The 56,106-nt window shown below is 70.9% G+C and carries 52 protein-coding genes and 1 pseudogene (2 of these 53 running past the window's edge); 27 read left to right on the forward strand and 26 right to left on the reverse strand.

Translation table 11 applies throughout. The features are described 5' to 3' along the window. Window positions 1-71: the 5' portion of a nuclear transport factor 2 family protein gene (locus OG403_RS32185; RefSeq protein ID WP_329570643.1), read on the reverse strand. Its footprint begins 256 nt before the window's first position; 71 of the gene's 327 nt are visible here — the first part of the coding sequence; its start codon is at window positions 69-71; the stop codon falls past the left edge of the window. A gap of 105 nt (window positions 72-176) precedes the next feature. Continuing rightward, on the reverse strand, window positions 177-1,760 hold the full coding sequence (locus tag OG403_RS32190) for an MFS transporter (protein ID WP_329570645.1): 1,584 nt from the start codon (window positions 1,758-1,760) through the stop codon (window positions 177-179). 116 nt (window positions 1,761-1,876) lie between these two features. Here OG403_RS32190 and OG403_RS32195 point away from each other — a divergent pair, with 116 nt between their 5' ends. Both OG403_RS32195 and OG403_RS32200 read left to right on the forward strand, forming a co-directional pair. Next, window positions 1,877-2,881, forward strand: coding sequence for an Lrp/AsnC family transcriptional regulator (locus OG403_RS32195; protein WP_329570647.1), 1,005 nt, complete (start codon window positions 1,877-1,879; stop codon window positions 2,879-2,881). A gap of 156 nt (window positions 2,882-3,037) precedes the next feature. Continuing rightward, window positions 3,038-3,415 (forward strand): glyoxalase, encoded by a 378-nt coding sequence (locus tag OG403_RS32200; RefSeq protein ID WP_329570649.1) that lies wholly within the window; start codon window positions 3,038-3,040, stop codon window positions 3,413-3,415. A 16-nt stretch (window positions 3,416-3,431) separates the two neighbouring features. On the opposite strand, the gene OG403_RS32205 is transcribed toward OG403_RS32200, so the two are convergent. The 4 genes from OG403_RS32205 to OG403_RS32220 all read right to left on the reverse strand — a co-directional run bounded on the left by OG403_RS32205 (window position 3,432) and on the right by OG403_RS32220 (window position 4,919). Further along, the gene (locus tag OG403_RS32205) at window positions 3,432-3,932 is read right to left on the reverse strand and encodes an ATP-binding protein (RefSeq protein ID WP_329570651.1); all 501 of its coding nucleotides are present in this window, start codon (window positions 3,930-3,932) and stop codon (window positions 3,432-3,434) included. A gap of 120 nt (window positions 3,933-4,052) precedes the next feature. After that, window positions 4,053-4,352: a hypothetical protein gene (locus tag OG403_RS32210; protein WP_329570653.1), complete on the reverse strand. Its 300-nt coding sequence runs from the start codon at window positions 4,350-4,352 to the stop codon at window positions 4,053-4,055. A 13-nt stretch (window positions 4,353-4,365) separates the two neighbouring features. Continuing rightward, the gene (locus OG403_RS32215) at window positions 4,366-4,605 is read right to left on the reverse strand and encodes a hypothetical protein (protein ID WP_329570655.1); all 240 of its coding nucleotides are present in this window, start codon (window positions 4,603-4,605) and stop codon (window positions 4,366-4,368) included. After that, window positions 4,602-4,919: a hypothetical protein gene (locus OG403_RS32220; protein WP_329570657.1), complete on the reverse strand. Its 318-nt coding sequence runs from the start codon at window positions 4,917-4,919 to the stop codon at window positions 4,602-4,604. The genes OG403_RS32215 and OG403_RS32220 overlap by 4 nt, the downstream gene beginning before the upstream one ends. A 145-nt stretch (window positions 4,920-5,064) precedes the next feature. On the opposite strand from OG403_RS32220, the gene OG403_RS32225 reads away from it, so the two are divergent. The 8 genes and pseudogenes from OG403_RS32225 (at window position 5,065) to OG403_RS32260 (ending at window position 9,541) form a co-directional block, all read left to right on the forward strand. After that, a complete protein-coding gene (locus OG403_RS32225; protein ID WP_329570659.1) occupies window positions 5,065-5,790 on the forward strand; it encodes a helix-turn-helix domain-containing protein in 726 nt (241 codons plus the stop codon). After that, a complete protein-coding gene (locus tag OG403_RS32230; RefSeq protein ID WP_329572672.1) occupies window positions 5,738-5,896 on the forward strand; it encodes a hypothetical protein in 159 nt (52 codons plus the stop codon). Before OG403_RS32225 ends, OG403_RS32230 begins: the two co-directional genes overlap by 53 nt. Continuing rightward, window positions 5,893-6,102: a DUF397 domain-containing protein gene (locus tag OG403_RS32235; protein ID WP_329570661.1), complete on the forward strand. Its 210-nt coding sequence runs from the start codon at window positions 5,893-5,895 to the stop codon at window positions 6,100-6,102. The genes OG403_RS32230 and OG403_RS32235 overlap by 4 nt, the downstream gene beginning before the upstream one ends. A gap of 441 nt (window positions 6,103-6,543) precedes the next feature. Further along, entirely contained in the window at window positions 6,544-6,765 is a 222-nt protein-coding gene (locus OG403_RS32240) for a hypothetical protein (protein ID WP_329570663.1), read from the forward strand. After that, complete coding sequence (locus tag OG403_RS32245) at window positions 6,749-7,270, forward strand: DUF6879 family protein (protein WP_329570665.1); 522 nt, start codon at window positions 6,749-6,751, stop codon at window positions 7,268-7,270. Before OG403_RS32240 ends, OG403_RS32245 begins: the two co-directional genes overlap by 17 nt. After that, window positions 7,260-8,108: a Scr1 family TA system antitoxin-like transcriptional regulator gene (locus tag OG403_RS32250; RefSeq protein ID WP_329570666.1), complete on the forward strand. Its 849-nt coding sequence runs from the start codon at window positions 7,260-7,262 to the stop codon at window positions 8,106-8,108. Before OG403_RS32245 ends, OG403_RS32250 begins: the two co-directional genes overlap by 11 nt. A 176-nt stretch (window positions 8,109-8,284) precedes the next feature. Then, a complete protein-coding gene (locus tag OG403_RS32255; RefSeq protein WP_329570667.1) occupies window positions 8,285-8,794 on the forward strand; it encodes a hypothetical protein in 510 nt (169 codons plus the stop codon). 77 nt (window positions 8,795-8,871) lie between these two features. Further along, window positions 8,872-9,541: pseudogene (locus tag OG403_RS32260) on the forward strand (class I SAM-dependent DNA methyltransferase). A gap of 76 nt (window positions 9,542-9,617) precedes the next feature. Here the strand turns inward: OG403_RS32260 and OG403_RS32265 are convergent. Beyond that, window positions 9,618-11,681 (reverse strand): phosphocholine-specific phospholipase C, encoded by a 2,064-nt coding sequence (locus OG403_RS32265; protein ID WP_329570669.1) that lies wholly within the window; start codon window positions 11,679-11,681, stop codon window positions 9,618-9,620. A 455-nt stretch (window positions 11,682-12,136) separates the two neighbouring features. Between OG403_RS32265 and OG403_RS32270 the strand changes: the two genes are divergently transcribed. Next, entirely contained in the window at window positions 12,137-12,790 is a 654-nt protein-coding gene (locus OG403_RS32270; RefSeq protein WP_329572674.1) for an NAD-dependent epimerase/dehydratase family protein, read from the forward strand. A 186-nt stretch (window positions 12,791-12,976) separates the two neighbouring features. Continuing rightward, complete coding sequence (locus OG403_RS32275) at window positions 12,977-13,189, forward strand: hypothetical protein (protein WP_329570671.1); 213 nt, start codon at window positions 12,977-12,979, stop codon at window positions 13,187-13,189. Between the two features lie 64 nt (window positions 13,190-13,253). Here OG403_RS32275 and OG403_RS32280 read toward each other — a convergent pair whose 3' ends face one another. The 3 genes from OG403_RS32280 to OG403_RS32290 are packed head-to-tail and all read right to left on the reverse strand — an operon-like array spanning window position 13,254 to window position 16,089. Then, window positions 13,254-13,892, reverse strand: coding sequence for a LutC/YkgG family protein (locus OG403_RS32280; RefSeq protein ID WP_329570673.1), 639 nt, complete (start codon window positions 13,890-13,892; stop codon window positions 13,254-13,256). Beyond that, window positions 13,889-15,358, reverse strand: a complete 1,470-nt coding sequence (locus OG403_RS32285) for a LutB/LldF family L-lactate oxidation iron-sulfur protein (protein WP_329570674.1) — start codon at window positions 15,356-15,358, stop codon at window positions 13,889-13,891. Before OG403_RS32285 ends, OG403_RS32280 begins: the two co-directional genes overlap by 4 nt. Next, a complete protein-coding gene (locus tag OG403_RS32290) occupies window positions 15,355-16,089 on the reverse strand; it encodes a (Fe-S)-binding protein (RefSeq protein WP_329570677.1) in 735 nt (244 codons plus the stop codon). Before OG403_RS32290 ends, OG403_RS32285 begins: the two co-directional genes overlap by 4 nt. Before the next feature lie 116 nt (window positions 16,090-16,205). Between OG403_RS32290 and OG403_RS32295 the strand changes: the two genes are divergently transcribed. Next, complete coding sequence (locus tag OG403_RS32295; protein ID WP_329570679.1) at window positions 16,206-16,667, forward strand: TetR/AcrR family transcriptional regulator C-terminal domain-containing protein; 462 nt, start codon at window positions 16,206-16,208, stop codon at window positions 16,665-16,667. A gap of 259 nt (window positions 16,668-16,926) precedes the next feature. Then, window positions 16,927-19,044 (forward strand): glycosyl hydrolase family 8, encoded by a 2,118-nt coding sequence (locus tag OG403_RS32300; protein ID WP_329570681.1) that lies wholly within the window; start codon window positions 16,927-16,929, stop codon window positions 19,042-19,044. Between the two features lie 108 nt (window positions 19,045-19,152). On the opposite strand, the gene OG403_RS32305 is transcribed toward OG403_RS32300, so the two are convergent. Then, entirely contained in the window at window positions 19,153-20,148 is a 996-nt protein-coding gene (locus tag OG403_RS32305; RefSeq protein WP_329570683.1) for a metal ABC transporter solute-binding protein, Zn/Mn family, read from the reverse strand. Window positions 20,149-20,350: 202 nt separating this feature from the next. Here OG403_RS32305 and OG403_RS32310 point away from each other — a divergent pair, with 202 nt between their 5' ends. Next, window positions 20,351-21,139: a DeoR/GlpR family DNA-binding transcription regulator gene (locus OG403_RS32310; RefSeq protein WP_329570684.1), complete on the forward strand. Its 789-nt coding sequence runs from the start codon at window positions 20,351-20,353 to the stop codon at window positions 21,137-21,139. 86 nt (window positions 21,140-21,225) lie between these two features. Here the strand turns inward: OG403_RS32310 and OG403_RS32315 are convergent, their stop codons facing one another. Then, window positions 21,226-23,220 (reverse strand): alpha-galactosidase, encoded by a 1,995-nt coding sequence (locus OG403_RS32315; protein WP_329570686.1) that lies wholly within the window; start codon window positions 23,218-23,220, stop codon window positions 21,226-21,228. A gap of 503 nt (window positions 23,221-23,723) precedes the next feature. Here OG403_RS32315 and OG403_RS32320 point away from each other — a divergent pair. Continuing rightward, a complete protein-coding gene (locus tag OG403_RS32320; protein WP_329570688.1) occupies window positions 23,724-24,467 on the forward strand; it encodes a G1 family glutamic endopeptidase in 744 nt (247 codons plus the stop codon). Window positions 24,468-24,522: 55 nt separating this feature from the next. Here the strand turns inward: OG403_RS32320 and OG403_RS32325 are convergent, their stop codons facing one another. Next, complete coding sequence (locus tag OG403_RS32325; RefSeq protein WP_329570690.1) at window positions 24,523-24,846, reverse strand: hypothetical protein; 324 nt, start codon at window positions 24,844-24,846, stop codon at window positions 24,523-24,525. Between the two features lie 198 nt (window positions 24,847-25,044). Here OG403_RS32325 and OG403_RS32330 point away from each other — a divergent pair, with 198 nt between their 5' ends. Further along, window positions 25,045-25,719 (forward strand): response regulator transcription factor, encoded by a 675-nt coding sequence (locus OG403_RS32330; protein WP_329570692.1) that lies wholly within the window; start codon window positions 25,045-25,047, stop codon window positions 25,717-25,719. Next, window positions 25,716-26,981 (forward strand): sensor histidine kinase, encoded by a 1,266-nt coding sequence (locus OG403_RS32335; RefSeq protein ID WP_329570693.1) that lies wholly within the window; start codon window positions 25,716-25,718, stop codon window positions 26,979-26,981. Before OG403_RS32330 ends, OG403_RS32335 begins: the two co-directional genes overlap by 4 nt. 21 nt (window positions 26,982-27,002) lie before the next feature. On the opposite strand, the gene OG403_RS32340 is transcribed toward OG403_RS32335, so the two are convergent. The 4 genes from OG403_RS32340 to OG403_RS32355 all read right to left on the reverse strand — a co-directional run bounded on the left by OG403_RS32340 (window position 27,003) and on the right by OG403_RS32355 (window position 30,436). Beyond that, window positions 27,003-27,425 (reverse strand): Hsp20/alpha crystallin family protein, encoded by a 423-nt coding sequence (locus OG403_RS32340; protein ID WP_329570695.1) that lies wholly within the window; start codon window positions 27,423-27,425, stop codon window positions 27,003-27,005. Window positions 27,426-27,560: 135 nt separating this feature from the next. Beyond that, complete coding sequence (locus OG403_RS32345) at window positions 27,561-27,998, reverse strand: hypothetical protein (protein ID WP_329570697.1); 438 nt, start codon at window positions 27,996-27,998, stop codon at window positions 27,561-27,563. 71 nt (window positions 27,999-28,069) lie between these two features. Next, complete coding sequence (locus OG403_RS32350) at window positions 28,070-28,816, reverse strand: hypothetical protein (RefSeq protein ID WP_329570699.1); 747 nt, start codon at window positions 28,814-28,816, stop codon at window positions 28,070-28,072. Window positions 28,817-28,993: 177 nt separating this feature from the next. Next, window positions 28,994-30,436: an alkaline phosphatase family protein gene (locus OG403_RS32355; protein WP_329570700.1), complete on the reverse strand. Its 1,443-nt coding sequence runs from the start codon at window positions 30,434-30,436 to the stop codon at window positions 28,994-28,996. Between the two features lie 385 nt (window positions 30,437-30,821). Between OG403_RS32355 and OG403_RS32360 the strand changes: the two genes are divergently transcribed. Beyond that, window positions 30,822-31,715: a C1 family peptidase gene (locus OG403_RS32360; RefSeq protein ID WP_329570701.1), complete on the forward strand. Its 894-nt coding sequence runs from the start codon at window positions 30,822-30,824 to the stop codon at window positions 31,713-31,715. Between the two features lie 192 nt (window positions 31,716-31,907). Here the strand turns inward: OG403_RS32360 and OG403_RS32365 are convergent, their stop codons facing one another. Beyond that, complete coding sequence (locus OG403_RS32365; RefSeq protein WP_329570703.1) at window positions 31,908-32,087, reverse strand: hypothetical protein; 180 nt, start codon at window positions 32,085-32,087, stop codon at window positions 31,908-31,910. A 327-nt stretch (window positions 32,088-32,414) separates the two neighbouring features. Between OG403_RS32365 and OG403_RS32370 the strand changes: the two genes are divergently transcribed. After that, complete coding sequence (locus tag OG403_RS32370) at window positions 32,415-34,718, forward strand: molybdopterin cofactor-binding domain-containing protein (protein ID WP_329570705.1); 2,304 nt, start codon at window positions 32,415-32,417, stop codon at window positions 34,716-34,718. Between the two features lie 11 nt (window positions 34,719-34,729). Beyond that, a complete protein-coding gene (locus OG403_RS32375) occupies window positions 34,730-35,206 on the forward strand; it encodes a (2Fe-2S)-binding protein (protein ID WP_329570706.1) in 477 nt (158 codons plus the stop codon). 36 nt (window positions 35,207-35,242) lie between these two features. On the opposite strand, the gene OG403_RS32380 is transcribed toward OG403_RS32375, so the two are convergent. From OG403_RS32380 to OG403_RS32395, 4 genes are all read right to left on the reverse strand, one after another. Next, window positions 35,243-35,719, reverse strand: a complete 477-nt coding sequence (locus tag OG403_RS32380) for a nucleotide triphosphate diphosphatase NUDT15 (protein WP_329570708.1) — start codon at window positions 35,717-35,719, stop codon at window positions 35,243-35,245. Then, window positions 35,713-37,302: an SDR family NAD(P)-dependent oxidoreductase gene (locus tag OG403_RS32385; RefSeq protein ID WP_329570710.1), complete on the reverse strand. Its 1,590-nt coding sequence runs from the start codon at window positions 37,300-37,302 to the stop codon at window positions 35,713-35,715. The genes OG403_RS32380 and OG403_RS32385 overlap by 7 nt, the downstream gene beginning before the upstream one ends. A 215-nt stretch (window positions 37,303-37,517) precedes the next feature. Continuing rightward, window positions 37,518-38,171 (reverse strand): class I SAM-dependent methyltransferase, encoded by a 654-nt coding sequence (locus OG403_RS32390; protein WP_329570712.1) that lies wholly within the window; start codon window positions 38,169-38,171, stop codon window positions 37,518-37,520. Window positions 38,172-38,182: 11 nt separating this feature from the next. Then, the gene (locus tag OG403_RS32395) at window positions 38,183-38,563 is read right to left on the reverse strand and encodes a hypothetical protein (protein ID WP_329570714.1); all 381 of its coding nucleotides are present in this window, start codon (window positions 38,561-38,563) and stop codon (window positions 38,183-38,185) included. A gap of 277 nt (window positions 38,564-38,840) precedes the next feature. Here OG403_RS32395 and OG403_RS32400 point away from each other — a divergent pair, with 277 nt between their 5' ends. Further along, window positions 38,841-39,809 carry a 2-hydroxyacid dehydrogenase gene (locus tag OG403_RS32400; protein WP_329570715.1) on the forward strand — a complete coding sequence of 323 codons (969 nt, stop codon included), beginning with the start codon at window positions 38,841-38,843 and terminating at the stop codon, window positions 39,807-39,809. Window positions 39,810-39,829: 20 nt separating this feature from the next. Here the strand turns inward: OG403_RS32400 and OG403_RS32405 are convergent, their stop codons facing one another. After that, complete coding sequence (locus OG403_RS32405; RefSeq protein ID WP_329570717.1) at window positions 39,830-40,120, reverse strand: muconolactone Delta-isomerase family protein; 291 nt, start codon at window positions 40,118-40,120, stop codon at window positions 39,830-39,832. 123 nt (window positions 40,121-40,243) lie between these two features. After that, window positions 40,244-40,888, reverse strand: a complete 645-nt coding sequence (locus OG403_RS32410; RefSeq protein ID WP_329570718.1) for an aspartate/glutamate racemase family protein — start codon at window positions 40,886-40,888, stop codon at window positions 40,244-40,246. Window positions 40,889-41,156: 268 nt separating this feature from the next. Here OG403_RS32410 and OG403_RS32415 point away from each other — a divergent pair, with 268 nt between their 5' ends. Continuing rightward, entirely contained in the window at window positions 41,157-42,020 is an 864-nt protein-coding gene (locus OG403_RS32415; RefSeq protein WP_329570720.1) for a metallophosphoesterase family protein, read from the forward strand. An 84-nt stretch (window positions 42,021-42,104) separates the two neighbouring features. Here OG403_RS32415 and OG403_RS32420 read toward each other — a convergent pair whose 3' ends face one another. Together OG403_RS32420 and OG403_RS32425 are read right to left on the reverse strand one after the other, a co-directional pair. Then, complete coding sequence (locus tag OG403_RS32420) at window positions 42,105-42,512, reverse strand: hypothetical protein (RefSeq protein ID WP_329570721.1); 408 nt, start codon at window positions 42,510-42,512, stop codon at window positions 42,105-42,107. A gap of 5 nt (window positions 42,513-42,517) precedes the next feature. Next, window positions 42,518-52,330 (reverse strand): LamG-like jellyroll fold domain-containing protein, encoded by a 9,813-nt coding sequence (locus OG403_RS32425; RefSeq protein WP_329570723.1) that lies wholly within the window; start codon window positions 52,328-52,330, stop codon window positions 42,518-42,520. 390 nt (window positions 52,331-52,720) lie between these two features. On the opposite strand from OG403_RS32425, the gene OG403_RS32430 reads away from it, so the two are divergent. The 4 genes from OG403_RS32430 to OG403_RS32445 form a co-directional block, all read left to right on the forward strand. Further along, the gene (locus OG403_RS32430; RefSeq protein WP_329570725.1) at window positions 52,721-53,290 is read left to right on the forward strand and encodes a hypothetical protein; all 570 of its coding nucleotides are present in this window, start codon (window positions 52,721-52,723) and stop codon (window positions 53,288-53,290) included. A gap of 109 nt (window positions 53,291-53,399) precedes the next feature. Continuing rightward, complete coding sequence (locus tag OG403_RS32435) at window positions 53,400-53,996, forward strand: winged helix-turn-helix domain-containing protein (RefSeq protein WP_329570727.1); 597 nt, start codon at window positions 53,400-53,402, stop codon at window positions 53,994-53,996. After that, the gene (locus tag OG403_RS32440; RefSeq protein ID WP_329570728.1) at window positions 53,993-55,279 is read left to right on the forward strand and encodes an MFS transporter; all 1,287 of its coding nucleotides are present in this window, start codon (window positions 53,993-53,995) and stop codon (window positions 55,277-55,279) included. The genes OG403_RS32435 and OG403_RS32440 overlap by 4 nt, the downstream gene beginning before the upstream one ends. A gap of 33 nt (window positions 55,280-55,312) precedes the next feature. After that, window positions 55,313-56,106: the beginning of a helix-turn-helix transcriptional regulator gene (locus tag OG403_RS32445; protein ID WP_329570730.1), read on the forward strand. It continues 2,158 nt past the right edge of the window; 794 of the gene's 2,952 nt are visible here — the first part of the coding sequence; the start codon lies at window positions 55,313-55,315; its stop codon lies beyond the right edge, outside the window.

Genomic DNA, 56,106 nt, shown 5'->3' on the forward strand with positions numbered 1-56,106 from the left:
GCGAAGGCGTCGATGTCGTGGCTGTTGTAGGCGGTGAGCTGCTGCTCGACCACCTCGCGGGGATCGGTCATGTGCGTGATCGTTCCTTTCGTGTCTGGATCTTCTGGAGCTGATGGAGGTTCAGGGCGCGAGGCAGCGGGCGGGTGGCGGGTGGCGGGTGGCGGCATCGGTCTCGGTCACCGGGTACCCGGGACGGAACTCGACCGCCGCGGCGTGACCGACGGGCAGGCCTCCTGGGGTCCACTCGTCCCCGCGCCGCCGCCCTGCCCCGCCGGGGCTGGGGCCGGGGGCCGACGGACCAGCAGCAGCACGATCGCGCCGCCCACCAGACCCATCGCCCCGGCCACCAGGAAGATCTGGCGCAGTCCGGCGGCGAACACCTCGTGCACCAGCTGCGACACCGCCGCCCGGTGCTCGGGAGCCGTGCGGGCGATCACGGCGGCCGCCCGGCCGCCGGTGAGTGCGTCCGCGGTGGCCTTGGGGTCGCGCACCGCGCCGGCCGAGGCCCGCAGCGCAGCCAGCACCTTGTCCTGGAAGACGGCGCCCAGTACCGCGATCCCCAGCGCGTTGCCCAACTGGCGCGAGGTGCTGACGGCGCCGGCCGCCATCCCGCCGCGCTCCGTCGGCACCGAGGCCATCGCGGTGGCCGCCAGCGACGGCCCCGCCAGGCCCATCCCGACGCCGGCCAGCGCCAGGCCGGGCAGCAGGGCCGTCCAGGTCGAGCCCGCGTCGACCATGGCCTGCAGCAGGGCGCCCGTGCCGATCAGCAGCATGCCGACCCCGATGGTCAGCTGGGGCGAAGCGCCGTGCAGCAGTCGGCCGGCCGCGGCGGAGGCCAGCAGCGACCCGACGCTCATCGGCAGGAAGACCAGGCCCGCCGTCACCGGGCCCATGCCGCGCACTGACTGCAGCCAGAGCGAGGCGTAGACCACGTAGCAGGAGGCCGCCCCGGAGAGCAGCAGGCCGCCGAGCATGATCCCGACGAAGGACGCGCGCCGGAACAGCGCCAGGTCCAGCATCGGACGGCTGCTGCGCCGCTCCACCAGGACGAACGCCGGCAGGGCGAGCGCCCCGAGGGCGAACAGGCCCAGCGTGGTGGTGGAGGTCCAGCCGTTGTCGCCGCCCCGGATCAGTGCGTAGGTGACGGCGCCGGCGGCCAGCGTGAAGGTGGCCAGGCCCGGCAGGTCGACGCCCTTGGCGTGCGGGTTGCGCGACTCGCCGACGTACCGCACGGTCACGAACACGGCCAGCGCGCTGACCGGCAGGTTGACGTAGAAGATCCAGCGCCAGTCCAGGTGCTGGGTGAGCAGGCCGCCCAGCACCGGGCCGGCCGCCGCCGCGGCGCCGCTCACCGCACCCCAGACGCCGAACGCGATCCCACGGTCCCTGCCCTGGTAAGAACTGTTCAGCAGCGCCATCGTGGTGGCGTACATCGCCGCGCCGCCGATGCCCTGCAGACCGCGGAAGGCGATCAGCACGGCCGGGCCGGTCGCCAGGCCGCAGGCCAGCGAGGCCACGGAGAAGAGCACCAGGCCCGCCAAGTAGACCTTGCGCCGCCCGGCCAGGTCGGCCAGCGACCCGGCGCCCAGCAGCAGCGCCGCCAGGGCCAGGGCGTAGATGTCCATCACCCACTGCAGGTCGGCGAAGGAGGTGTGCAGGCTCCTGGCCATGTCCGGCAGGGCGAGGGTCACGATGGTGACGTCCACCAGCAGCATGAACGCGCCCAGGCACACCGCGGTCAGCGGCAGCCATTTACGCATCGGAGTTCTCCGTTCGGTCTCGTATCCGTGTCACGCCTGACGGTCGCACCGGCGGTGGGTGATACTTCCAACCGCGCCTACCTCCGTGCCGGATTCCAACATAGACTGGCGAGGTGATGATGGAAACCACTCAGAGCCAGCTGCTCGACGACCTGGACCACCAGATGGTCCAGGCCCTGCTGATCGACGGGCGGGCCGCCTTCAGCAAGATCGCCGCCGTCCTGGGCGTCTCGGACCAGACGTTGATCCGCCGCTACCGCAGGCTGCGCACCGCCGGACTGCTGCGGGTGGTCGGCCTGCCGGTCGGCCACCGGGTCGGGCTGCTGGAGTCCTGGCTGCGGGTGCAGTGCACCCCGGACGCGGCCGTGGCCGTCGCGGACGCGCTGGCGCGGCGCCCGGACATCTCCTGGGTCACCCTCAACTCCGGTGGCACCGAGGTCAACTGCGTGACCCGAGCGCGCACCCGGGAGGACCGCGACGCGCTGCTGCTGCACAAGCTCCCGCGCACCCAGCGGGTCACCGCGGTGACCGCGCACACCGTGCTGAAGGTCTTCATCGGCGGCCCCTCGCGCTGGCTGGGCCTGGACCGGCTGACCGAGCAGCAGGTGGCCGCGCTGGAACGCCCCGGTCAGCCCGGTCGCGGCCAGGTCCAGCTGGACGAGACGGACCTCGTGCTCCTCGCCGAGCTGGCCCGCGACGGCCGAACGGCCTGCGCCGAACTGGCCCGCGCCACCGGGCTCTCCGAGTCCACCGCCCGGCGCCGCATGGAGCACCTGCAGGACGTCGGCGCGCTCTTCTTCGACGTCGAGATCGACCCGGCGCTGCTCGGCTACCCCACCCAGGCCACCCTGTGGGCCACCGTGGCCCCCGCCGACCTGGCCGCCGCGGGTGCCGCCCTCGCCGCCCACCCGGGGGTCCCGTTCGCCGCCGCGGTGACCGGTTCGGCCAACCTGGTGGCCGTGGTGCTCTGCCGCGACACCGAGGAGCTCTACGAGTTCCTCACCGGCCGGCTCGGCTCGATGCCCGCCATCCAGCACGTCGAGCTCACCCCGGTCATCCGCACCGTCAAGCGGGCCGGCCTGCTGACGGACGGTCACCGACTGGTGGATCCGGCGGACTGATCCGGCGGACTGACCCTGCGGACTGATCGCGCGGACTGATCGCGCGGGCCAGGGCTGGAGGTTCCGCGGCGAACAGAGTATGCGCCCGACGGCGCACAATGTATCTTGATGTCAAGATAATCGCCGTGAGGCCTGAGCCCGCTGGAGGCCCGTGCTATGACTGCTGCCCTCTCCTTCGCTGCCATCAACCATGTCCAACTCGCCATCCCAGCCGGTGGCGAGCCGGAGTGCCGGGCCTTCTGGGGCGAACTGCTCGGACTGCCCGAGGTCCCCAAGCCGGCACCGCTCGCCGCCCGTGGCGGCTGCTGGTTCCAGGGGTCCGGCTTTCAAGTCCACCTCGGCGTGGAGCAGGACTTCCGGCCCGCGCTCCGGGCCCATCCCGGCTTCGAGGTCCGCGGGTTGCGCGCGCTCGCGGACCGGCTGGCCGACCACGGATATCTCGTCACCTTCAGCAACGAGGTGCCCGGACAGGACCGCTTCCACACCGTCGACCCGTTCGGCAACCGGCTCGAATTCCTCGAGCTGCACTCCTGAGTTGGCGGGATGATCCTCACGCGGCATCGGTCTTCGGGACGGCCCAGACGACCTTGCCGCCCGGCGCCGGATGCCAGCCCCACGCTGTACTGAGCTGCTCGATCAGCAGGAGGCCGCGCCCGTCCTCGGCGAAGTCGTCGGCCAGGCGAGGACGGGGCATGCCGGGCGACTCGTCGAAGACCTCGATCAGCAGCTCGCCGGCCACCAGTTGGGCGACCAGTCTGATGGCTCCGGCTCCGGCTCCGGCTCCGGCTCCGGTGTCGGCGTCGGCGTCGGCGCCGACGGATGCCGTGACGGCGTTGGCGACGAGTTCGGTGAGGATCAGCTCGGCGTTGTCCTGGCCAGTTGTGGTCGGCTGGGTGGCGAGGTACTGCCTCAGCTTGGTACGCGCGGTCCGGGCGGCCTTGGCTGTGACGGGCAACTCGCAGTGAAGGACGTCGGCGGCGTAGCCCGGAAGGTCGATCGGGACGAGGTCGGAGACGAATCCCAGACCCCGGGTTGTTCGGGACGGTGACATGGCTACCCCTCATCTACGGCAAGGGAGTTGTTCGGTGTCCGGTTGACGGCAGGGGCGAGACCTGGCGAAGCGGACGGGGGAGACCCTCGACCGAAGAGCGGCACGGGGGTCTGTGGGCCCTCATGCCGTGCGGAGCTTCTGTCGGTTGGTGATCTGACGGGACCGGACGTTGAGGCTCTTGCCCAACTCGGCCACAATCCGGTCGTGCACGGCCCGCATCGTGGTGAGCGTGGTGTCCAGCTCGGTCGGCGTGGCGCCGCCCTCCTGGCGGGTCACCTGATGGTCGAGCTGCCGACCGAGCGAGGCGAGGTCGGCGAGCGCTTCGAGCCGGTTGAACGGGCGGTCGAGGCTGCCGCCGGGAGCCGCTGGCGCGGGGCTGGGCGGCGTGACCATGGCGGTCAGGGGCGGACTGACGGACATTGGGCAACTCCCGCTATCGATTTGGTCCGGGTGGCACATACGTCATGCCACGACCTTCCGGGGCCGGATCACTCAACGAGCGGACACAGCGCGGGCATTGGCACACCGGCCAGGTGTCGACGAGGAGGCTGCGGCTGCTCGGCAGCTCGGGGCCGTACTCGGCGCTGCCCAGGTCGATCCGCTCGCCGGTTCTGGTGATCCGGTAGATCTGGATGGTCAGGCCCGGGTGGGGTGGCGGTTCGGCGAGGCTCATTCGTCAGTCAACTCATCGCACAGAGCGGGCAGTAGGGCCAGCCCAACGGGCACGATCTCGCCGAGCCGGACCCTGCCCAGGCAGCGAGCGTGGGCCAGCACGAACGCAGCGAGCGCGTGAACCGTTTCAACCCGGCAGCCGCCCAGTTCGACGTGGATGCCTTCGGGCGTGAGAGTGATCCGCCCGAGGCCGGGCAGCTTCGGCAGCTGAGCCAGGTCGATCGCGTCTTCGAGTACTTGTACGGCTTGTTCGGCCCATGCTCGAAGCTCTCGCGCCATGCGTTGCTCTTCCGACTCAATGGTGCCTTCTGTCATGGGAGTACGCCCCCTTCACAGTTGCCAGGACTTGGCTACGATTGACCTCTCCGTAGTCGAGCGACTACCGAGAGGGGTCTACCATCTCGACAGTGGGAAAGCTGTGCAACTTGCGGTCCTTCAAATACAAGTTGATGGGGAGTCGATGAACCTCAAGCCTTTGGACCCCAGTGCATCCCCCGGGGCGGCCTTTGGTGACCAACTCCGCAGGTCACGCAACGAGAAGGGGTGGACGCAGGCTCAGGCGGGTGAACGCCTGGGGTGCACTGGCTCGCATCTCTCCGGCGTGGAAAACGCCCGCAAGTTGCCCGGGCGCAAGTTGGCGATCCGGGCTGACGAGGTGTTCGGCACCGGACTGACGTTTCAGATCCTGTGGCAAGCGATCCGCAACCACGCGTTCCTTGAGGGTTTTCCCGAGTACCTACAGGAGGAGTTGAAGGCGGCGGAGGTGCGTATGTTCGAGCTGGACGTGATTCCCGGGCCGTTTCAGACCCCCGAGTACGCGACGGCCCTTGCTCTTGCAGACGCGCAGCGCGGCACCATCACGGATGAACAGGCCCAAGAGCGCGTCACGCTCCTCAGGACCCGCAAGCGGCGTCTGCTGGGTAGCTCGGACAGCCCAGTTGTCTATGCGGTCTTGAACGAGGGGTGCCTACGGCGCGTCGTGGGTGGCCGCGAGGTGATGGCTGGGCAGCTCGACTACCTGTCACAGATGGCCTTGAGGCCGAAGGTGACGGTTCAAGTCGCCCCCTTCACCATGGGCGAACGGCGACCGTTTGCTTTTGCCGGTCGTCCTGTTGAGCATGCCCGACCGAACGATGATCGGTTATGCGGAGTCTGCTGTTCAGGGGTACTTGGAGCGCGACTCTGAGAGCGTAAGGATCTTGGAGAGGAAGTACCATCAGCTCCAAGTGGGGGCACTTTCCGAGGCCGACTCACTCGACATGATCCGCGCTGCCTGGGAGGCACTTGTATGACTGAGATCAACGAGACCGGCGCACAGTGGGTGAAGTCGACGTTCAGTGAGAATGGCGGCAACTGCCTTGAGGTAGCAACAAACTTCACCGGCGTGGTCCCAGTTCGTGACAGTAAGGACCCCAGTGGCCCCGCTCTGGCGGTCACCGTGGCCGCCTGGGCGTCGTTCGTCGCGGAGGTCAAGGCAGGCGAGTTCGGCACCGTCTGACTGGTGCTGCGCGCGGCTGGACCCCGCTACACCTTCCGTGGAGTAGCGGGGTCTCGCCATCTGCGGGCCGCGAGGGCAGCCAGCTCGGCGACCAGAGTCCGGCCGTGCCCGCGGATGTCGGCGAGCATCCCGGCTGGGCTGTCACACCGGGTCTGTCAGGTGTTCGCCATGTCCCAATCCAACGCTGCACTCGAGTCGTTCGACCGGGACCCCCGCTCGGACTCCCAGCCGGCCCGAGCCGAGAGTTTGGGGAGCTCACCGATCGGCGCGTGCAGGCCGAGTCCACGCGCAAGGCACCGCTGCATTGGGTCGGCGTGGCGCCTCCATCATGATCCTTAGTCCAACACGGGAATAGTGCCGTCCTGTCATAGACAGGCGCTGATGGGCTCTCTAGCGTCGTGGTCAGGTGATCTGACGGGGCCGATCTTCGAGGGAGTTGAGATGGACGACAGCGCGGGTCTCACACGGCTTACCAACACAGGTGACGGCAGTCGCTCGGGGGAGTGCAATCAGAACGACTGTCCCAATGTCTACCGCACCGAGCGAGGAACGTTCGTGGTCCAGGGGGACATGTCCGACGCCTTCACGCCGCCCAGCGGCGAAGGGCTCGTAGAGATTCCCGAGAGTGTGCTTCGGGAGGCAGTTCGTGTCCTTGGATGGTGAGGCTTGGCAGGCCAAGTTCCGCGAGTTCAAGATGGAAGCGTGGCGGCTTGAGACTCTTCCGGCCTACCGCGTTTCGCAGGAAGTCGATGAGCTGCGAGCCTTCCGGGCGGGAGAACGGATCGACCCGCACACGCATTCCAATGAATACACGGATGACCTCAAGCGGGTGCGGCGCGAAGGGAAGGTCAAGGGGCGAGTGCACATCGTCATGCGACCGCTCTCCGAGTATCTTCGCTACGAGTTCATGTACTATCTGCCGCACGTGTGGGCCGGTGAAGATGTACGCATCATGGACGTGACGGACCGGCCCAATCCGCTGGCCGGCGTCACTGACTATTGGATGTTCGACCAGAGGGAGGTGGTGCTCATGAACTACCTCCCCGACGGAACGCAGATCGACCGTACGGTGTTCGAGGGTGATGTCAGCCCGTTCATCGAATATCAGCGGATTGCAATAGCTGAATCGGTGCCTTTCGAGGAGTACGTGACGGGCATTGGCATTTGATCCGCAAGGGCTGGGTCAATCGAATTCAGACCTGGCGGCAATACTTCAAGAGCTTCGCAGGCGAGCTGGACTCTCCGGGGTTCAGCTCGCCAGGCGTGTCAACATGTCGCAGTCCAAGATTTCCAAGATTGAAACCGGCAGGGTTACGCCGGCGCTCATCGATGTCGAACTGATCCTGCGGGCACTCGAGGCGCCATCGGAGCTCATCGCGCACGTGACGGCGCTTGCTCGCATCGCCAACACGGAGTGGCAGGACGCCCGGGCCCTCCGCCGAAAGGGCTTGGACAAGAAGCAGGTTGAGCTGGCGACCCTTGAACGAAACTCAAAGGAGTTTCGATACTTACTGCCAACCACGATTACTGGGTTGCTCGCGACGCCGGAGTACATCAGAGCCAGTCTGGATCCGTTCCCCGGGGACCACTCAAAAGCTATCGCCAAGAAGCTGGAGCGGCAGGCCATCCTTTACGATCCGGCTAAGTGCTTCAATTTCATTCTCACCGAGCAGGCTTGCCTGTGGCCGCTCGTACCGGCGCAGGCCATGGCTATGCAGATCGACCGACTGGCTTCTGTCTCTCGCCTGCCTAATGTTCGGTCGGGGATCATCCCGATGGCAGGCCACATGCCGTGGGCGCCGTTGAATGTCTTCACGGTGTACGACACATCTCTGGCTACCGTGGAAGTATCCACGGGTGCGCTCGTATTTCGTGATCCCAGGGATGTTCAGGAGTACCTGGATGAGTTTCGAACCTTCGAAGGTTATTCGCTGTGGGGTGAGGATGCTCGGGTCAAGCTGCGGGAGTGGGCTGACCACTATCGCGGGATATCGCAAGATCTTTAGTCGATAGCAGGAATATCGTTGAGTGGTTGTCTGGGATTCCCCTAATCTGGCTTCTCGCCCATGAAGCCGAGTGGACGGGGCCAGCTGTGTCTGTAGCAGTGGGAAATCAACCCGCCCGATCCTTGGCTCGGCACGGGCCCACAGCCCCGCCGCCACCGAAGAGAGAGGGACGAACCATGACCGTTGCGCTTGAAGCGTCTGCGGTGACCGAGTTCCGTGACCCCCGCGCGCTCCTCAACGCGGTCCAGCCGTACGTCAAGGAGCTGACGTACAACGTGTTCGAGGGCCCCGGTAGCACCGGGGACCTGTATGAGCGGGAGATCGCGCTCTTGCTCCGCGACAACACCATGGTCCGCAACATGGCAGAGCGGATCTTGGACAACGCCATCGCGTACACGATCACCGCCATGGAGCACCCGGAGGTGCACTTGGGTGTCGGTAAGGTCGTGGACATGGGGGTGCATCAGCTGCTGCTGGACACGCCCGTGTACTTCGCCATCTGCGAGACGTACAACGCCGGTCGGTACAAGCACCACGCCCCGCTGATCCAGCGTCGTAGCGACGGCATCGTGATCCGCACCGCCGAGTTCCTGCGTGGTAACGGTTTCGACGCCGACGAGGAGCTGTGGGCGATCGACGGGGCGGAATGCTCCCCCTGTGACTCGAAGGTCCCAGACAGCCACTGAGTGTGCACCAGGGTTCCGCTGCCTCGTACCTCGGTGCAGGGGCACCCGCCTGCCAACTCTTCTTCAAGGGAAGTCCATTGCCCGCACAGCACAACATCGAATCTGAGCGCGAGCTCTGGGACACCTACGCGGCCGGCATCAAGGGCGACGTATTCGACGGCGGGCCAGTTTTTCGCTGGACTCAGTACGCCGATCACGGGCCCGGCCCGGAGCTGCTCGGGACACCGACCAGTGCACTGGAGGTCGGGTGCGGCACCGGCCGCGCGATGGCCACGCTGGCGGCGCAGGGCGTGAAAGTCACAGGCGTAGACCTCTCGCCTGTCATGGTCGAAAAGGCCTCTGAGCGTTGGGGGCCGTCCGGTGTGCAGATCCACTGCGCCGAGGTGCTGGACTACTTGAGCGGCACTGACGAGACATGGGACGCGGTGTACTCGGTGTTCGGAGCGGTCTGGTTCACGGACCCGCTGAAGTTGTTCCCCCTGATCGCTGCCCGGCTGAACCCCGGCGGTCTCCTGGCCTTTTTCGCAACCCCCAGCCATCCCCGGTGCCTACGGCCCGCAGGGCATGTACAAGGGTGGCTTCGCGGGGCGAGCGCTCTATACGTACCGCTACTCCTACACGCCCCGCACGTGGGTCGGTCTGCTTCTGCGAAACGGATTCGAGTCGGCGGAAGCGGATGTTCTCGACGCCCCGAGCGAGGGGCACATCGGGACTCTGATCGTTACGGCCAGGACTCCGGGGGCCTGACACGTTCCCACGAACTGGAACCCGGTCGGCCCGGACCAAGGGGTTCGGGCCGACCGGGTTCGGTGGTCGAGCCGGGTCAGCCGCTGATGCTCACCGCGCCGGTCTCCAGGTGGCCCACGGCCCGCCGGGACCAGCTGGCGTCGGTGCTGACGGTGACCGTGAAGTCGTACCAGCCCTGGGCGACGGTGACCGCGTTGAAGTAGTCCGAGACGGTGGCGCCGGCGGCGACCTGGTAGGTCCACACGCCGCCACGGTAGTTGTTCGAGGTGATGGTGAAGGTGGCCGCGCTGGTGCCGGTGTTGGTCATCTTGAACCAGACCGCCTGCTGGCCGGTGTCCGGCGCCGGCGAGTAGGACGTGGTGGCCTCGGCGTACTGGCTGGCGGTGGTGGCGTTGCCGGTGAAGTGCCGCAGGAAGCGGTTGGGGCCGACCACGGTGAGGTCGTACTGGCCGTTGCCGTTGTTCGCGCCGATGCTGAAGTTGTCGCTGGTGCTCCCGTCGGCGCCGGTGGCGGCGTTGTAGGGGGCGACGGTGTACTGCCAGGGGCCGCCGGTGCGGTAGTTGTTGGCGTAGATCGAGTAGTGCGCGTAGGCGGTGGCCTGCGGGCCCTGGTTGGCCATGTCTATCCAGAGCAGGATCTGGTTGTTCGCGTCGTACTCGATCCGGTCGACCCAGGCGTTGGGCTGGTAGGGCAGCGCGCGGGCGGGCCTGGTGCCGACCTCCTGGGACGGCATGGCGTTGTTGCCGGGGCTCGGGTTGATCTGCACGTTCGCCGTGGCCTGGCTGATCGTGGCGCTGGTGTCGGGCAGCGAGGGCAGGCCGTAGACCGGGTTGGTGAAGTCGAAGGCGCCGGTGAGGTCGCCGCAGACCTGGCGGCGCCAGGTGCTGATGTTCGGGCAGACGGCCGGGGTGCCGAGCGCGGCGGTCCAGGTCTCCAGGAAGCGGATCACGCTGGTGTGGTCGTAGACCTGCGAGTCCACGAAGCCGCCACGGGTCCACGGCGAGGCGATGACCATGGGCACCCGGAAACCGAGGCCGATGTTGGTGCCGGAGTAGAACTCACCGGCGGTGCCGGCCGGCGCGACGGGCGGCGGCACGTGGTCGAAGAAGCCGTCGTTCTCGTCGTAGTTGAGGAACAGGACGGTGGAGTTGAAGGTGTCGGCGTCCGCCGCCAGCGCCTGCAGCACCAGGTTGACGAAGTGCGCACCGTTCTCCGGCGGGCCGTCGGGGTGCTCGGAGAAGAGCTGGTTGGCGACCACCCAGGAGACCTGCGGCAGCGTGCCCGCGAGCGAGTCGGCCTTGATCGCGGCGGCGATGTCGTCCGGCGTCGAACCGGTGCTGGGCACCGAGCCCATGCCGCGCTGGCTCAGCGGGCTCGAACTCGCGGCGCCGGTGAACTGGTTGAAGTAGGCCAGCGCGTTGTCGCCGAAGTTGTCACTCGCGTTCTGGTAGACCTTCCAGCTCACGCCGGCGTTCTGCAGCGCCTCGGCGTAGGTCTGCCACTTCAGGCCGCTCTCGCTGCCGCCGTCGTAGGCCGGGCCGCCCGCGCTGGCGTTCGGGTCGATCGTGCCGGACCACAGGTAGGTGCGGTTGGGGCCGGTCGCCGAGAGGATCGAGCAGTGGTACGCGTCGCAGATGGTGTAGGAGTCGGCCAGCGCGTAGTGGAACGGGATGTCCGAGCGGGTCATGTACCCCATCGTGCGGTTCGAGCCCTTGGCCGCGATCCAGGAGTCCATCTTGCCGTTGTTCCAGGCCTGGTGCTGGGTGGACCAGGAGTGGTCGAGCGAGCCGTCGCACTGCGCCAGCGTCTCGCCGGAGCTGCCCCACCACCAGGTGCTGGTGGCGCTGAGCTGCCACGGGTACTGGGTGCCGCTGCCGTTGGGCTGGTTGAAGACGCTGTTGCCGCCCGCGAGCTGGATGGTCGACTTGTCGCCGAAGCCGCGCACACCCTTCAGCGAGCCGAAGTAGTGGTCGAAGCTGCGGTTCTCCTGCATCAGCACGACGACGTGCTTGACGTCGGTGATCGTCCCGGTGGTCGCGGCGGAGGCGCGGGTCGCGAGGCCGGGGAGGGCGTCCAGTCCCACGGCCGCGCCGAGCGCGGCGGCGGAACCGAGGAAGGTGCGGCGGGTCACGGGGGACACGTGGGGCCTCCAAAAGCGGTACAGACAACTTCCGACGGGGGGACTGTGGGGCAGCCAGATGTCTACCGGCCGGTAGCAAGGTAGCGGCTAGATGCACCGAAGTGAACGGTTGGCGCTGCCCTGTCAGCAACAGGCACCTTCCACCGCTTTGCCCCGTCCCGCCGCGAGGCCCTCCCGTAGCTCCGCTGTCGGGGGTCGGCCGTCCGCTACGCGGGCACCGCCGACCGCGCCGGTAAGCAGGATGCCCTGGTCCAGGCCCAGGCCGGTGAAGACCGAGAGCAGGGTGGCGATCGCCGTTGTCGCGGTGGTAGAGGCAGGTGGCACCGTCGCCGGTTTGCCAGCCGCGTCAATAGGCCGTCAGCTGAGCTACGTTCTTCCCGGGCGGACCGTGCGCCCGCCGCCATCCACTCATCATCCGTTCACATGCATGAATGCGAGTCCGTATGACTGAAGCCCTGGGCACCCCCCGTACCGTCCTGCTCACCGGCGCGGCCGGCGGCGTCGGCACGTTCCTGCGCGAGAGCCTGCCGGGGTACGGCTACGAGCTGCGGCTGTTCGACAAGGCGCCGATCCCGGGTGAGCCGCAGGCCGTCACCGCCGACCTCGCGGACGCCGGGGCGCTGGCCGCCGCCATGACCGGAGTCGACGCCGTGGTCCACCTGGCCGGCCTCGCGCTCGAGGCGCCGTTCCCCGACATCCTGACCGCCAACATCGAGGGCACCTTGTACGGCCTCTCCAAGTGCTTCGGCGAGGACCTGGCCGCGCTCTACGCCGACAAGCACGGCATCACCACCGTCTCGCTGCGGATCGGCTCCTGCTACGCCGAACCGCGTACGGTGCGGATGCTCGCCACCTGGCTCAGCCCCGCCGACTGCGCCCGGCTGGTCCACGCGGCCATCGGCGCCGAACTCTCCGGCCACCACGTGGTGTACGGGATCTCGGCCAACACCCGGGGCTGGTGGGACCTGGAGCCGGGGCACCGGCTGCTCGGGTACCGGCCGCAGGACGACGCGGAGGTGTACGCCGCGAAGCTGCTCGCCGCGCAGGGCGAACTGGCGGCGGAGGATCCGGAGTTCCGCTACCTCGGGGGCGCGTTCACCACCTTCTGACGGTGCGCCGCAGCGGCGCGAGACGTGCCAACGGGTGAATCGGGCGGGCGCGCCCGTAACCCGGCGCCGCACGGCGGGGTTGATCCGGCGATGAACTGCCACGGCTCCCGACCCGCGCCCGCTGACCCCCGTGAGAGCTGGCGCCTGCACCCGGGCCCACCGCAGCCCTGCCTCGGGGAGGAACTGGTGGCCGGGTGGCCGGGCGCCGAGAGTTCCGACACCCTGTGCAGCGACCTCGGCGCGGCCTCCTGGGCCGAGTTGGCCACCGCCCTTGCCGACGCCCGGGTGCCGCTGGAGGTGGGCGATGTGGCGGCCCTGCGCTGCCTGGTCAAACTCGAACCGGAGCTGGTCAGTACGATCGTGCGCTGGCTGCGCACCGCCCGCCCGGCCGCGGCCTGAAGCGCGGTTCGAAAGCCCGTCCGGGAGGGGCACCCGCCATCGCCCGGGCTCAGCCCGTCGCGGCTCACCCCGCTCCCGTGACGATGACCACGTCCAGCGTGCGCGGCCCGTGCACGCCCTCCACCCGGTCGAGTTCGATGTCGCTGGTGGCCGAGGGACCGGAGACGAAGGTCAACGGGCGTTTCGGGTCGAGCCGTTCCAGCGCCTCCGGCAGGTCGCCGACCACCTGCTCCGCGCGCAGTACGCACAGGTGGTAGTCCGGCAGCAGCGTCAGCGCGCGGCGGCCCTGGCCCGCTCCGCCGTCCAGCACCAGGGTGCCGGTCTCCGCGATGCCGAGCACGGCGGTGGACAACACGGCGTCGGAGGCGTCGAGCTGACTGACCGTCAGCACGGGCTGGTCGGACAGCACGGTGAACGCGCCGACCGGGAGCCAGTCGGCCGGGAACCCCTCGGGCACCACCACCTGCCGGGCGCCGCGCTCGGCCAGGGTCGCGGCGAGCGCCGCCGGCAGGTCCGGCTCGGGGACCCGGCGGACCCTGGCCCGGTAGTCGGCCACCCGTTCGGCGAACCGGCCGACCACGTCCGTCCCGGCGTGGCTGCGCCGGTAGTCGCGTGGCACCGGGACGTCCTCGGGCCGCTCGTCGCCCGGGACGTCCGCGAGCGCGGCGCGGATCCGGTCCAGCATCGTCTCGCGGCTGCTCATCGGCCGGTCTCCTCGGGGTGGGTCCGCTGCCACCAGGCGCGGAAGGACTCGGCCGGCGGCACCGGCAGGTCGCGGGTGTCGGACCAGGCGTGGAACGGTCCGGGCAGCGGGCCGATCCTGCCGCCGCGGGCGAGCAGCCGGCCGCCCAGCGCGCCGGCCTTCTGGGCCATCGCCAGGCGGCCCGGCGAGGCCAGCACCTGGCCCGCCGCCCGGATCAGCAGCGACTCCGCGGTGGGCACGGTCCGGCCGCGCTCGGCGTCCACCGCCCTGGCCCGCAGGTGCACCAGCACCTCGGGGATGTTGATCTTCACGGGGCAGGCGTCGTAGCAGGCCCCGCAGAGGGTGGAGGCGAAGGGCAGCGAGTCGGCGTGTCCGGGGCCGGCCAGCTGCGGGGTCAGGATGGCGCCGATCGGTCCGGGGTAGACCGAGCCGTACGCGTGGCCGCCGACCCGCTCGTAGACGGGGCAGACGTTCAGGCAGGCCGAGCAGCGGATGCAGCCGAGCGCCTGGCGGCCGACCTGGTCGGCCAGCGTGGCGGTGCGGCCGTTGTCCAGCAGCACCAGATGGAAGCTTGACGGACCGTCACCTCGGTGAACGCCCGTCCAGGCCGAGGTGTAGGGGTTCATCCGCTCGCCGGTCGAGGAGCGCGGCAGCAGTTGGAGGAAGACCTCCAGGTCGGCGAAGCGGGGCAGTACCTTCTCGATGCCCATCACCGTGATCAGGGTGTCCGGCAGGGTCAGGCACATCCGCCCGTTGCCCTCGGACTCCACCACCAGCACCGTGCCGGTCTCGGCCACCGCGAAGTTGGCGCCGGAGACGGCGACCTTGGCGCGCAGGAACTTCTGCCGCAGGTGCAGCCGGGCCGCCTCGGCCAACGCGCTCGGCTCGTCGGTCAGTTCGGCGGGTGCGTCGGCCATTCTGGTGCGGAAGATCTCGCGGATCTCGGACCGGTTGCGGTGGATCGCGGGCACCAGGATGTGCGAGGGGCGGTCGTCGGCCAACTGCACGATCAGCTCGGCGAGATCGGTCTCGTGGGCGGTGATGCCCTCGGCGGCCAGCGCCTCGTTGAGCCCGATCTCCTGGGTGGCCATCGACTTGACCTTGACCACCTCGCGCTCCCCGGTGGCCTTCACCAGGTCGGCGACGATCCGGTTGGCCTCGGCCGCGTCGGCGGCCCAGTGCACGGTGCCGCCGGCGGCGGTGACCGAGGCCTCCAACTGCTGGAGGTAGAAGTCGAGATGGCGCAGCGTGCGGAGCTTCAGCGCGGCCGCGCTCTCCCGCAGCGCCTCCCAGTCGTCGAGTTCGGCGGCCAGCCGCAGCCGCTTCTCGCGGATCGTCCCGGTCGCCTTGCGCAGGTTGCGGCGCAGCTGGGTGTCGGCCAGCGCCGTCTTCGCGGCCTGCGGGAAGGCCGGGGTGCCGAGCCAGACCAGTCCGTCGCCCGTGCTGCCGCTCTGCTGGGTGCTCATCGGGCGCCGCCTTCGGTCGAGGCCAGGATCTCGGCCAGGTGCACGGTGCGCACGCCGGTGCGCAGCCGGCCCAGGCCGCCGCCGATGTGCAGCAGGCAGGAGTTGTCGCCGGCGGTGAGCACCTCGGCCCGGGTGTCCAGCACCCGGCGCATCTTGTCGGCCAGCATCGCGGCCGAGACGTCCGGGTTCTTCACCGCGAAGGTGCCGCCGAAGCCGCAGCACTCCTCGGCGGCCGGCAGCTCCACCAGCTCGATCCCCTTGACCGCGCGCAGCAGCCGCAGCGGCCGGTCGCCCACCCGCAGCATCCGCAGCGAGTGGCAGGTGGGGTGGTAGGTGACCCGGTGCGGGTAGCAGGCGCCGACGTCGGTCACCCCGAGCACGTCCACCAGGAACTCCGACAGCTCGTACACCTTCGGCGCGACCTCCCCGACCGCCCGGCGCAGACCGGGATCGTCGCTGGCGAGCAGCGGGTGGTGCTCGCGCACCATGCCGGCGCAGGAGCCCGAGGGGGTGACCACGGCGTCGTAGCCGGCGAAGGCTTCGGCGAACCGGCGGACCAGCGGCAGCGCCTCGGGGCGGTAGCCGGTGTTGAACTGCGGCTGTCCGCAGCAGGTCTGCCCGAGCGGGAAGTCGACCCGGTGGCCGAGCCGTTCCAGCAGCCGCACCACCGCCCGGCCGGTCTCGGGGAAGAGCGTGTCGTTGAAGCAGGTGATGAACAGGGCTACCCGCATGCCCCCTCCGTTCGCATGAGCACTCCGTCCCCGGATCCAGCAGGTGCGCCGGCGGCAGGCTGGCGGCGCGCAGATCCTCCCACAAGGACGCCCTGCTCGACGGCCTGGTCGAACGGGTGCTCGCGGACGTCGCCCCGTTTGCCGAGGCCACCTCGTGGCAGCCCGCGCTGGACGCCTACGCGCGGTCGCTGCGGGCCGCCCTGCTGCGCCACTCCGGCGTCCTGCCCCTGCTGGCGACCCGTCCAGCCGCCACGCCGGAGACCCTGCGGATGGTCGAGCGCGGGCTCGGTGTGATGCGCGCGGCGGGTTTCCCGCTCGGCCGGGCGCTGGACGCGATCAACTCGCTGACCCTGTTCGTGCTGGCCCATGCCGCCTCCGAGGTCCGGACGGCGCCGGTCAACGAGGCCGAGGGCGCCGGGTCCACGGCCTTCCTGGCCGCTCTCGCCCCCGAGGAGTTCCCGCTGCTCGCCGAGGCCGCCGGCAGCGGCCAGGGGACGGACGACGAGGAGCGGTTCGCCTTCGCGCTCGACGCGCTGCTCACCGGCTTCGCCGCCTGGCTGCGGAGCGACCAGGGGTAGTCCGGGCAGGGCGCGACCGGACCTTCCGGGTGGCGGATCCGCGGGCGGCGGGACGGACTTTGTAAGAGTCCTTGACAGTAGAACGTCAGGAAGCTTTCCTAACGAATCAGCGTCAACCCGCTTTCCGTGCACGGGAGATCGCGTGTTCCCCGGCAGGACCGCACTGCTCGGCGCGGCCCCTCCCGCAGCACCGGATCGACCTGACCGCCCGCCTCTTCCCCCGGAGGCAGGGCCGGATTCCCTCACAAAGGAGTTCCGCGTGCGAAATCGCTGGACGAGACCGCTGGCGTCGGTCGTGACGGGGTGCCTGATCGGGCTCTCCGTCACCGCGCTGGCCACCGCGCCCGCCCAGGCCGCCACCGCCCCCAGCCACCCGTTCCCGACCCATGTGACCTACCAGGTCGGCGTCATGCCCTCGGCGTCCCAGAGCGCGCGGGACGCCGCGGTGGAGAAGCAGTACAACTCCTGGAAGTCGACCTACCTGGTGCACGGTTGCGCGAGCAACGAGTACTACGTCTCCACCAAGGGCGACAGCGACGCCACCAACAACGGCCCGGTCTCCGAGGGCCAGGGCTACGGCATGAACATCGTGCCGCTGATGGCGGGCTACGACCCCAACGCGCAGAGCGAGTTCAACGGACTGTGGCAGCTGGTCAAGGACCACGAGGACCAGTACGGCCTGATGCAGTGGCAGTTGGACGGCAAGAGCTGCCAGTACTACAGCGGTGGTACCCCGGACGCGGCCACCGACGGCGACCTGGACATCGGCTACGGCCTGATCCTGGCCGACGAGCAGTGGGGCGGCTACAGCGCCGACGCGCAGCAGTGGTTGTCGGCGATCTACGCTCACGACGTGGCCCCGGACGGGCACTTGAAGTGCGAGGACGACGGGCCGAACACCGACACCCGCCCGTCCGACCAGATGCTCGACCACCTGCGCGCGTTCGCCGCGTACGACACTTCGCACGACTGGAGCAAGGTGATCCAGCGCACCGAGGCGCTGGACAACGAGTTCACCGCCGCGTACTCCCCGAGCGGCGGCCTGCTCTCCGACTTCGTGGTCAACGCCGACACGACCAGCCCGAAGCCGGCGCCCGCCGACTACCAGGAGGACCAGCCGGACAACATCGTCGGCTACAACTCCATCCGGGTGCCCTGGCACCTGGGCACCGACGCGCTGCTCAACGGCAGTTCGACCGCCGCGACCGAGCTCGCCCTGGCCAAGAAGGAGAGCGCCTGCCTGAAGGGCGAGTCGGGCGGCAACCCGCAGAACGTCTATCCGCACACCAACCTGAACTGCACGCCGTACTCGACCTCCGACCAGGCCGAGGAGGCCGGCGACGCGGTCGGCCCGGCGGCGATGGCGTCGGGCGACCAGGCGTGGACCGACGCGATCTGGAACTACCTGCCCACCAACCCGTTCGGCGACGGCTACTACGGCGAGACCATCAAGACCCTGGTCTACCTCGTGATGGCCGGTGACTACTGGAGCCCGGCGAGCGGCACCGCGCCCACCAGCGACTTCTCGCTCTCGGCCGCGCCGGCCAGCGGTTCGGTGGCGGCGGGCTCGGGCGTGAGCGTGACCGTCGACACGGCGGTCACCGCGGGCAGCGCCGAGTCGGTGGCGTTGACGGCGTCGGGTCTGCCGTCGGGCGCGAGCGCGTCCTTCAGTCCGTCGTCGGTGACGGCGGGTGGTTCGGCCACGCTGTCGATCGCGACCTCGGCCGGTACGCCGGCGGGGAGTTATCCGATCACCATCACCGGTACGGGCGGCTCCGGCTCCCACACCGCGACCTACACCCTCACCGTGTCCGGTTCGGGGGGCGGTGGTTGCACGTCGGCGCAGCTGCTGGGTGATCCGGGGTTCGAGAACGGGGCGAACGCGGCGCCGTGGGTCCAGACGTCCGGGGTGGGTTCGGCGCCGGTGAACAACGACACGGCGGATGAGCCCGCGCATTCGGGTAGTTGGGACGCGTGGCTGGACGGCAACTCGAAGGCGGACACGGACACGGTGTCGCAGACCGTGAGCATTCCGGCGGGCTGCACGGCGACGCTCTCCTACTGGTTGCACATCGACACCACCGAGAACACCAGCACGGCCAAGCCGGACACGATGAGCGTGCAGCTGCTGGGCGGCAGCGGCAACGTGCTGGAGACGGTGGCCGGTTACTCCAACCTGAACAAGAACACCGGCTACGCGCAGCACACCGCCGATGTCTCGGCCTACGCGGGGCAGACGGTGACGCTGCGGTTCACCGGTACCGAGACCGACGCCAACGGCGGCACCACCAGCTTCGTGATCGATGACACCGCCCTCAACGTCTCCGGTGGCTCCGGCACCCACACCGCCGGCTACCCGCTGACCGTCAGCGGGTAGCCGGGGGCAGCACCCGGCAGGCCCGGCCCGGCGTGCGGCACGCCGGGCCGGGCCTGCCGGCAACTCCGCACTCATGAGCCGCAGTCCGCGGCGCAGGTCAGTTGCCGGTCACTTGCCGGTCGCCTGCTTCAGCGCGGCCTCGATGCCCTGCAACTGCTGGACCTGCCAGTCCTGGAAGGTGGCGGAGGCGGGGGCCAGGGTCTCGGTGACCTGGGCGACCGGGATGCCCTTGGCCTTGGCTGCGGCCACCTGGGCCATCACGTCGGGGTCGGAGTTCTGGGTGTTGAAGACGTAGATCGCGATCTGCTTCTGGGCGATCTGCTGGTCGATGGTGCTCTTGTCGGCGGCGGTCGGGTCGGTGCCCTCGCTCTCGGCGTCCAGGAAGGTCTCCGGGGTCAGCATCTTCAGCCCGAGGCTCTCGGCCAGCGGCGTCACGATGGACTCGGAGGCGCCGATCGGGGTGCCCGCGTACTTCGCCTTGATGTCGGCTTCCAACTGGTTGTACTGGGCCAGGGTCTTGGTGGTGAAGGTGGCCTGCTGGGCGTCGAAGTAGGCCGCGTCGGCGGGGTCCAGCTTCTTGTAGTCCGCGGTGATCTGGTCGATCACCTTGTGCAGGCTGTCCGCCGAGTACCACTGGTGCGGGTTGTCGCCCTCCTTCAGGCCCAGCAGGTCGCCGACCTTGAGGGCGGTGCGACCGGAGGCCGGGTTGGTGGCCAGCAGCTTGTCCGACCAGGCGTCGTAGCCGATCCCGTTGGTGATCACGAAGTCGGCGTCGGCGATGGTGCGGCCGTCGGCGGCGGTCGGCTCGTAGGAGTGCGGGTCGGTGTCCGGGTTGGTGATGATGCTGGTCACCTTCACGTGCTCGCCGCCCAGTTGGGTGGCGATCGAGCCCCAGAAGTTCTCCGCCGCCGTCACCTGGATCACCTTCGAGCCCCCGCCGCCGGCGCTGCCGGAGTTCGCGGTGCTCTTCGAGGCGGTGGAGCACGCGGTGACGAGCGTCAGCGCCGCCACGGCGGCGAGGCCGAGCACGGTTCTGACGGCGCGGCGGTTGGATATGCGGGTTCCCCCGGCCGAAGACCGGGGGAGGGGGCGGGCGGCGTTCATGACGGAGTACTCCTGGGAACCTGCGGACCCCGCGCACGGCGGGGTCCGGCGTTGCTGGACGCCGCTCACTCTAGATAGAAACGGTTTTCATAACCAGCCCAGCCTGGCACAAGATGACAATCATTACCGAATCTTGACGCAGGGCCACCGGAGGGTCTTCCGCGCGCGATAGGCTCGGCGTCGGCTCAATTGAGGAGTGGTGATGGGGACGCACGAGCGCTGGACGCGGCTGCTCGAGATCCTGGGCGACCGGGGTCGGATCGAAGTCGGTGAGGCGGCCGAGCTGTTGGGCGTCTCGATGGCGACGGTCCGCCGCGACATGGAGGAACTGGCCCAGCAGCAGCTGCTCACCCGCACCCGTGGCGGCGCGGTGCTGAGCGGAGTCGCGTACGACCTGCCGCTGCGCTACAAGACCGCGCGCCAGGCGGACGAGAAGAACCGGATCGCCAAGGCCGCCGCCGCCCTGGTACCGCCCGGTGCGGTGGTGGGGCTGAACGGTGGCACGACCACCTCGGAAGTGGCCCGCGAGCTGGCCACCCGGGCCGACCTCGCGGACCACGGCGGCGGTGGGACGGCGCTGACCATCGTCACCAACGCGATCAACATCGCCAACGAGCTGGCGGTGCGGCCGTATGTGAAGACGTTGGTCACCGGAGGCGTGGCCCGGCCCAACTCCTATGAGTTGACAGGGCCGTTGGCGGCACTGGTACTCCAGGGCATCTCGCTGGACTACGCGATCCTCGGGGTCAACGCGGTCCACCCGAAGTTCGGCGCCGCCACCCACGACGAGGGCGAGGCCAGCGCGAACCGCGCGATGGCCGAGCGGGCCGAGAAGGTGATCGTGGTCGCCGACTCCACCAAGCTCGGCAAGCGCGCCTTCGCCCAGGTCTGCGCGGTGGGCGAGATGGCGGTGCTGGTCACCGACAAGGACGCCCCGGACGAACTGGTGGAGCACCTGTCCGGCCAGGGCGTGGACGTGCTCTGCGTGTGACTCGCCGTCGGTGAGCCGCCGCCCGGGTGGTGCCGCCGGTGGCGGGCCGGGTGGCGGCCCGCCACCGGCGGTGTCGCGGGGCGCTCTCAGGCGCTCGGCGGGGTGCTGAACGGCGCGGCCCAGGTCTGGTTGGTCTGGATCGCGTCCGGCGCGGCACCGCAGGAGTACAGGTCGACCGGCGTACCACTGACCGTCGTGCTGCCGCCGTAGACGTCCAGGCACTGGCTGGTCCCGGCCAACTTCAGGTTGCCGTCCCGGTTGTAGGTCCAGCTCTGCAGGCCGGGCGCCGAACCGCACGGTGCCACACCGGCCCACTGGCCGGCCTGACCGTTCAGGGCGCCGGTCGTGCTGCCGCTCTGCGCGGTCAGGCAGAGGTTGGCGGCGCCGCTCTGGAGCAGCTCGATCGAGCCGTCGGCGTTGCGCTGCCACTGCTGGTTCGAGGTGCCCGAACAGGGGTACACGTCAACGGGGTTGCCGGTGCCGGTGCCCGAGCGGTAGTTGTCCAGGCAGAGCGACTCCTTGCTCCAGTCGTCACGGGAGACCGTGATCTGCCCGCGCGGGGTGGTGCTGCCGCAGCCGTTCTTCGCGCTGATCCTGAGCATCGCGGAGTCGTGCGAGCCGATGGTGAGCGGCACGCTGCCGGTGGAGTCGGTGGTGCTGTGCGCCCACAGGTCACGCACGGTGTAGCCGCAGCCGGCGGTGTTGAAGCCGACGCTCGACAGGTCGAGGTTGTAGTTCGCCGAGGCCGCACCCTTGTTGAGCACCACCACGGCCCGCCCGCCGTCCGCGAGCGGCTTGACCACGACGTCGATGCCGCTGGTGGCGGCCGGCGTGCCGTCGGCGTTCGCGGCGCCGCCCACCACCCGGTAGCCGCCCGCGCCCAGCGGGTCCTGGTCGACCGCGATGACCTCGGGGTTGCCCAGGATCGCGATCGAGGCCTTCAGGTGCGGGGCCTCGCTCGGGTGCGCGGCGAGGTACGCGGGCTCGAACTTGCGCGCGTCGGTGGAGACCACCAGCGGTGCGGCCAGCGCCGAGAACAGCGACATCTGGCTGCGCTCCTCGGCGGTGGTCATCCCGTTGTCGCCGATCAGCAGCATGTCCGCGTCGTTCCAGTTGCCGGGGCCCTGGTAGCGGCTCAGCTCCACGCTGTTGTCGAAGCTCTGGTAGGCCCCGATGTTGTAGCCGTCGGGCTGGATCGCCTGGTTCCACGGGTCCTTGCCGTCCCCGTAGGTCCAGATGTCCGGGCCGACCCGCCACAACTGGCCGAGCGGGCGCACCCAGTTCATCGAGGCGAACTTGGCCGACCCGTTGCCGTAGCCGGCCGGCGCGGAGATGTCGAAGGCCACGTTCGGGGTGGCGGTGCCGGCCTTGTTCGCGTTGGTCACGGCGGTGTTCAGGTCCTGCGACATCCGGGTGTCGAGGGTCTGCACCGGTTCCTGGTCGCCGCAGTTGTCGTACTTGAGTTCGTCGACGCCCCAGGAGACGAAGGAGTTGGCGTCGTTCTGCTCGTAGTACTCGCTGCCGTTGGGGAGGTTGGGCGCGGTCGGCGTACCCGTGCTGCAGGTGTGCGTGCCGGAGGTCTCGTAGATGCCGAACTTGGCGCCCAGGCTGTGCAGGTAGTCGCCGTACGCGGTCAGTTCGTAGTCGAAACCGGGCTGCTGGGTGGGATTGCGCACATCGGTGGCGCCGCCCCAGTTGAGCGCGCCGTGCAGGTAGCCGGAGCTGTTGCGGTACATCCAGCAGTCGTCGACGGTGACGTTCCGGTAGCCGGCACCGATCAGGCCGGTGTCGGAGAGCGCCTTGGCGTTGTCCTCCATGTACTGCTGGAAGGAGTAGTTCAGCGGGTTCGTCCCGTCGAGCGGCGCCTGCGGCGTGCACTGGGTGCGGGCCCAGTCGTTGAAGCCCATCGGCGGTGCGGCGGCGATCGGTCCGCCCGGGGTGGCCGTGGCGGCGTAGTTGGCGGCCGGCTGGCTGACGCCGTCGTTCGCGGCGGCGGGTGAGGCGGTGGCGGTGAGGCCGGCCATCAGCAGGGCGGTGGCGAGCAGCGGGGGCGCGGTTCGGCGCAGGGTGCGCTGGTTCACGGTGGGGGTTCCTTCCGTTCCGCATGATTGATTCTGCACTGGATGACCATCAACCGAGCGTCTTCAATCATGTGTCGCACAGCTTCGGGGGTCAGGTCGCACCCCGTCAAGACGGGTACCGCGCGCGGCTGACGGGGGGTGCCCAAGGGGGCTTCGATAGCGCCGGCCGGCCTGAGAGGTGCTCAGCACGGGCTGGCTCTGCCGTGTCGCAGTGTTCGAAGGTGCGTCAGTTCCGCTGAATTGGTCATCTCCGCGCAGATCCGGACTCAAAAGACGTCTGCGAATCGCTCTTGTGCGGCGGTGGGGCGGTCCTTAATCTTCGAAGCGCACGGCAATTCCTGACTGTCCTCGGTCAGTCGGGGAGTGCCAGGCAGTCCCGACTGGCATCCCCCATGCTCAGACGCACCATCAGCACGGTCATCCCGCGAATCCCCCACGCACAACCGCCCTGCCCCCGAGGCACGGCGGGCCGCGCGAACATTCGACCCGCTGGAGGTACCCCCATGACGATCCACGCCCACCGCGTCCTGACCGCCACGGCCGCGCTCGCCGCAGCGCTGCTCACGGCGAGCCTGGCCACCGCCGTCCCGGCGACCGCCGCAACCTCTGCGGCAGCCACGACGAAGGCGTTCCCGCACTACAACCACGCCCGGCACGACGACCAGATCTGGGGCGGCTACGCCGTCACCGGCGGCACCTACACGTCGGTCAGCGGCAGTTGGACCGTCCCGGCACTCGACTGTGCGGACACCCCGAACAGCTCGGTCTCGCCCTGGATCGGCATCGACGGGTGGAGCTCGCAGACCGTCGAGCAGATCGGCTTCGACCAGGACTGCAGCAACGGCTCGGCCGGCTACTACCCGTGGGTCGAGATGTACCCGGCGAACTCGATCTACTTCACCGAGGCCGTCCAGCCCGGGGACCGGATCAGCGCCTCGGTCTCGGTCAGCGGCACCAGGTTCACCCTCACCGAGTCCGACAGCACGCAGGGCTGGACCAAGACCTACCACAAGTCCGGCTCCGACGACCTCTCCTCGGCCGAGGCGATAGTCGAGGACCTCGGTGACGGCATCGGCCCGGTCGCCGACTTCGGCTCGGTGCAGTTCACCAACCTGACGGCCAACGGCGCCCCGATGGCGAACGCCGGCACCGTCAACTCCACCGATATCGAGCGCGGCAACACTCCGCTGACCGGCAACTCCACCTTCAGCGGCGGCAGTTTCGCGATCAACTGGCTGCAGGCCTGACCCCGCCCGCCGGGCCGGTGGCCACAGGGTCTGCTGGGATCAGGTTCTGCTGGGATCAGGTGTTGGGCACATCCGGCGCGCAGAACAGGCCCTGGAGGTACTCCATGACCACGTGCTGGCCGGTGGGGCACCAGGCCTGGTTCGGGTCCTTGTCGAACGGGATGCCGTTGTAGACACCGCCGGTACAGAACGCCTGACCAGCGCTGTTGTAGCCGCCGAAGAAGCCGTTGTTGTCGAAGCACTGGTCCGCGGTGACAGTGGTCGGGGCCGAGGCGGTTGCCGTGGCCGGGGTGGCGGCGTCCGCGGCGCCGGCGGCCGCCAGCGGTGCGATCGCGAGTGAAGCTGCTGCGGCCAGGGTGGCCAGAATACGGTGACGCAACGTCAACTCCTTCTGATCCCATGCGAGATGATGGATGATGCCGCGCTCATGCTTCCCGGCCGTCGCCGGCGCGCCTACCCGGGGCCGCCGGGGCCGGACCCCTATCCGGCCCCCAGCAGTGCGTCGGCGCTCGGGACGGTCGGGACAGCCACCGCCGCCGAACTGACGATCGAGCAACGCCGGGTAAACTCGCAGAACATGCGCGTACTTGTCCTCGAAGACGACCCCGAGCTCGGCCCCGCGATCGTCACGGGTCTGCGCGAGTGCGGTTTCGCCGTCGACTTCGCCGGCGATCTCGCGGACGCCGACTTCAAGCTCGCGGTCAACACCTACGACTGCCTGATCGCCGACCGGATGCTGCCCGACGGCGACGCGCTGACCCTGCTCGCCGCCCAGCGCAAGGCCGGCAGCGTACTCCCGGTGCTGCTGCTCACCGCCCTGGACGCGGTCACCGACCGGGTGGCCGGCTTCGAGCACGGAGCCGACGACTACCTGGTCAAGCCCTTCGCCTTCGCCGAGCTCAGCGCCCGGGTCCGGGCCCTGTGCCGGCGCGGCCAGCCCACCCGGCTGCCCGAGCTGCGGGTCGGCGACCTGGAGCTCGACCTGCCGCGCCGCCGGGTGCGGCGCGACGGCGTGCTGCTCACCCTGACCGCCAAGGAGTTCGCGGTGCTGGAGGTGCTGATGCTGCGCGCCGGCGAGGTGGTCACCCGCACCGAGCTGATCGAACGCTGCTGGGACGAGCAGGCCGAACCGCTCTCCAACGTGGTCGACGTCCTGATCGGCCAACTGCGCCGCAAGCTGGGCCCGCCCGAGCTGATCGCCACCGTGCGCGGCGCCGGCTACCTCATCGGCGATCCGGACGCCGACCGGTGAGGTCGCGCACCCCGGCGATCGCGCGGCTGCACCGTGCCCGCTGGGTGACCACGCTGCTCTTCGCCGCCACCACCGCGATCTGCCTGCTGGTGCTCGCCACCATCGCGGTGCGCACCGACAGCCAGTCCCGCACGCACGACCTCGACAACGACGTCATCCACCGGGCCGACGGACTCTCCCGGGTGGTCTCCTACGACGCCGACGGCGCGCTCTCCTTCGACGCGCTGCCCGACGACGACCTGGCGCGCGGCGCCGACGCGCTCGGCGTCGTCCAGCCGGACGCCGCCGGCCCCCCGCGGATCAGCCACGCCTACACCTCCCCGGCCACGCTGCCCGGCCCGGCGGATCTCGCCTGGATCTGGCAGCGGATCCAGGAGGAGCAGCAGACCGTGCTGTTCACCGCTGACGGCACCGGCGGTCGCGGCTTCCACTGGGCCGCCGCCCCGGTCGGCGACGCCAACGGGACCGTGGTCGCCGCCGTGCTGGTCGGCGACGACCCGACACCGAGCCACACCGCCCACGACCGCCTGCTGCGCTGGCTGGCGCTGGGCTGCCTGGGCCTGGTGCTGGCCGCCGCCGCCGTCGGTCACCTGCTGTCCGGCCGGGCGATGCGCCCGGCGCTGCGCGGACTGGAACGGCAGGAGCAGTTCCTCGCCGAAGCGGCCCACGAACTGCGCACACCGCTGGCCACCCTGCGGCTGGTGGTGGAGAGCGGCAGCGGCTCACCCGGCCGGGCCCCCGCCGCCCTGGACGAGGCGGTGCGCCTGGTCGACCGGCTGGGACGACTGGTCACCGGCCTGCTGGCGCGGGCCCGGGTCGAGGCCGGCACCCACGAGATCGAGCTGACCCCGCTGCGCCTGGACCAGCTGGTGGAGCAGACCGTCGAGGAGCTGCCGGACACCGCAGGCGTCACGGTCGGCACCGAGGCCACCGTGGTCAACGGCGACCCCGAACTGCTCGCCCAGGCCGTCCGCAACCTGGTGGAGAACGCGCTGCGGCACGGCGGCGGCACCCCGGTCGAGGTCAGCGTCACGGCCGGCCGGGTCGCGGTGCGCGACCACGGCCCCGGCGTGCCCGCCAAGGACCGCACCCGGGTCTTCGAGCGCCGGGTCACCGGAGCGGCGAGCACCGGCACCGGAACGGGCCTGGCCATCGTGCGCTGGGTGGCCGAGCTGCACGGCGGCACCGCCCAGCTCTCCCCGGCGCCCGGCGGCGGGCTGCAGGCGGAACTGCTGCTGCCCGAGCGCACGGCGGCCGACTGAGGCCGCCGGGACCGCCGCTCCTCACTCCTGCCGGGTGATCCGCACCTGCCGGGCCGCCGCCCGTCCGGTGTCCAGCGGCACCGTCACGGTCAGCAGGCCCTTGGCGTAGCCGGCGCTGATCCCCTCCTCGTCGGCCTCGGCGGGCAGCGGGAGGGTTCGGGTGAACGTGCCGTAGCGGAACTCGGAGCGGCGCTTCTCCCGCTGCTCCTCGGTGCGCACGGCCTGGATGGTGAGCGAGTGGTCGCGGACGGTGATCTGCACGTCCTGCTCGGGGTCGATGCCGGGCAGTTCGGCCTGTACCACCAGGGTGCCGTCCTGCTCGAACTCCTCGATCCGGATCGGGTTCTGCTCGCCGGACCGGCCGAACGGGAAGTTCTCGAACCAGTCGGACAGGTCCGGATGCCAGGGGGAGAAGGGTTTCTTGGGCGTGGTGTCGCCGGGCATCGCTGCCTCCTTGCTCGCTTGCGACTGCCTCCGTTCCTTCCATTGTCGTCAGGTGCGCCGCTTGTGTGGCGTGGCCCGACTGCCGGGAGCCCTCGGGCCCCGGGGTTCGAGCGCCGCCGGGGCCCCTGGCTACCCTCAGTTGCCGTGCTGCTGCTCCCAGACCTGGGTGACCAGGGCGACGTCGGCCTTGGGGATCACGATCTCGTGCGGCCGGCCGTCCGCGAGGAGGTCCAGGCGGGCCATCTTGCGCGAGGCGGCCCGCTTCTCCGCGGGGGCCAGGCTGAACGGACTCCGCAGGGTGACGGTCTCCTTGGTGCGGCGGTTCTGCCAGGTGGTCTGACCGGCGGTCAGAAAGAGGTAGCCCATCGCCGTCTGCGGGATCGTCCGGCCCTTTCCGATCGGCACCGTCCGGACCGTGCCCAGGGTGGAACTGAAGCAGGTCACCTGGAGGGTGCTGCCCGCCGCCAGGTCGGCCAGGTCCTGCTGCGTCGTCCGCCGCCGGATGCGCAGGGCCGAGAGCAGGACATCGATGGCGGTCCGGGTGCCGGTCGCACGGCGGATCTGGGTGCTCATGATCGTAGATCGTGGCAGAGGCGGATCTGCCGCCGGCGGCCGGGGGCGCCGCCGGCACCGCCCGGACCGGGTCAGGCGATCGGCGTCGGCAGGTCGTCGGCCAGCAGCACCTGGGGGACTTGGGTGAAGGTCCAGCCGCCGCTCGCGGCCCGGGTGAAGACCCACACCACGTCGAAGCGCGCGTCCGGCCACTTGGTGGGCGGGGCGGGGGTGACCGGGCCCAGGTGGGCGACGATGGCGGGGATGCTCTGGTGCTCCCAGGCCACCAGGACGCTGCCGCTCAGCGCGAGCAGGGCCTTGGCCAGCTCGGCTTCCTTGCCCTTGGCGAACTTGCTGTCCGGGATGCCGCCGAGGGCGGCCGCGAGCGGGGTGACCGTCTGGTACGGGCGCTTGCTGGCACCGGTCGGGTTGGCGGCGTACACGCTGGTCGGACGGGTGAGGCCGGCCGGCACCGGGGCGGGCGCGTCGGCACCGGTGCGCGGGGCGAAGAGCCCGATCAGCGCGCCGGCCCGGGTCCAGCCCTGGACGGTGAGCGACTTGTCGTCGTGCTCGCCATCGGGGGTGAGTCCGTACGGGGCGCCGGAGCCGGTCGGCTTCTCGGCGTGACGGATCATCATGAGCACCTGCGGGCCGTCACCGGGGGTCCCGCTCAGCGGCTCGCCCAGCTGCTTGGCCGACGTGGTCTGCGCGTGCTGTGCGGCGTCGGTGGCCTGCTCGGCCTTGTGGTGGCCGGCACAGCCGCTGACCGCCGGGGCGGCCGCCGCGGCCATCGCGATGCCGAGCAGCGCGCGTCGTCGGGGTTGGAAAGTCTCGTTCATGCCCGCCTCCCTGGAGTTCCTGCTGTTCGAAGATACTTCCAGGTCAGGCCCAGGGGGAGGGCGGCCCGCCCGGCGGAGTCGGCTGATGCCGTCGAGGCGGCCCCGGGCCTCGGCCCGGGAGACCGCTGGGTACGGGTGTGGGCGGGCCCGGTCGGCCCGCCCGCACCCGCGTGCCGCTCAGCCGCGGTGCGGCGGGACCTGACGGCGGTGTCCCGGCTCCTGGCGCGGGAAGCTCTGGTCGGCGCCGGGCAGGACCGGCTTCGGGTTGTTGGCCACTTCCTGCTCGGCCAGGGCGAGTTGGGCGGCGGTGCCGGGCAGCTTGGGCGCCCGCGAGCTGCCGCTGCGGAACTGGAAGGCCGAGGTGAGGTCGCCGAAGGTGTTGCGCCGCCAGTCGGTGACGTTCGCGGCGGTGACACCGGTGAAGGCTTCCAGGAACTGCAGGACGGAGGTGTGGTCGAACGCCTCCGAGGCCACCCAGCCGCCCACCGTCCAGGGCGAGACGATGATGCACGGGACCCGGAAGCCGCCGCCGATCGGCAGCCCCTGGATGAACTCGCCCTCCGTGTCCGGGTGGTGCGGGACCGGCGGCGCCACGTGGTCGAACAGGCCGTCGTTCTCGTCGTAGTTGAGGATGAAGACGGTCTTCGCCCAGAGTTCCGGGTTGCTCGCTATCGCCTCGATCTTCGAGGCGACGAAGTCGGCGCCGGCGGCGGGCAGGTAGTCCGGGTGCTCGGACTGGTAGCTGGTCGGCAGGATCCAGGAGACCGCCGGCAGCCGCCCGTTGCGGGCGTCGTCCTCGAAGGTCCCGGTGGGCTGCGCGGCCATGCCCTTGTCGTAGAGCGGGTCGCCCGGCTTCGCCTGCTGGAAGTTGGCGAACAGCGAGAGCACGTCGGTGCCGTAGTTGTCGGCCTCCTGGTAGACCTTCCAACTCACCCCGGCCGACTCCAGCTGCTCGGCGTAGGTGGTCCAGGTCAGCGGGGTGGGCGCGGCGTTCTGGATGATCGGGCCGCCGTCGTTGCCGTCGGGGTCGATGCTGCCGGTCATCCAGTAGAGCCGGTTCGGCCAGGTCGGACCCTGCACCGAGCAGAAGTAGTTGTCGCAGATGGTGAAGGACTCGGCCAGCGCGAACTGGAACGGGATGTCCTCGCGGGTGTAGTACCCCATCACGTACGGGCCGTTGACGCCGTCGGCGGCCCGGTGGGCGGGCAGCCACTGGTCCATCTTGCCGCCGTTCCAGGCCTGGTGCTGCACCGCCCAGGCGTGGCTGGTGGACGGGATCGCCTGGGCACTGGTGGTGCGGGTGTCCAGGTGGAACGGCAGCAGGTAGCCGTCCGGGTTGACGCTGTCCGGCTGGTAGAAGACCGGGCGCCCGTTGTCCAGGCGCAGCGCGTGCGGGTCGTTGAAGCCGCGCACGCCGGACAGGGTGCCGAAGTAGTGGTCGAAGGAGCGGTTCTCCTGCATCAGGAGGACCACGTGCTCCACGTCGCGCAGTGAGCCGCGCCGGGGCACGCCCGCGGCTACCGCCTGCTGCACACTCGGCGGCAGCAGTGTCATCGCCGCCGCGCCGCCGGCCACACCGGCCGCCGCGCCGAGCAGCCTGCGTCGGGTCATTCCGGACATGGTGAGTCCTGCCTCTCCGTCAGTTCCGGTCCGTGCAAGGGAGGTTGGTTCGGCCGATCCGGGACGACTCTGCCGCACCGCGCCGCCGTCGCGTGGCAGGGATTCGATGAACAGGTCGCGAACGTCCGATGCCCTGGTGGCGGCCGAACCGGTGGCGGAAACGAACTCTGGCTGACGGTACGTCAGATCCGGCCGGATGGCGGCTAAGCATGCATGGGAGGTTTTGTCGTGTTTCTGTCATGTCCGATTGACGATCTGGCATGTTCTCTTCATCGGATTCTAAGGTGAGTCATGTCCCGCCGACCACAAGGCGGTTCACTCGCCGACTCGGACGGCCCCCACATGCCGCCCGGTCAGGCCCCCCACGAGAGAAGGAACACCAGACGTGTCCAAGAAGATGAACCGCCGCAGCCGCGTCATCGCGGTCCTGGCGATAGCCGGCGCGCTCGGCTCGGTCGCCGCCGCCCCGGCCGCGATGGCCGCCCCCGCCACGGCGCAGCACCACCACCACTACGCGCTGGGCGCGTTGGTCAGCCGGACCGCCGACCACACCCGCACCGCGCTGGCCCCGCGGGCGTTCCGCGCCGCCGCCTTGCCGGCCAGCGTGGACCTGAGCAACTACCTCCCCCAGGTGGGTGACCAGGGCCAGGTGGGCTCCTGCGTGGCGTGGGCCATCGACTACTCCGCGATCGGCATCATGGAGGGCGAACAGGGCATCAAGGGCGCCCCGCACGCGCCGATGTACACCTACGCGCAGATCGCCCAGGGCGACGACCAGGGCAGCTACGCCAGCCAGCACTTCGACATCCTGACCACCCAGGGTCTGGACACCAAGGCCGACTACTGGCAGGGCGACTTCGACTACACCACCCAGCCCGACGCCAACGAGACCGCGAACGCGGCCAACTGGAAGCTCTCCGGCTACACCGCCCTGGACACCGGCAGCGCGCTGGAGAACGAGGTGAAGAGCTCGCTCGCCCAGGGTGAGCCGGTGGTCTTCGCCTTCGAGGTCTACCAGAGCCTGGAGGACATCACCCCGGCCACCGCCGCCAACTACACCTACTACCCGAGCCGCAGCGAGCTGGCCGGGCAGCCGCTGGGCGGCCACGAGGTGGCCATCGTCGGCTACAACTCCCAGGGCGTGAAGATCGCCAACTCCTGGGGCTCCTCGTGGGGCGCCAACGGCTACTTCACCGTGCCGTGGAAGTTCGTCGCCAACCAGATCGAGGAGGCCGACGCGGTCGGCTCGATGATCGCCACCGGCAGCGGCACCTACTGACCGCCGCGGGCCGCGCCCTGCCCGCCGGGGCGCGGCCCGTAGGGCTCGTCCGACAGCTCCCGCCCGGCCTCGCGAGCCGGGCGGGCGCTGTCGGATCGGTGCTGTCGGACCGGAGCTGTCGGACCGGTGCTGTCGGACCGGCGCGAGGGCCTGTCGTCAGACCCCCTGCTGCTCGGCGACGCCATGCACTGGCTACCAGAGCGCGCCGCCGGTCAGCACGTAGACGAAGGGGACCAGCGGGATCAGCGACAGGATGCCCCAGGCGAGCTTGACGCCACGGCCGATGTCGCGGCGGGTCGCCAGGTCGATCCAGATCAGCACGACGGCCAGCGGGTGGATCAGGCAGACCAGGAGTTCCAGGATCTTCTTCATAGCCATGTGATGCCCGGCCACCGGGACCGTACACGGTCCGGCGGCCGGGCTCGCTCGTTCACCGATCCGGCTGATCGCCCTCGGTGGCCGGTCGATCACCAGGGGGCATCGAAGGCGGTCGGCCGCGCCGCTGGTGGCAGTCCAGGCCCGTCCAGGCCCGTCCGTGCCCCTCCGGCACGCGCCCCGTTCGATCGCGGCGGTCCGTCCGTGCCACCCGCTCCACGCCGTTCCGTCCCCGCAGCTCACGGGTGCAGGGCCGGGTGACAGCGCCCGGCCGCGATGTGGCAGGCTCGCGCTTCGTGACCATGTCAGGGGAGAGGACAGTTGATGGGTGATCAGGATCAGTCACTGGGGCGGCGGAGGTTCCTGGGCTATGTGCTCGCGGCCTCCACCCTCACGGTGGCGGCCCAGCTCGGCGAGGTGGCGGCGCCGGAGCGGGCCGAGGCGGCGATCCCCTCGCTGCCCGAGCCGGCCGAGGTGTACGACCTGAACGATCTGCTCACGGACGCGGCGCTGCCCACCGCGAACCTGATCAGCATCCAGCTGAACACCGACGGCACCGCCTCCTTCGCACTGCCGCGCGCCGAGGTCGGCCAGGGCGTGACCACCTCCAGCGCGATGCTGATCGCCGAGGAACTGGACCTGCCGCTGAGCCAGGTCCAGGTCACCCTCGCCGACGCCCGCCCCGAACTGGTCTTCAACCAACTGACCGGCGGCTCGAACACCACCATCTCCACCTACACCCCGATCCGGGTGGCCGCCGCGATCGCCCGCCAGCGGCTGCTGCAGGCGGCGGCGGCCCAGCTCGGGGTCCCGATCTCGACGCTGACCACCAGCGCCGGTGTGGTGAACTCGGCGAGCGGTGCGAGCATCGGCTACGGCGCGCTGGCGGTGGCCGCCGCGAGCCAGACCACCGTGCAGGTCTCGGTCGGCCTCAAGCCGGCCGCGCAGTTCAGCGTCATCGGCACGCCGCAGAGCCGGATCGACGCGCTGGACGCGGTGACCGGGCGCAAGCAGTTCGCCATGGACCTGAGCGTGCCCGGCGCGCTGCCGACCATGGTCTGCCGCCCGCCGACGATCAACGGCACCGTCCAGTCGGTGCAGAACCTGGCCGCCGTGCAGGCGATGCCGGGCATCACCGACGTGGTGACCGTCGCCACCGGCGTCGCGGTGCGCGGCCAGACCTTCGGGCAGTGCATCGACGCCGTCCGCGCCCTGCAAGTGACCTGGGGACCCGGTACCGTCGAGGGAGCCTCTGACGCCAGCGTGCAGCAGGAGCTGCTGGCCGCCGAACTCCCGCTGGTGGTGCCGCCGCTGCCGCTGCTCACCCAGGCCGTGGACGCCCGGTTCACCTTCCACTTCGCCAGCAACAGCGCGTTGGAGCCGAACTGCGCGATCGCCGACGTGCGGCCCGGCCGGGCGGAGATCTGGGGTGCGCTGAAGGCGCCGATCGTCGCGCAGGAGACCATCGGGGCGGCGCTCGGCCTGCTGCCCGGCGCGGTCACCGTGCATGTCACCCAGGGCGGCGGTTCGTTCGGCCGCAAGCTCTTCCACGACGCCGCCATCGAGGCCGCGTTGATCTCCCAGGCGATCGGCAAGCCGGTCAAGCTGATGTGGCACCGGACCGACGACTTCCGCCAGGGCCGCAGCCACCCGATGGCGACCTCCCGGGTGCGCGCCACCTACTCGCTGGGCAACGTGGTCAGCTTCGAGCAGCGGCACACCTCGATCGGCACCGACTTCGGGCACGGTCTGGGCGAGATCATCACCTCGCTGGCCGCGAAGCTGCCGGTCGGCAACCTCGGCTTCTCCGAGGTGATGTTCGAACTCACCCAGCAGACGCCCTACGAGTTCGGCGTCACCACGCAGTTGCTGAACGAGGTCGATCACGGGTTCAACACCGGCAGCATGCGCGGCATCTACTCGCCCAACGTGCGCTGCGCGCAGGAGCTGATGGTCGACCAGCTCGCGGCGGCGATGGGCCAGGACGCCTACCAGTTCCGCCGCCAGTTCCTCAAGGACGACCGCGCGAGGGCGGTCCTCGACCAGGTGGCGCAGGCGGGCGAGTGGGGACGGACGATGCCGGCCGGCACCGCGCAGGGGATCGCCCTGCACCCCGAATACCACGGCTTCGTGGCCGTGCTGGCCGAGATCGACTGCACGCCCGCCACGGTCGGACGGCAGGTGCCGGACGCCTGGACCGGACCGCGGGTCACCAAGGTCGTCTGCGCCGTCGATGTCGGACTCGCCGTCAACCCGCGCGGCCTGGAGGCGCAGATGATGGGCGGCATCATGGACGGCATCGCCGTCGCCCTGACCGCCGGCCTGCACCTGGAGAACGGTATGTTCCAGGAGGGCAGTTGGGACAACTACTTCTACACCCGGCAGTGGAACACGCCGCCCGAGCTGCAGATCATCGTGATGCCGCCGACCACCGGAGTCCCGGGCGGTGCGGGCGAGTTGGCGGTGGCCGGGGCGATGGCCGCGGTGGCCTGCGCGTACGGCCGGGCCACCGGCACCATGCCGACCACCTTCCCGATCAACTTCACCGCCCCGCTCGGCTTCGTCCCGCTGCCCGCCGAGCCGCCGATCCCGCAGTCCCCGACCGACGGCCTCAGCCGCGCCTACTAGGAGTAGAACCCGTGCCCCAACACACCTTCATCCTCAACGGCACGCAGGTCACCGCCGAGGTCGATGACGACGTGCGGCTGCTCTGGGTGCTGCGCGACGTGCTCGGCGTCACCGGCCCCAAGTACGGCTGCGGCCTCGGCGTCTGCCAGGCCTGCACCAGCCACATCAACGGCCAGGCCTTCAACCCCTGCTCGGTGCCGGTCAGCGCGGTGCAGGCGACCGACCAGATCACCACCATCGAGGGCCTGCCCGCCACCGTCGGCAAGGACCTGCACCCCATGCAGCAGGCCTGGCTGGACTTCGACGTGGCCCAGTGCGGCTACTGCCAGCCCGGCCAGATCATGGCGGCCGTCGCCAAGGTGCGCCAGGCCCGCGCGGCCGGTCACGAGATCGGTGAGGCCGACTTCGACGAGATCCGCAACATCTGCCGCTGCGGCACCTACTACCGGATCCGGGAGGCGATCACGGCGGCGGCCAAGGAGTTCTGACGGACGGTCAGACGGCACGTCCGGCCGGGCTGTCGACTACAGCCCGGCCGTCGTGCGGTAGTTGAAGACGCCGGACGGCAGCGGGGCCGGGTCGGGCAGCCAGTGCGCCAGCACCCAGGCGGACGGCGCGAACAGCGGCGCCGGCAGCTCGTCCAGCGCGAACCGCTGCCAGCCCCCGCAGTTGTCCGGCTCGGTGACCTCGGCCACCGCGTCGCTCGGCGGGGCGAGCACGGCGGCGGTCAGCCGGGGGCGGCCGTCCAGGTGGTCGAGGACCACGCCGAGCACCCGCATCCGCTCGGCGGGCAGCTCGATCCCGGTCTCCTCGGCCAGCTCGCGGGCCGCGGCCTGCTCGAAGGACTCGCCGGGGTGGTCCACCTTGCCGCCGGGCAGGCTCCAGGTCCGCGGCTCGCCCGGGGTGGTGCGGCGGCCCAGCAGGACGCCGCGCCCGTCCGGGGTGGGGACGATCACCCCGGCGCCGATCAGCGGGCGGCCGGGCGCCGCCGGTGTCACCATGCGGCCGGCTCGAAGTCCTTCAGGAAGCAGCCGTGCAGGTCCTCGCCCTGCTCGCCGCGGATGATCGGGTCGTAGACCCGGGCCGCGCCGTCCACCAGGTCCAGCGGGGCGTGGAAGCCCTCGTCGGCGAGCCGCATCTTGTCCGGGTGCGGGCGCTCGTCGGTGATCCAGCCGGTGTCCACGGCGGTCATCAGGATGCCGTCCGTCTCCAGCATCTCCTTGGCGCTGGTGCGGGTGAGCATGTTGAGCGCGGCCTTGGCCATGTTGGTGTGCGGGTGGCCCGCGCCCTTGTAGCCGCGGCTGAACTGGCCCTCCATCGCGGAGACGTTCACCACGTACTTGCGTCGTGCCGAGGCGGCGGCGAGCGCCGGGCGCAGGCGGCTGACCAGGATGAACGGCGCGGTGGAGTTGCAGAGCTGCACCTCCAGCAGCTCGATCGGGTCGACCTCGTTGACGGTCTGCACCCAGCTGTTGGAGTCGGCCAGGTCCGGCACCAGGCCGCCCGCGTCGATCGCGGTGCCGGCCTCGATCCGGGCCGGCGAGGCCGAACCGGAGACCAGCGCGAGCGCCGTCACCTGCTGGGCGGTGAGCGCCTCGCGCTCGCCGCTCGCCTGCCCGGGGAGCGCGGGCCGGTCGACGCTGCCGCTGCCGAAGACGCCGATCACCTCGCTGGCGGGCAGCTGCCCGGTGGGCAGCGGCGCGGACTCGGCGGCGACCAGCTCGGCGTAGGCGGCGGGGGAGCGGCGCACGGTCTGCGCGGCGTTGTTGATCAGGATGTCCAGCGGGCCCTCGGCGGCCACCGAGTCGGCCAGCGCGACCACCTGGGCGGGGTCGCGCAGGTCGATGCCGACGATCTTCAGGCGGTGCAGCCAGTCCGCGCTGTCCGGCATCTCCTTGAAGCGGCGGATCGCGTCCTTCGGGAACCGGGTGGTGATGGTGGTGTGCGCGCCGTCACGCAGCAGGCGCAGCGCGATGTACATCCCGATCTTGGCGCGACCGCCGGTGAGCAGCGCCCGACGGCCCGTCAGGTCGGTCGTCGCGTCCCGGCGGGCCCGGCTGGAGCGGGCGCAGGACGGGCAGAGCTGGTGGTAGAAGGCGTCCACCTCGACGTAGCGGGTCTTGCAGATGTAGCAGGAGCGCGGGCGCTGCAGGACGCCGGCGATCTCGGTGGTGGTGGGGGTGCTCAGGCCGAAGACACCGGCGGTCTCGTCGTCGATCCGGCCCGGCGCGCCGGTCGCGGTGCGGGCGGTCACGGCGCGGTCGTTCGCGGTCTTCGCGGCGCGGTACTCCTGGCGGCGGCGCTGCTTCACGGTGCGGAAGATGCCCGCGACGGCCTGGCGCACGGTGATCGCGTCCGGGTGGTCGACCGGGAGGTCGTCCAGCTCGGCGAGCACGTCGAGGCAGAGGCGCAGCCGCTCGGCGTCGATGCCGGGGCCGTACTCGATCTCTTCCTCGGGGGCGCCGGGGGCGGGAGCGGGAGCGGTTGCCGTGCCGGGGGCCGTCTGGGCCGTCTCCTGGGCGGCCGGCGTCGGATCGCCGATCGGCCCCTGCCGGTCGTGCCGCTGCGCCTCTGCCGTCGTCATGCTGTTGCCGCTTCCTTGATCGCCGATGTGGGGGATGTACCCCGTGAACTGTACGGAGTGGGCGGGGGTGGGCCAAACGGCGTGGGTGTCCGGCGGACGGATGACAGATGACGGAATCTGTCATCCGACAGCTGTCGGCTGCTATCAGCCCGCTGACAGCGGTCCAACGGCCCCGCGCCGCCACACCCGCCCAGGCCCGCCCCCCGCCGCTCGCGCTACCCCCGCGCCGGCTTCTCCGCCAGCAGGTGGGCCTGCGGCACCTTCTCTTGCCCGGACGGCTCACGCACCAGCCGGGCCGTCACGGTGAAGCCGGCCTGGCCCAGCAGTTCGGTGATCCGCTCCGGTGTCCAGCGCAGGAAGTCGAGGGAGACCGGCAGCGTGGGCCACTCCACCTGCCGGACCTCGCCGCCGGACTGGAACGCGAGCAGCAGTTGACCACCCGGCGCCAGCACCCGGTGGAACTCCGCGAGCACCAGCGGCAGCCGGTCCGCAGGCGTGTGGATGATCGAGTACCACGCGAGGACGCCGCCCAGCGAGGCGTCCGCGAGGTCCAGCCCGGTCATCGAGCCCACCTCGAACCGCAGGTCGGGGTAGGTCCGCCGGCCCTGCGCGATCATCCCGGGCGAGAGGTCGACGCCGAAGGCGTCCACCCCGAGGGAGGCCAGGTACGCCGTCACCCGCCCCTGGCCGCAGCCGAGGTCCGCGACCGGCCCCAGGTCCGCCGCCCGGACCTGCTCGGCGAAGGCACCGAGCAGCGCCCGGCCGAGCACATTGGTGTCGAGCTCGTTGCCGAAGCGCTCGGCGTAGTCGGCGGCGACGGTGTCGTAGAAGGTCCGCGTGGCGCTCTGATTCGTCGGATCATCGGTCATGGGGCAGCAGACTACTGCGGCTCCGCAGCAGGGCGTTGGGGGCCGCGGAGCCTGGCCACGAACTCGTCGGTGAGGACGGTGCAGCTGCAGAAGACGCCTGTGCACGGGGTGCCGGCCTCGGCGCCGTAGGGGCCCAGACCGGCCATCAGCCGCAGGACCTCCGCGCGCTCCGTCGCGAGCAGGGCGGGGAGCGTCGCGCAGGGCGGCAACTGCCGCCAGACGGCCGGATCATCGACCACATCGCCGATGACCCGCGCGTCGACGAAGAAGGTGTAGAGCGGGTGCTCGGGAAAGTCGTTGAGTCGCAGCACCCACCAGCGTCCGTCCACACGGGCCGCGTAGCTGAAGACGCCGGTGCCCGTGTCCTGCCAGCCGGCCTCCGGGGGCGGCACGGGGAGCGGAATCACGCCGGGGCCAATTCGGCTGCTGCGCGGGCGAATCCGGCTCGGAAGCGGACCGCGCCGACGTGCGGGTGACCCCCGCGTTCGCGGACGTGGCGGCTCACGCGCCGGCCCAGCCGGTGCCGCCTCGGTTCCGGTGGGTTCATCGGCACGCGCCCATCCTGCCCGATACGGCGTCGGGCGGCCACGGTCCTCGGCGCCGCGGCCCGGACGTCCCACCGGCCCTGGCGTGGGCCGCGCCCGCGCACGGTCGGTAGATTCAGCACCCATGAGCCCTGAGACCGCCGCCCAGCCGTCCGACCCCGTGGTGCTGCTGCCGTACCCGGCGGCGGAGATCCCCGGACTGCCGAGCGGGCTGGAGCTGCACACCTTCGACGGCACCGCCTGCGACGGCCGGCCCGGCCCGCCGCCGGGCGAGCTGCTGGCGCGGGTCGAGTTGCTGGTCGTCCCGTACCTGCGGACCGACACGGTGCTGCCGCTGCTGCCCGCGATGGAGCGGCTGCGGGTGGTGCAGACGCAGACCGCCGGCGTGGACGACATCCTCGGGCACGTGCCGCCCGGCGCCCTGCTCTGCAACGCCCGCGGGGTGCACGACGCGAGCACCGCCGAGCTGGCGGTGACGCTCACGCTGGCCGCGCTGCGCGACATCCCGGGCTTCGTCCGGGGTCAGGACGCGGAGGAGTGGCGGGCCGGCTTCTACCCGGCGCTCGCGGACCGGACCGTGCTGATCGTCGGCTACGGCTCGGTCGGCGCGGCGATCGAGGACCGGCTGCGGCCCTTCGAGTGCGAGGTGCTGCGGGTGGCCCGCAGCGCCCGCACGGCGCCCGCCGGACCGGTGCGGGCGCTCGCCGACCTGCCCGAACTGCTGCCTCTGGCAGACGTGGTGATCCTGGCCGTGCCGCTCTCGCCCGCCACCAGGGGCCTGGTGGACAGCGCCTTCCTCGGCGCGATGCGGGACGGCGCCCTGCTGGTCAACGTCGCGCGCGGCCCCGTCGTGGTGACGGACGCGCTGCTCGCCGAGCTGACGGCGGGGCGGCTGCGGGCGGCACTGGACGTGACCGACCCCGAGCCGCTGCCGGCCGGCCACCCGCTCTGGCACGCACCCGGTGTGCTGATCACCCCGCACGTCGGCGGCAGCTCCTCCGCCTTCCTGCCGCGCGCCCGGCGGCTGATCGGCGCCCAGCTGAGCCGCTTCGCCAAGGGCGAGCCGCTGGCGAACGTGATGCCGAGGGGCTGACCCGCTGCCCAGGCGGTGCGCTACCGCCCCGGGTCGCTCGGGTGCGGGGAGAGCGGCGTCACCGTGTCGCGTCGCCACACCCGCAGCGGCATCGACGCCAGGACCTGCTCCAACTGCTCCGCATCGGCCGCGCTGAACAGGCCCCAGGTGCGCCATTCACCGGGCGCGAGCGGCGGCCGCCACAGGCGCAGCAGGCTGCCCTGCGCGGCCAGTTCCCGTGACCGGGCCGCCTCGCGGGCGCGGAGGTCGGCCACGGCCTGCTCGGTGGTGCCGGCTGGGACGGTGGTCACCATGTCGACCAGGAACTCCATGGGCGGCTCTCCTCAACGCGTAGGTGCGACCCGGGAAACAGGACAACGACGACAGTAGTGGCGGCCCCGGCGTGTCGGTGCTCACGCGCGAACGTGGCGCGGCGATCGCGGCACTGGCTGCCCTCAGGCCGGGTCGACCCCCGCGAGTCGCAGCGCACGCCGCACGGCCGGCCGCGGGCTGCTGAGCACCGGGACGGGCAACTCGCCTAGCAGGTCGAGCGCGGGGGCCATCGAGGCCTGGGCGAGCACGACTACGTCCACCCCGTCGCCCCCGACCGCCGCGCGGATCCGCTGCGCCACGGCGGCGTGGTAGCCGGCCAGGTCGCCGGCCTCGAACAGCGCCCAGGCGCCGGGACAGGGCAGCGACCGCAGGCCGGCGGCGTCGGCTCCCGCCTCGATGAGCAGCGCGCGGGTCGGAGCCAGGGTGGACTCGACGGCGTGCAGCACGCCGATCCGCGGGTAGCGGGCGGCCTGTTCGGCCATCGGGCGGTCGATCCGCAGCACCTCCGGTGCCGGCTGTTCCGCCAGTTGCTCCGCCGTGCCGCCGATGGTGGAGCAGGTGCAGACGATCACCTCGGCGCCGGCCCCGGCCAGCTCACCGAGCCGCGCGCGCAGCCGGTCCGCGTACGGGCGCCCGGCGCGGGCGTCGGCGAGCAGCGATTCGTCGACCAGGTGACGCTCCATCGCCTGTGGCGCGAGCTCGGTGAGCAGGTCGTGGAAGGCCGGCGGGTGGACGGGCGAGGTGTGCAGGAAGCCGATGGTCACCATGGCGCCCATGGTCCCGTACCCGGGCGGACCGACCGCGGTGGGATCCCGGTTCCGGCAGGGCCGCGGGCACCCGCCGCCCGTCGATTCGATCTCGTACGACCCGGATCTCGCACAACACCTGAGAGATCGGGGGCGGTCATGGAGAATGAGCGAGTTGTGGAGAACGACCGGCGGGGCGGTCAGGGCAGCCCCGGTGGTCCGTACACCCGCCGGCTGCCCGCCGCACTCCTCGGGGTGCACAGCCGGCTGTGCTGAAGGAGACAGCGGCTTGACCGGCACCTTGTTCGCGATCAGTGACCTGCACGTGGGGTACAAGGAGAACCGCGAGTTCGTCGAGCGGCTCCAACCCGCCTCGCCGCAGGACTGGCTGATCGTGGCCGGCGACGTCAGCGAGCGGTTCAGCGACATCGAGTGGACCCTGCGGACCCTGCGCGAGCGCTACGCCGAGGTGATCTGGGCGCCGGGCAACCACGAGTTGTGGACACCGAACGACGACCCGGTCCAACTGCGCGGCGAGCACCGCTACCAGGCGCTGGTCGAGCTCTGCCGCGGCCTGGACGTCCGCACGCCGGAGGATCCGCACCTGGTCTGGCGCGGCGCCGGCGGGCCGGTCACCGTGGTGCCGCTCTTCGTGCTGTACGACTACACCTTCCGGCCGCCGGGCACCCACACCAAGGAGCAGGGGCTGGCCTACGCCCGGGGCACCGGGATCGTCTGCACCGACGAGATGCTGCTGCACCCCGACCCGTACGCCAGCCTGGACGAGTGGTGCGAGGCGCGGATCGCGGCGACCGAGCGGCGGCTGGCCGACCTCGACCCGACGCTGCCGACCGTGCTGATCAACCACTTCCCGCTGCGCCGCGAGCCGACGCTGGTGCTGCGCTACCCGGAGTTCGCGCAGTGGTGCGGAACCGAGCGCACCGCCGACTGGCACCTGAAGTACCGTGCGGCGGTCGCGGTCTACGGACACCTGCACATTCCCCGGACGATGTGGATCGACGACATCCGCTTCGAGGAGGTCTCGGTGGGCTACCCGCGCGAGTGGCGGCGCACCGGCAGCGGGCCGAAGGGGCCCCGCCCGGTCTTCCCGGACGCGGTGCCGGGGGCGGCGGCCGAGGCGCCCACGGCCTGAGGCCGGAAACGGCCGCGCGGTACGGCACCAGCGATGCTGGCGCCGTACCGCGCGGCCTGGTTTCAGCTTTTCAGTTCACGCAAGTCACGCACTGGCCGCGTACGCGTATCCGTCCCGGCGAAGTGCGTCCACCACGGCCGCCACCTCGACGGCGGTGCCGAGGGTTCCGCCGGATTTCGACTCCCTGAATTTGGCCAGCGCCTCGCCCGGGGAATAGCCGAACACCTCCCGCAGCCGCCGAACCGCGGCGACACTGCCGTCCCGGCCTTCGGTCAGCTGGATACCGACCGCGCCGAACTTGGCCAGCAGGCCCTGCCGGAGCGCCTCCGGTCCGGGGCCGGTCCCGTGGTCGTCGCTCACGGTGCCGCAGTTCGGGCACTCCCACTCGATGAACCAGCCGACCTTCTGGGAGCGGAGCTCCTGGCCCTGCCAGCCGGTCACTTCGTGGCCGCACGAGGTGCAGACCTGCGGATATTCGAATGCGCGCTCCATCAATGTCACTCCCATCCACGCATTCCGAGGTACCTGTTGACCGTATAGTAGAACTTTTCGGACGTACCACTGCCGTCGCGCGGGTGATGGCCGGTCAGGCCGCGAGCGAACCAGCGGTGATGCAGCTCCTCGTGCGCGATGGTCCGACGGAGTTCCAGTCGGCTCTCGAACGGAACTCGTCCGATCTGGGTACCCGTACGCGGTCGCGCCATGCCCGAGTAGACCGTGGGGCTGTATTCCGGGGTGTGCGTGAAGCGGAGATGCTGGAAGTCCTCCTTCAGCACCGCGCTGAGGACCCGCCGCCGGGCACGGGAGGCCTTGCCGGTCGCGTTCTTCATCTGCTCCGGAGTGGCCCACTTGTTCCGGGAGCCCGAGCCCGCGTGCTCGTCGGAGACGTGTCCGACGGACGTGGACCGGCCGAACCGGCCTTCGCCGCGGAAGAGCGCGCCGCTCAATCGGCGTGCTCCGCCCCCGATGTGCCTGGAGAGCCTGCCGAGCACGTACCCGGTGGCCACATCCGTGAAGGCCCGCCGGTAGTGGCCGTGGTAGACGTCGCTGGACACGTGGTAGGCGTAGATGCCGGTGTTGATCGCCCGGGCACCGCGGCCGATCGCGCCCGCGATCCGGGCTCCCCGGCTGGCCACCGAGGCGGCCCGCAGGGCGATGGCGCCCTCGCCGACGGCGGGGATGTACGAGGCGACCGCGAGCGCGGCCCTGGCGCAGCTGCCCCAGCCCGGGTGGGTGGCGCAGTTGACCACGTCGGCGGCGCCGGAGACCTGGTAGACGAAGTTCGCGCCGGTCTTCAGCGCGCCCATCGGGTTGTGGACCACGCTCGACGCGGTGCTCGCGACGAAGTGTCCGGCCTTCTTCAGCCAGCCGGGCCAGTGGCCGTCGGGGTCGGTGAAGGCCAGCGGGTCGCCGTCGGCGTAGGCGTAGCGGTCCTGCGCGATGCTCGGGTTGGGGTCCGACCACCACGGGTCCATGCCCTGGACCGCGTAGCGGTCGGGCAGGTCCGAGACGGCGTGGTCGGGGCTGTAGCTGTCCCGGGAGATGAAGTTGCTGGTCGACGGGTCGTACCAGCGGGACAGCATGTCGACCTTGCCGGTGGTCGGATCCGTGAAGTCCGACTGGAAACCGAGCAGGTGCCTGGTGCCCGAGGTGGCGATGGTGTTGCCGAGCGGGTCGAACGCCGCGGAGTCGGTCAGCGTGCCGCCGGCCGCGGTGAAGGTGCCGACCAGGTCGTCGTGCTGGTCGGTGACGGCCGCGGTCTGAACCCCGCCCTCGGTGATCCCGGTGATCACGCCGCCGGGGTCGCGCGAGTAGCTGGCGGCGCCGTCCGAGGCGACCTCGTCGCCGATCCCGGAGTAGGCCAGCGTGGTCGTCGGGCCGGTGCCCGCGCCCGTGCCGGTGCCGGTCCCGCTGCCGGTCCCGCCGCTGGGGCCGGTGGTCACCAGCCGGTCCAGCGCGTCGTAGTCGTAGCCCTGCGCGCCGTCCGTCTTCAGCCGGTCGAACGCGTCGAACTGCATGACCTCGGTGGTCTGCGAGCCGTTCGGCGTCTTCCCGGACATGGTGCCGCGCGCGGTGTAGGTGTAGCTCGCGGTGCCGTCCGAGATCAGCCGGTTGCGGGCGTCGTAGCTGAGGTTCTGCGCTCCGATCTGGGTGCGGTTGCCGGACGCGTCGTAGGCGTACGGGACGGTTGTGGTCCCGTTGCTCCACGAGGTCAGGCGACCGGCGGTGTCGTAGGTGTAGCTGTTCGCCGCGGCGCCCGCGTAACCGGTGGTGGTCTTGGCGGTCAGCTGGTCGTCGAGGTTGTAGCCGTACGCGATCGAGGCGACGGTCGCGCCGGCCGCGGTGGTGACCGTGTCGCTGGTCATCCGGTGCAGCGCGTCGTAGCCGAAGCTGCGGGTGTTGCCGCCGGTCCCGTAGCCGATGGTGACGGGCTGCGAGTCCTTGTCGTAGCTGTAGCCGGCGGTGGCACCGGAGGCCGGGTCGGCCATGGTGGCCAGGCGTCCGGCCTGGTCGTAGCTGTAGCTGGCGGTGCCGGAGGCGTCGGTCCTGGTGGTGGTCTTCCCCTCGCCGTCGTAGCCGAAGGAGGACGTGCCGGAGGGGCCGGCGGCCGCGAGCAGCTGGCCGCGGTCGTTGTAGCTGAAGGTGTCGTTGCCGCCGGTCGCCCCGGCGGAGGTGATCCGGCCCATCAGGTCGTAGCCGAAGGTGTGGTCACTGGTGGCGCTCTCGGCGCCGGTGCCGGTCTCCTTGGTCAGCCGGCCGAGCTGGTCGTAGCTGCGGGTGCGGGTGACGCCGCCCGGCTCCGCGAGGGTGACGGCCTGTCCGGCCGCGTCGTAGCTCGTGGTCCAGGTGCGGTCGGCCGCGTTCGGGTAGGCCGTGGTGGCCGGTTCGACCTGGGACTCGGGCAGGTTCCAGCTGTTGTAGGTGGTCAGGAAGTTGTTGCCGCGGCCGTCGGTGTAGCGGGTGCGGTTGCCGACCGCGTCGTAGCCGAAGGAGGTGGTGATGGTCGAGCCGGGCGCGGTCGTCTCGGTCTCGGTCAGCAGGTGGTGGTCGGAGTCGTAGGTGTAGCCGGCGATGGCGCCCAGCGCCGAGGTCGCCGACGTGACGTTGCCCGCCGGGTCGTAGGCCAGGGCGCGGGTGCGCAGGACCTTTCCGGTGCTGTCGAAGTCGTTGACCGCGGTGATCCGGCCGGCCGGGTCGTAGACCGTGCTCTGCCCGGTGCCGGACGGGTCGGTGTTCGTCACCGGGCGCCCGAGGGCGTCGTAGGCGATGGCCGTGGTGTTCCCGTAGGCGTCGCTCTGGCTGGTCCGCTCGTGGTCGAGGTCGTAGCCGTAGCCGGTGACCACCCCGGTCGGGGAGGTCTGCGAGACCAGGTCGTCGGTCGCGTTGTACGCCAGCGTGGTGGTGTACGCGGCGGCCACCGGGGAGCGCTCGAGCTGGGTCTGGGTCAGCTTGCGGCCGAGGAAGTCGTAGGTGGCCTGCTGCGCCGCGCCGGTCGGGTCGGTCTGCGAGAGCTGCTCGCCGACCGCGTCGTAGCCGTAGTGCCAGACACCGCCGCTGGTCGCGCTTCCCACGGCCGGCTCGGTCTTGCTGACGTCGCGGCCGAGCTGGTCGTAGACCGAGCTGGTGATGTGGCCCAACTGGTCGGTGTGCGATATCAGTTGGTTGAGCTTGTCGTAGCTGTCGGCGGTCGAGGCGGTGATCGGGGTGGTGCTGCCCGGCGCCGTGTAGTTCGGCTCGACGGTGCCGGTCAGGTTGCCCACCGCGTCGTAGCTGCTGTAGGTGGTGTTCCCGTTCTCGTCGGAGCGCGAGGTCGGGTCGCCGAACGTGTCGTAGCCGACGGACTCGAACGGCGAGGCCGTGACGGCGGTGCCGCCCACCGCCTCGACGGGGCGGGACGGCTCGGTGACGTAGGCCTGGCGGCCCTGCGCGTCGTACTGGTAGTCGGTCTCGTTCCCGTTCGGGTCCCGCTCGGCGGCGGTCAGGCCGCGTTGGTCACGGGTCCAGGTGGTGGTCAGGTTGCCGCTCGCGCCGTCGTGGACGGTCTCGGTCAGCTCCCGGCCCATCGGGTCGTAGGTGTAGTCGGTCTGGGCGGTCAGCGCGCCGGTCGAGTCGGTCCTGGCGACCGAGGTCTCGTGGTCGTCCGCGTCGTAACTGGTCGACGTGGTGCGCCAGATCGGCTGGCTGTTCGCGCCGAGGCCGACCTTGACGGCCTCGGTGGTGACCCGCTGCGCGGCGTCGACCGTGTAGCTGGTCAGCGTCTCGCCGTCCGCCAGGTCGGTGAGCCGGTCGCCGGCGCCGTCGTAGCTGAAGGCGTGCAGCTGGATCGTGTTGGCGGCGGTGCCGTCGGAGCGCTGCTCGGTCCGGGGCAGGTCGTCGTCGAAGTAGGTGTAGGAGGTGACCCGGCCCATCGCGTCGGTGTCCGAGGCGAGGCGGCCGGCGGGGTCGTACGCCTTGGAGTCCAGCACCAGGTCGGCGGCCGGGGAGGGCGCGGTCGGGTCGCCGGTGAAGCCCTTGAGCGTGCTGGTCAGCAACTCGCCGCGGGGGGAGTAGGCGTAGGCGATCGTGGTGCCGTTGGCGTCGGTCTTGGACGACCGGTTGCCGTAGGCGTCGTAGCCGTAGGACTCGCTGTGCCCGTTGGCGTCGGTCTGGGTGGCCAGCTGGCCGAGCGGGTTGTACGCGTACGTCTCGGTCCGGGGGGCGTCCTTGCCGGTCAGGTCGGACTTGGCCTCGGTGAGCAGGTTCTCGTCCGGGTCGTAGCTGTACGAGGTCTGCTCGGTGTGCACCGTGCCGGTGACCCGGTCGGTGACCGGCGGCTCGGTCTCGGTGAGGAACTTGCCGTCGCCGTCGTAAGTGACCGAGGTGGTCAGGCCGTTCGGCGCGGAGACCGCGTCGTAGACGGTGTGGCCGGTCAGCCGGCCGAGCTGGTCGTAGCTGTACTTGGTGACCAGGCCCGCCGGGTCGGTGACCTGCGCGAGGTCGCCGTTGTGGAAGTAGCCGTAAGTCGCCTTCGCACCGCCCGCGGTGGTCTTGCTCGCGAGCAGCCCGGGCGGGACGGTGCCGGAGTCGGCGGCCGCCTCGGTGCCGGCGGTGTACGTGGTGGTGGCCACCCGTCCGGTGCCGTTGGTGTAGGGCGGCGTGGTGGTGGCGATCACCCGGCCGGCCGCGTCCAGGTCGTTGTGCGTCCAGTAGGTGTTGTCGCTCGCCGAGGCGGAACGGCCGTCCCGGGTGTCGGTCACCGCGTCGTTGCGGGGATCGACCGGGTTCGCGGCGTTCAGGTAGTAACTGTGGTAGCTGGTCGAGCAGATCTGGTGCGCGCGGTCCTGGCAGCTGGTCTCGCTGACCACGTTGCCGCGGGCGTCGTGCCCCTCGATCCTGGTGTTGCCGTTCGGGTCGGTGACGGTGGCCTGGAAGCCGCCGGTGTCGTACCCGTAGCTGGTGGTGGCGCCGAGCGCGTCGGTGGACGAGATCATCCGGCCGCCGTTGTTCGGGTCGTAGGCCGAGGAGACCGTCTTCCCGCTCGGGTCGGTCACCGTCGCGGTGGTCAGCGGCGCCAACTTGCCGGAGGCGTAGGCCTGGAAGTGGTTGGCCACGTCGGCGGCGGTCAACTGGTGGTTGAAGAAGGCGAACTCGCTGATCGCGCCCTTGAAGTGGCCTGCGTGGTCACTCGGTTGGTCGGGCCAGCTGCCCGCGATCAGGCCGGCGCCCAGGTAGACGTTGGTCATGCCCCAGTTGGCCTGGCTGACCGTGCCGGTCTTCGAGCCGACCTGGGCGCCGTCCAGGTAGAGCGCCTGGCCGGCGCCGGTCGCGTCGGTGGAGAGCACCACGTGGTGCCACTTGCCGTCGGTCACCGAGCCGGGAGAGCTCATCGCGTTCCCGTTGCCGTCCCAGAACTCGCCCTGCAGCTTGCCGTCGCCGCCCACGTACAGCGCGGGGGTGTAGGAGTACTGCGGGCCGTTCGGGTCGGTGACCAGCTGCGCCTGGTAGGAGAAGAGCACGCCGCCCGGGGTCGTGGTGTTGAACCAGAGCTCCAGCGCGGACGGGCCGCTGTTCGGCACCAGGCCGCTGGGCAGCGCCGTCCACGAGGAGGCGCCGTCGAAGGAGGCGGCGGTGATGTCGCTCGCGGCGTACGGGCCCGGGGTGCCGAGCGTGACCTTGTTGTAGTTGCCGTACGCGGTGCCCAGCTGGTTCGCCGCGTCCGACCCGGCGGTGTCGGCCAGCCGCCAGTAGCCCTGCGGCGCCGAGCCCATCACGGCCGACCGGTAGACGCCGGAAGAACCGGTCACCGTCGGGGTGTTGAGCTGCCAGACGCCGCCGTTGGCGTCGGTGGTCCGGATGACCCGGTCGGCCGAGGTGTCGTAGGAGATCTGGGCGTGCACCGCGCCGGAGGGCTCGGTGACCTTGGTCAGCAGCGCGTTGGCGGCGGTGCGGCCGCTCTGGTTGTGCGCGGCGGCGGTGGCGGCGCCGACCGGGTGGCTGTAGAAGGCGACGTCGGAGATCTGACCGTTGAAGTAGCGCTCGCCGGCGCTCTGACCGGCGCCGAGCCAGTCGCCACTGGAGAAGCCGGCGCCGACGTAGGCGATCGGCTGGGCGGAGTTGGCGATGGTGCCGGCCAGCGTGCCGACCTGGGTGCCGTCCAGGTACAGCGTCTGGGTGTTCTGCGCGCCGGAGAGCAGCACGTGGTGCCAGTTGCCGTCGTTGACCGGGTTCGCCGAGGTGATCGGCTGCGCCGCGCCCTGCCAGAACTCGCCGCGCAGCTTGCCGTCCGGGCCCAGGTACAGGGCCGGGGTCCAACTGGTCGCGGGCGTACCGAGCGTGGTGTTCTGGTACGAGAGCAGCGGGCCACCCGCGGTGGTCGTCCTGAACCAGAGCTCGACGGCCAGGCTCGAGGTGGACGAGAGCAGGTTGTCCGGCAGCCGGACCGAGGAGTTGGTGCCGTTGAAGCCGGCCGCGGTGGCCGGCGAGCCGGCGATCGGGCCGCCCTGACCGAGCGTCACATTGCTGTAGGTGGCGTTGTCGTTGCCCTCGTTGAGCGTGACGCTGCTCGCGGCGGTGCTGCCGGCGGCCTCGTTCAGCCGCCAGTAGGACTGCGGTCCGGCGTCCAGCACCGCGGTCTTGTAGTGCGAGCCGCCGGTGTAGGCGTACGTGGTGCAGGCCGTGCCGGAGGTCGGCGGGCAGACCGAAGTCAGCTGGTCGCCGGTGTAGTTGTAGAGGTAGGTCAGATCGGTGTTCTGGTCGGCGCCGGAGACCGGGTCGGTGAAGACCCGCGACACGTGCGGGAAGCCCGCGCCGCTCGGCGTGGACCAGTTGAAGTGCAGCACCCGGCCGCTGGTCGCGCTGGTGACGCCGCTCAGCAGGCCGTTGCCGTCATAGGCCAGCGTGTTGGCCCGGCCGTCGGAGTCCTTGACCTGGCTGAGCTGGAAGGCGTTCACGTTCGCGGCCGTGACCGTGAAGGTGTAGGCGGTGCCGCCCTTCTCGGTCAGCGTGAACGAGGTGACGGCGTTGTTGGCGCCACTCTGCGCGGTCAGCGTGGCGTAGGTGCCCTGCGGCGGCGCGTAGGAGGCACACGGCGGGCCGGTGCTCGGGCTGCTGCTCGGGTTGCAGCCGAACCGGATCTGCCGGCCGTCCACGTCGGTGATCACGACGTTGTTCGAGCCGTCGTCGTCGATCACCGCCCGCATGTCCAGCGGGGAGATCCAGCCGGCGCCGAACATGCCGTTGCTGCGCGGGTCGAGGCTGTTGTACGTGCGGTGCACGTCCAGCGCCGGGCCCGCGGTGGCCACGGTGGAGTCGGCGGCATCGGTGGTGAAGTTGCCGCTCTGCGGGTCGAAGCCGCGACCGGCCGGGTTCTCGGTCAGGTGCGAGGTGATCTGCGGCTGGCCGACGGCGGTGTTGAAGTAGCCCTGGACGAACGGGCCGGCGGTGGCGTTGCCGTCGGAGATCCAGACCTGCCAGAAGTAGCTCTGGCCCCAGGCGAGTTTGCCGGTCGGGACCGGCCAGCTGGTGGCGGTGGCCAGGCTGCCGGAGTCGAAGCAGCCGGTCGGCGCGGTCGGAGTGCCGCCGCAGACGCCGAACTTGTAGCTCAGCCCGGTGCCCGGCCAGTTGTCCGGGTCGTGCCCGGTGGCGAACAGCGTCGGGGTGAGCGTCGGCTCGGAGGCGTTGTTCGGCGGGTAGGAACTGTCCACCTGCGGCGGGATGTTGTTGATGGTGTACGACCAGCAGGCATTGTGCCCGCCGACGTCGCTGAACGCGTAGAAGCCGCGCTTCTCCATCTCCCAGCAGAGCGTGTAGGTGCCGGGCGGCAGCGCGGGGCTGATCGCCTCCAGCTTCACCGACTGGTTCGGCCCGACGTTGTTCGGCAGCGAGACGCTCGAACCCCAGCCGACCAGCGAGCCGTCCGCGCGGTAGGTGCGCGAGCCGAGCGCGTAGGAGCCGTTGCCGCTGCCCGACGCCCAGGTGTTGGACGAGGTGTTGGTGACCGTGACGGCGATCTGGCCCTGCTGGATGTGCGAGGGCGCGAAGTCCCAGGTGGACGCGAAGTTGAAGCTCGCGTCGTCCGGGGCGTAGGTGATGTCCAGGAACGGCGGGTTCGAGCCGGAGGCGGTCGAGTTGAACCGCTTCCAGTGGTTCACGTCGTTCGCCGAACCGTACAGCAGGAAGCCGTTGTTGGTGCCGCCGTGGGTCCAGGACGTCACCTGGCCGATGCCGGTGGCGTTCAGCGGGATCCGCTCCCACTGCGAACCGCCGCAGCCCGTGCCGGTGCCGCCGGTGAACGAGGCCGAGCCGGACTGGGCGGCCGGGTAGCCGACGCCGGGCCAGCCCTGCGAGGTGCCCAGGTTCCAGCCGCCGGTGATCGCCTTGACGTCCACCTCGGCGGCCGTGGCGCAGTAACCGGACCAGGTGGTGTACAGGTTGACCCCGCCGCTGATCACCGAGGCGTTGGCGATCGAGGTCTGCACCGGAAACCGGACGTACGAGGCCGAGGCGTGCGAGCCGTCGTAGTCGCCGACCTTGAGGTCGGAGTTGCTGGAGCTGCTGGCGATGTTGGTCTGACCGCTGATCAGGTTGTTCTCGAAGAACGCCGTGGTGTCGGCGGTGGTGTTCGCCGAGGACGGGTCGACCTTGACCGGGAAGACCCGGGCCGGGTTCCGCAGCCAGGACGCGTCGACGGTGACCTGGAGCGCCTTGCCGCCGTGGTCGTCGACGATCGCGTAGTGCACGCCGTCCGAGAACGCGCCCTCGCCCGAGCGCGGGTCGATGTCGGCGTCGGTCATGGTGCCCGCCGGGACGGTCACCTTGACGGTGCCGGCGGCGTCCAGGAAGACCGCGTCGCCGTTGGCGGCGATCTTCGGGGTCAGGCCGGGGGCGGTGATCGGGAAGGTCCAGACCGTGGGCGCGTCCGTGCCGTTCAGGACGATGGTCTCCTTGAAGCCCTCGTCCACGGTCTTCAGGTCCAGATCCGCGTCCGGGCGGGCGCCGGGGAAGACCACCTCGTTGCCGGCGACCCGGCCGGTAGCCGCGGTGGCGTCGTCCAGGCCGAAGGAGACCCGGTCGGTGCCGTCGCCGCTGATCGACATCAGCTGCGGGTCGTTCGCGCTGGTGGCGAACTCGACGTCCTGGGAGTCGGCCTTCTTGGTCAGCTTGGGGCTGCTGTCGGGGCTGCTGTCGGGGACGCCGCCGGTGGCGCCGCTGGAGTCGCTCGCGGGCCGCGCGGCCATGGCGAGCGCGCGCGGTGCGGCGGCCGGCCTGGCGCCCGCAGTGGCGGTGGCGCCGGTACTCGGGGCGGCGGCCGGCTTGGTGGACGGGACCAGGGTCGAGTCGATGTCCGACCAGGTGCCGTCCGGGTTGGGGTACGAGACCCGGCCGGCGTAGGTGCGCACGGTCTGGGTGCCGTCCGGGTTGCGGAAGACCTTCTCGTGGTCGTCGCGCCGGCCGGTGTCCTCGACGCTCTTGCCGGCGTCGAAGCCGGAGAGCGCGGACTTGCCGGGCTCACTGCCAGGCGCGGTCCGCACGTTGCCCGAGCGGTCCACCAGGAACGGGTCGGCGACCCGGTCCTTCGGCGTGAACGGCGCTAGCTGGCCGGGGGCGGTGCCCGGGCCGTGGCCCGGCTGCGGACCGGTGCCGGTGCCGCGGGTGGTGTCCGAGGGGACCAGGTGCGACTTTCCGGCGGCCGAGCCGGACTGCTGCTCGGGGGTGGGCACCTTGGTGGTGTCCACCCGCTTGCCCGCTGCTGCTGCCATGGCCTTGGCCGGCGTCGGTATCGCCTCGGCGGCGCCGGTCGCCAGCGTGAAGCTGACCGCGAGCGTGGTCAAGGACGCTGTCCAGCGCAGTAGTTGTCGTCGCCTGCCGGCGGCTGGGGGTGTCCCTAGAGGTGGGCGCACTATCCACTCCGTAGATAAAGATCTGATAAGAGCCGGAGAGTTGTACCAATGCGCCGGTGGGCGGGTCTACTACGTGAGCGGATACGAACGATGCCTGTGGTGGCAGGGATTCATGGTCCTTAAATATGACTGGGAGTCAGAGGCTGATTCCTGAAAGGTCTTTGAGAAAAGGTGGTGTGGTGTGGATTCTGAGGGGGAACTGTGTCTTCCGCCATGCTCTAAGCTCTGCTCGGCCCGCGCGGACGCGGACGCGGACGTGGACGTGGACGTGGACGTGGACGTGGGCAGCCAGTGCGAGGCGAGTGCGAGGGAGCGACAGCGGTGTCATCAGTGGTTTCGGCGGCGGCGGTCTCGATACGAGGAAAGGGCCGGGCCGGCGGGGCGCTGCTCGGCGGTCTGGCCGTCGCGCTGCCGGCCGTCGCGCTGCTGGGCGGCTGCGCGGCGCAGCATGCTGCGCCGGCGCCGAAGCCCTCGCCCACCGCACCGTTCGTCGCCTTCAACGCCTGCCTGGTCACCGGCCCCGCGGGCCTCGCGCCGGACGCGGTCGGTGCCCAGGCCTGGGCCGGGACCCAGGCGGCGGCCGGGTCGCTGCGCGCTCGGGCGAGCTATGTCACCGCGGCGCCGGCGAACCTGGCCGGCGCGCTGGGCGGGCTGCTGCTCAAGCGCTGCACGCTGATCGTCGCGGCGGGCGACTCGTCGGCAGGGGACGGGTTCGACGCGGGTGTGGCCGGCTTCGCGCAGGCGCACCCGGGGCAGCGGTTCCTGCTGGTCGGTGGTGCGGGTGCGGGTGCGGGTGCGGGTGGCGCGGGGGCGAACGTGCGGGTGGTGGCGGCGGGTGACGGGCTCGCGGACCGGGTGCGGCAGGCGGTGGCGGGGAGCGCTGCGGGCTGACGGCGAGTGCTGGCGGCGAGCGCTGGCGGTGTGGGCTGGCGGTGTGGGCCGGTAGTGCCGGCCTGCCGAGGCCTTGTAAAGAGTTCTTTCTAAAGATAGCTTTACATGCATGCCCGATCAGAACCCGCGCCGCACCGTCCGGTTGACCGATCCCCGTGCCCTGCGCGCCTACGCGCATCCCACCCGGATGACGCTGGTGGCGCAGCTGCGCCGGAACGGGCCGCTGACGGCCACTCAAGCCGCCGAGGCCATCGGCGAGAGCGTGGCCAGTTGCTCGTTCCACCTGCGCCAACTCGCCAAGTACGGGCTGGTGGAGGAGGCCGGCGGCGGCCGGGGGCGGGAGAAGCCCTGGCAGGCCACCGCGATGTTCACCAGCTGGGACGCGGCGGGCGCCGACGACCCGGCCGCGGCGGCGGCCACCGAGGCGCTCCAGCTGGCCATCGCCGAGCGGTACTTCGAACTCACGGCGCGCTGGGTCCAGCAGCAGGCCGCCGAGGCCGCCGAGTGGCGCCAGGCCGCGCGGTTCGGTGACTGGCTGCTGTACCTGACGGCGGCAGAGGTCAGCGAACTCGGCGCCGGGATGGAGGAATTGGTGCGGCCCTACCTGGAACGCCTGGGCGATCCGAGCAAGCGGCCGGCGGACTCGAGGCTGGTCACACTGCTGAATCTGGCCTTTCCCGCGCAGGAGAAGGAGTCGGGCGCGTGAGTGCCCCGACGGTGCACCGGTCCCCGCCGCGCCCGGCGGCCGGGCGTGGCAGCGGACTGCTGCCCGCCCTGCTGCGCGAGGTCGGGTTCCGCCGCTACTGGACCGGCCTGACGGTGTCCGCCCTGGGCGACCAGGTGTCGGCCATCGCGCTGCCGCTGATAGCCGTCCTCGCGGTGCATGCGGGCGCCGCGCAGATGGGGTACCTGGCGGCGGCGACCTGGTTACCGTACCTGCTCTTCGCGCTGCCGGCCGGAGCCTGGGCGGACCGGCGGAGCCGGCGGCGGCGGGTCATGATCGCGGCGGATCTCGGCCGCGTCGCGCTGATCGCCACCATTCCGCTCGCCTACGCCTTCGACGCGCTCACCCTGCCGCAGCTCTACCTGGTGGCGCTCGGGGTCGGCACGCTCTCCGTCCTCTTCGATGTCTGCAACGCCCAGGTCTTCAACTCCCTTGTGCCTTCGGCTCGGTACGTCGAGGGGAACTCGCTGGTCAGCGGTAGCCGGGCGATGTCCCAGATCGCCGGGCCGGGCATCGGCGGCCTGCTGGTGCAACTCCTGTCGGCGCCGCTCGCGCTGCTGGCCGACGCGCTCTCGTTCGCCGCCTCGGCCCTGTGCCTGTCCCGGATCGCGCCGATCGAACCGCCCGGTGAGCGCCGGACACGCGGCCAACTCGCCGAAGGCGGACGGTTCATCGTCCGCTCGCCGATCATGCGGGCCGCGCTCGCCAGCACGGCCACGGTCAACTTCTTCACCTTCATGGTGGCCGCGCTGTTCGTGCTCTACGCCACCACCACGCTGCACCTCGCTCCCGGGCTGCTCGGCGCGGTCCTGGGGGCCGGCTCGGTCGGCGGGCTCCTCGGGGCGCTCAGCGCGGGTGCGCTCACCAGGCGGATCGGCCTGGGCGCGACCTTCCTGCTCGGCAGCATCGCCTTCCCCGCCCCGCTGCTGCTGATCCCGGCGGCGCACGGGTCCACCCTGATGGTCCTCGGCTTCCTCTTCGCGGCGGAGTTCGTCTCCGGGCTCGGTGTGATGTGGCTCGACATCGCGGCGGGCTCGATGTTCGCCGCGATCGTCCCCGACCAGCTGCGGTCCCGCGTGAGCGGCGCCTACCGGATGGTCAACTACGGTACCCGGCCGCTCGGTTCGCTGGCCGCCGGAGCGCTGGCCGGCGCGATCGGGCTGCGTCCCACGCTCTGGATCGCGGTCGGCGGGGCGCTGGCCTCGTTCCTGTGGCTGCTGCCCTCGCCGGTGCCGCGGCTGCGCGAACTGCCGGGTAAGGACTAGACCACTGCGGATCCGGCGGGCCAGACTTTCGCCATGGGCGACATGACGGCTCCACTGGGGCGTGACGAGGTCCTGGCCCGCTGCGGGGCGGGGTTGGCCGGTGGCGGGGGAGTGCTGGTGACCGGGCCGGCCGGGATCGGGAAGACGGTGCTGCTCGACGCCGTGCAGGCCGAGGCGGCCCGGGGCGGGGCGCTGGTGCTGCGCAGCGACTCGGTGGCGGGCGAGGCCGGGTTGCCGCAGTTGGCGCTGTACGACCTGTTCGCCGGAGCGCGCGCCGAGTTGGCGGCCATGGACGCGCCGGCCATGGACGCGTCGGCCATGGATGCGTCGGCCGACTCGGTGGAGCCGCTCGCCCCGCACCTGCGGGCCGCGCTGGACGTGGTGTTGCTGCGGGCGCCCGCCGATGACCGGGCGGACGGGGAACTCGCGCTCCGGGTGGCGGTGCTGGAGCTGCTGCGGCTGCTGGCCGCGCGGCGTCCGGTGCTGCTGGTGCTGGACGACGCGCACTGCCTGGATCCGGCCAGTGCGCGGGTGCTGGCCTTCGCCGCGCGGCGGCTCGGTGGAGAGCGGGTGCGGGTGCTGGCCGCCGAGCGACTCGCGGCGGGGGCCGAGCCCGGCTGCCTCGATCTGCTCCCCGCGCCCGGGACCGAGCTCGCGCTCGACCCCCTGCCGCCCACCGTCCTCGGGGAGTTGCTGCGCACCCGGGGCGGCCTCGGTCCGGGGGACCCGGTCGCCGAGCGGATCGAGGCGGCCGCCGGTGGCAATCCCGGACACGCGCTCGACCTGGCCCGGGCGGTGCGGCGCTCGCCCGTGCCGGTGCGCGCCGA

The organism is Kitasatospora sp. NBC_01266 (assembly GCF_036242395.1).
Taxonomy (GTDB): domain Bacteria; phylum Actinomycetota; class Actinomycetes; order Streptomycetales; family Streptomycetaceae; genus Kitasatospora.

Excerpts from the sequence above, each read along its gene's own strand:
- OG403_RS32235 (WP_329570661.1), top strand. The coding sequence starts at position 5,893 with ATGACTGAGATCAACGAGACCGGCGCACAGTGGGTGAAGTCGACGTTC.
- OG403_RS32355 (WP_329570700.1), bottom strand. The coding sequence starts at position 30,436 with ATGTCCGGAATGACCCGACGCAGGCTGCTCGGCGCGGCGGCCGGTGTG.
- OG403_RS32210 (WP_329570653.1), bottom strand. The coding sequence starts at position 4,352 with ATGTCCGTCAGTCCGCCCCTGACCGCCATGGTCACGCCGCCCAGCCCC.
- OG403_RS32280 (WP_329570673.1), bottom strand. The coding sequence starts at position 13,892 with ATGAGCAGCCGCGAGACGATGCTGGACCGGATCCGCGCCGCGCTCGCG.
- OG403_RS32330 (WP_329570692.1), top strand. The coding sequence starts at position 25,045 with ATGCGCGTACTTGTCCTCGAAGACGACCCCGAGCTCGGCCCCGCGATC.
- OG403_RS32405 (WP_329570717.1), bottom strand. The coding sequence starts at position 40,120 with ATGGAGTTCCTGGTCGACATGGTGACCACCGTCCCAGCCGGCACCACC.
- OG403_RS32365 (WP_329570703.1), bottom strand. The coding sequence starts at position 32,087 with ATGAAGAAGATCCTGGAACTCCTGGTCTGCCTGATCCACCCGCTGGCC.
- OG403_RS32320 (WP_329570688.1), top strand. The coding sequence starts at position 23,724 with ATGACGATCCACGCCCACCGCGTCCTGACCGCCACGGCCGCGCTCGCC.
- OG403_RS32190 (WP_329570645.1), bottom strand. The coding sequence starts at position 1,760 with ATGCGTAAATGGCTGCCGCTGACCGCGGTGTGCCTGGGCGCGTTCATG.
- OG403_RS32220 (WP_329570657.1), bottom strand. The coding sequence starts at position 4,919 with ATGACAGAAGGCACCATTGAGTCGGAAGAGCAACGCATGGCGCGAGAG.
- OG403_RS32350 (WP_329570699.1), bottom strand. The coding sequence starts at position 28,816 with ATGAACGAGACTTTCCAACCCCGACGACGCGCGCTGCTCGGCATCGCG.
- OG403_RS32195 (WP_329570647.1), top strand. The coding sequence starts at position 1,877 with ATGATGGAAACCACTCAGAGCCAGCTGCTCGACGACCTGGACCACCAG.
- OG403_RS32255 (WP_329570667.1), top strand. The coding sequence starts at position 8,285 with ATGACCGTTGCGCTTGAAGCGTCTGCGGTGACCGAGTTCCGTGACCCC.
- OG403_RS32385 (WP_329570710.1), bottom strand. The coding sequence starts at position 37,302 with ATGACGACGGCAGAGGCGCAGCGGCACGACCGGCAGGGGCCGATCGGC.
- OG403_RS32410 (WP_329570718.1), bottom strand. The coding sequence starts at position 40,888 with ATGGTGACCATCGGCTTCCTGCACACCTCGCCCGTCCACCCGCCGGCC.
- OG403_RS32240 (WP_329570663.1), top strand. The coding sequence starts at position 6,544 with ATGGACGACAGCGCGGGTCTCACACGGCTTACCAACACAGGTGACGGC.
- OG403_RS32225 (WP_329570659.1), top strand. The coding sequence starts at position 5,065 with ATGAACCTCAAGCCTTTGGACCCCAGTGCATCCCCCGGGGCGGCCTTT.
- OG403_RS32435 (WP_329570727.1), top strand. The coding sequence starts at position 53,400 with ATGCCCGATCAGAACCCGCGCCGCACCGTCCGGTTGACCGATCCCCGT.
- OG403_RS32285 (WP_329570674.1), bottom strand. The coding sequence starts at position 15,358 with ATGAGCACCCAGCAGAGCGGCAGCACGGGCGACGGACTGGTCTGGCTC.
- OG403_RS32345 (WP_329570697.1), bottom strand. The coding sequence starts at position 27,998 with ATGAGCACCCAGATCCGCCGTGCGACCGGCACCCGGACCGCCATCGAT.
- OG403_RS32420 (WP_329570721.1), bottom strand. The coding sequence starts at position 42,512 with ATGGAGCGCGCATTCGAATATCCGCAGGTCTGCACCTCGTGCGGCCAC.
- OG403_RS32390 (WP_329570712.1), bottom strand. The coding sequence starts at position 38,171 with ATGACCGATGATCCGACGAATCAGAGCGCCACGCGGACCTTCTACGAC.
- OG403_RS32310 (WP_329570684.1), top strand. The coding sequence starts at position 20,351 with ATGGGGACGCACGAGCGCTGGACGCGGCTGCTCGAGATCCTGGGCGAC.
- OG403_RS32200 (WP_329570649.1), top strand. The coding sequence starts at position 3,038 with ATGACTGCTGCCCTCTCCTTCGCTGCCATCAACCATGTCCAACTCGCC.
- OG403_RS32230 (WP_329572672.1), top strand. The coding sequence starts at position 5,738 with ATGATCGGTTATGCGGAGTCTGCTGTTCAGGGGTACTTGGAGCGCGAC.
- OG403_RS32400 (WP_329570715.1), top strand. The coding sequence starts at position 38,841 with ATGAGCCCTGAGACCGCCGCCCAGCCGTCCGACCCCGTGGTGCTGCTG.
- OG403_RS32340 (WP_329570695.1), bottom strand. The coding sequence starts at position 27,425 with ATGCCCGGCGACACCACGCCCAAGAAACCCTTCTCCCCCTGGCATCCG.
- OG403_RS32380 (WP_329570708.1), bottom strand. The coding sequence starts at position 35,719 with ATGGTGACACCGGCGGCGCCCGGCCGCCCGCTGATCGGCGCCGGGGTG.
- OG403_RS32205 (WP_329570651.1), bottom strand. The coding sequence starts at position 3,932 with ATGTCACCGTCCCGAACAACCCGGGGTCTGGGATTCGTCTCCGACCTC.
- OG403_RS32215 (WP_329570655.1), bottom strand. The coding sequence starts at position 4,605 with ATGAGCCTCGCCGAACCGCCACCCCACCCGGGCCTGACCATCCAGATC.
- OG403_RS32370 (WP_329570705.1), top strand. The coding sequence starts at position 32,415 with ATGGGTGATCAGGATCAGTCACTGGGGCGGCGGAGGTTCCTGGGCTAT.
- OG403_RS32290 (WP_329570677.1), bottom strand. The coding sequence starts at position 16,089 with ATGCGGGTAGCCCTGTTCATCACCTGCTTCAACGACACGCTCTTCCCC.
- OG403_RS32305 (WP_329570683.1), bottom strand. The coding sequence starts at position 20,148 with ATGAACGCCGCCCGCCCCCTCCCCCGGTCTTCGGCCGGGGGAACCCGC.